Raw genomic sequence first — 55,455 nt, 5'->3', positions numbered from 1 at the left:
GCAAGGCAGTCTTCAAAAGCAAGCTTGAGCGGAGCCAGATCGTCATGATCTCTCACTCCGCCAGCACCATCAGGCAGTATTGCGACTGCGGACTGCTGCTTGAAGGCCACCGGATCCGGTTCTTTGATGACATCGACGATCTGCTTGCCGCCTACAAGGAGATCAATACCGCCGGAACAGACTGATCTTCCGGTTCGGGATCGGGTCGACGCAAGTTCCCGACAGGTGGACTGGTCGGGTAGATGCCGTCGGATCCAGGCCTTGTCACAGGCTGCCAGACTTGGTGGCAGCCACATTCAGGGCGGGCTTCTTGCCCGTCATCCCCTTCATGATAAGCCCCATCACCCGCACCCGCCCCCAACGCGGCAACATCGCCAATGACCAGCCCAGGAACTTGGCCTGAAACCCAGGACGAACGGTTCCGCGCCTGCCAAGCGCGGCCAACGCGCCTTGCGCCACGGTATCGGGGGTTGCGGCCTGCCCCATCCGCATGCCCGCGCGGGCAGCAAATCCGGTGTGGACAGGGCCGGGGGCCACCGAAAGCACACTTACCCCAAGGGGGTGCAGCTCTGCTGCGATCCCTTCGGCAAAACTCTGCATGAAACCCTTGGTCGCGGCATAGGTCGCCGACAGGGGTGCGCCGTTGAAACCGACCAGTGAGCTGAACAGGACAATCCCGCCGCGCCGCCTGCTTGCCAGCCGCTGGGCAAACCCGTGCGACAATTCGACAACGGACCTGCAATTGAGATCGATCATGCCAAGTTCGCTGCCCGGGTCTTGCTCCAGAAACGGCCCGATCGACCCGAAGCCAGCCGCCGCAACCACCATCCCGACCGGTGCATCCTCGGTCCGGGAAAGCAAGGTTGAGACTGCCCCAGTTTCGGTCAGGTCGATTGCCAGAACCCTCACCTCGACGCCAAACCTCGCGCCAAGGTCCAGCGCAATTTCCTGCAAAGCCGCCTCGCGCCGTGCGACAAGGATAAGGTCGAACCCTTGCTCTGCCAGACGTGCGGCGAAGGCGCGGCCAATGCCATCACTTGCGCCGGTCACAAGGGCCGTCGGGCCAAAGCGATCCTTTAGGCCGTGTTCGGGAGTGGCGGTCTTTCCAGCCATGTGAGGCCCTTTGCCATGGTGTTCAGTTGATCGCCCGCAAGGTGGAGCGACGTCTTGCCGGGTGCTGTCTGACCGGAAACCCGGAAAGCTGCGTCGGGTTTGCGCCGCGACAGGGTCAGCGCAAACAGTTGCGGCGTGAAGGCGAAGGCCAGCGTCACCGACAAGGCAACACCCCCGGCGACCGACATCGCGAAGGGGGGCCAGAACCCGCCGCCGCCAAGGATCAGCGGCAGGAAGCCGCCAAAGGTGGTGACAGTGGTCGAAATGATGTGGCGGGCTGATCCTGCCACCACATCGACCATCGCGGCGCGGTCACCTGCTGCCGCCCGCACATCGCCTTGCAGTCCAGAAAGCACGATCAGGGCTGCGTTTATGGATACACCGATGGATCCGATCACCCCGATGATGGCGTTGATCCCGAACGGGTAGCCGAATACGGCCAGCGACAGCATGGACAGGCCCGCAGACAGGCCCGCAACCAGGAAGGCAATCAGGGTCAGCCGAAAGGAGTTGAAGGTCATCACCACGACGGCGATCGAAAGCGTGACGATCAGGCCCAGCGGGGCAACCAATGCCTGCACCGTACTGTCGCGCGCGTCACTGTCGCCTCCGGTTTCCAGCCGGATACCGTCGGGTGGGCTATAGTTGGCAGCCTCAAGGACCGCCATCGCCTCGGCCAGCGCCGCGGCGGGCAGGATGCCGGGCATCAGGAATGCCTGCACGCTATTCACCCGTTCCCCGTTGCGTCGCGTTATCGTGCTTTCCGACGGCTCCAGTCGCAGAGAGCCAAGCGCGGACAGTGGCACTGCCGGATACTGGCCGGTCGCCGCCATGCCTGCCGCACCCGGTGGCAGAAGGGGCAGATCGCCTATGGCGACCTGATCACCCCGCAAACCTGCCCCCAGTCTGACCCGGACCGGCAGTTCCTCGGTCCCTTCCAGCAATGACCCCCCGGTCACCCCCTCGAGGCCAGCCTCCAACTGCCGCGCGATCTGGCCAAGGTCGAGCCCCAGAAGCCGGGCGCGCGCTTCATCCACATCCAGCGTCAGCCTGGGCGATCCGCCGGCAATCCCGGTGCGCACCATCGCTACAGAGCGGGCTTCGGCCAGAAGCCTGCGCAGATCATCACCCGCCAATCGCAATGCGTCGATATTCTGGCCCACCAGCCGCAGTTCGACCGGCGCGTTGACTGGCGGCCCCTGGGTCAACCCGCGGATCACAAAGCGTACCTGGGGAAAGGCGGGCGGCAGATCGCCCTGCAATCGGGCGAGCATGCGTTCGGTGGCGGTTGCCGATCCGGTCCGGATCAGGGCCTGCGCGAAAGCCGGTGCCTGATCCCGGTCGCCTACCATGTTGTAGTAGAACGCGGGCGCGGACCGGCCGACCACCCAGGCCACCTCAACCAGATCCGCCTCAGCGGCAAGGCGGGCGTCAATTTCGCGCACGATGCGCAATGTCTCGATGATGCCGGTTCCGGGTGGCAGATCCACCTCGATATGGAACTGGTCGCGGTCCACGCCGGGGAAGAACTGTGGGGTAAGACCCGGCAACGAAAGGAACCCCAGAACCGGCAACACCAGCGCCAGTGCCACGGTCCGCAAGGGGTTGGCCATCGACAGTGTCAGAAGCGCACGAAAACCGCGCATCAGGATCCCGTCGCGCACTTGCCCATCGGCATCCTGACGCAGCCAGCGCCCGGCAATGGCGGGGGTGATGGTGATCGCCACAACGAAAGACCACGCCAGCATGACGATCACGGAAATCGCTATCGAGCCCACGAAATCGCCCGCCGGACCAGGCAGGAGCAACAGCGGCAGAAAGGAAAGAATCGTCGTCACAGTGGAGGCCGCCAGCGGCATGGCCAGTCGCCGGACGGACCCCGCCACCGCATCGATCCGTGTCAGCCCCGCACCAAGCCGCTTGCCTATCTCGTCAGTCATGACGATTGCGGCGTCCACCAAAAGACCCAACGCCACGATCAGACCCGTCACACTCATTTGGTGGATCGGGACCGCAAGCGCGTTGAGCGTCGCGACCGAGGCCAGCGAAACCACCGGAAGGACCATTGCCACGATCAGCGCCGACCGCGCACCAAGGGTGACGAACAACACAACCACCACCAGCGCCACGCCGATGGCCATGTTCAGCCCGACCTCAGCCAGACGTTCGGTCGTATAGCGACTTTGGTCAAATACCGTCTCGATCGACAGGCCCCATGGCAACGCCCTGGCCTGCGCCTGCACGGCCTCTCGGATACCGGCCATCCAGCGGTCAACCTGCAAGCCTGCGCTCAACTTGGCCGAAACCAGAATTGCAGGCTTGCCCTGAAACAGAGCCGCCTCGGCCAGCGGCAGGCGTGGGCCGCGCGAGATTTCTGCCACATCGCCAAGCAGGGTCACCCGTCCCGAAGCGTCTTCGCGCAACACTACGGCACGCAGTCGGTCAAGCGAGGTGATCTCGCCTGTGATCCCAAGCACAAGGTCGGTTGCTTCGCCGCGAAGCCGACCGGCCTGCACCTTGGCATCGGCGGCGCGGATTGCGGCTGAAACGGCATCAGCCGTCAACCCAAGGGCGGCGATACGGCCCGGGTTCAATGTGACCAGCACCTCTTCCTCGGGCAGCCCGTGCAGGTCCACAAGGCTGGTCCCCGACACCCGGCGCAGCCTGTCGGCCAGCGCTTCGGCCTCGCGGGCGGCGCGCGTCAGGCTGAAACCTTCCGGCAAGGTCAAGGCAAGGATCGCGGCATAGCCCCCTGCCCCGTCACTGTCGAAGTCGGGTTCCAGCACGCCAGCCGGAAACTCCCGCTGCGCATCGGCGACGGCGTCGCGGACCTGCGCCCAGATCTGCTCGATGGTTTCCGGCGAAACCGTTTCGATCAGTTCGACCGAGATCACCGAAATACCGGTGGCCGAGGTCGACGATACTTCTGCGATCTCGGGAATCGCCCGCAGTTCGGTCTCGATCTTGGCGGTGACCAGCGCCTCGATGCGCGCAGGATCTGCCCCCGGAAAGACCGTGGTGATCGTGGCGAAGATGTTGGTGATGGTCGGGTCTTCCTGACGCCCGATGGACACCAGCGACGACAGCCCCGCCGAAAGGATGACCAGAAGCGCAAGGATCACAAGGCGCGGTTGGCGAAAGAACAGCGTGTCCATCCCGATCATTCCCGCCCGGCGGTGGCAAGCTGGGCAAGCACCAGTTGCCCGGGGGTCACCCGGTCGGGGGCTATTGCAATGATGCGGGCGCCGGGCGGCAGTACGCCTTGCACGAACACACGGGCGCCGTCGCTGTGGATCACTTCAACCGCCGCTGGCAGGGTTCGATCACCCTCGGGCGTTGTTTCCACGGCCATGACAGCCCAACTGCCGCGCACGCCTTCGCGCAGCGAAGACAGCGGCACCCAGAAACCAAAGGCCTCGATCCTCTGGTTCAAAACCAATGCAACGGTGTCACCCAACACCTCGCCCGACCCTGCCGGCAGGGTCAGGATGACGGACCGGCTTCGGGTGCTGGCATCAAGGTCAGGCCGGATATGGCGGACTTTGGCGGCTTGACGCGTTGTTCCAACTTCGATCATCACGCTGTCGCCTGGTTGCAAAGGTGCGGCCAGATCAGGCGGCAACCCTACCCGTGCGCGGGCGGGGGACGCGTCAAACAGCACCAGGACGGTCTGCCCGGATGCCACGGTCTGCCCGGGATCTGCCAGCCGCGCGCCGATGCGGGCCGCGAATGGAGCCCGCAGAACCGATTTTTCCAGTTGCACATCGACACCTGCGATCCGGGCGCGGACTGCGGCCATCCCTGCTTCCGACCGGGCCAAGGCCAGCCGGGCATCGTCCTGCGAGGCGGCCGGCCGAAAACCCTTGTCGGCAAGCGTGTCATTGCGCTGCAATGTCAGCCGGGCAAGTTCGGCATCAGCGGCAAGAGCGGCAAGCTCTGCCTCAAGTGCCGCTCGTTCGGGGATCAGTGCGCTGGTATCAAGCCGGGCAAGTACCGTCCCCGCCGCGACAAGATCGCCTTCTTCCGCAATCAGTTGCGTGATCCGCCCGCCCGGTTCGAAGCCCAGATCGGCACGCGCCGCCGCCTCGATCTGGCCGATGAACCGGCGAGTGACCGTGTAGCCTTGGGCGAATTCGACCACCGTCACCCCGACAGGCACCAGAGGCGCAACGGTTCCGGTCGCAGCATCGGTCTGCGCGGGGATGACCGAAAGGCCCCCGACCACCGCGGACCCGGCAGCGCCGAAGAAAGCCAGCGTGATGCCAACCGTGCCGATCCGGCGGAGCGCCTGTCGAAAGCCGAAGATTGCCGGGTCGGTCATCGGGTCGATCCTTCAGTGAAGTTAGTTACACTTACATAAGTTAGAATCGCTCACTTTGGCAAGCGGATAGATCGACCATTGCGGAAATGCTCTTTTCAAGACGCTCACGCGCGAGCCGATCAGACTTTGCGCATGCCCTTGGTTCGGCAAAATCGGTCTGGCCGCGAAATGGCGTCGGAACGCGGTGAAGGGCGTTGGGCTGATCGGCAATGTCACCGGTCTTGAATGGCACCATCTGATCGGTGAAGATGGCGTGTGTCTGCTTGCCAATGAATGTAAGAATTGCTAACTTTAGCTGGACCAAACGTCAGCAGCGCCCTGCTCGAAGGAAAGACCTGACGAAATGGCCGACAAGACCACAGTCGCTCCCGCCGAACCGAGGGTGACCCCGAAGTCGGCGTATCATCACGGCGACCTTCGCGCGCAGTTGATCGCGGCGGTGCGCGACCTTGTGGAAACCCACGGACCGGACGGGTTTTCCGTTGCCGAAGCGGCGAGGCGCGCGGGCGTCAGCTCTGCCGCGCCCTACAAGCATTTCAAGGACCGTCACGAGATTCTGCGCGGCGTGGTGAGCGAAGCGATGGACCGGCTTCACGCAGCCATGCGGTCAGGTGCCGCGGCACATGCAACCGGGTCGCTCGAAGCTGTCGCCGCCGTTGGTCAGGCCTATGTCAATTTTGCACGGGCAGAGCCGGGGGTCTTCCGGCTGGTCTTCGGACTGACCGAAGGTCACGAGAATGCGCCTGACCTTCTTAAAAAGGGCGAAAACTGCTTTGGCGTTGTCGTCGAAGCCGCCGCTGCCTGTCTTGAGCTGGCACCTCAGCATCCCGACGTTCAGCGTCGCGCCTATATTCTTTGGTCATTCGTTCACGGACACTCCTTCCTGACCATCGACATGAAACACAAGGTCGCAAGCGCCGAGGTTGACGACTGGCAATACCTGATGGAGGTCGCCCGCGCGATCCTTGGACCCGTCGAACGGACCGGCTGATCCACGACAGTCGGAACATCCCGACAATCCAGCGCAAGTCTGCCGCCCCCGGACCGCCACAAGGTGCCGATTTCTGGCCCTGGCGCTTTCTATTCCGGGTCCAGGTGCTTTCACCCCGTGCCTGAAGGGAAAGGGGCAAAGCCTGCGAGCCGACATTTGTTGACAACGATCAATGCGCCGCCCCCGACAGCTGCGCGATCCTTTCACAGGGTTTACAATACGGGGCGCGGCTGGATCATGAAAAGAGGAACATCCGTAACTTGGGCGCTGGTCTTGAACGCTGCACGCTGTCGGATCCTGCGCGGGCTTTCCGCGCGCGGCGACGATGTGCCTTCCGAACTGGTGCTGCGCGCGGAATCGCGAAATCTGCGTGACATAATGTCGGACAAACCCGGGCGCTCGTTCGCCTCCAAGGGCGCCGGTCGACGGTCGGCCATGGCCTATTCAAGTGACCCGGTTGCCGAAGACCGGCGCGAGTTCATCCATGAGGTCATCGCCCTGCTTGAGAGCCACCGTCGCGCCGGCGACTTCGACAAGCTCGCGGTCTTTGCCGAACATGAGATGCTGGGCTATCTGCGCCAGATCATGCCACCAAGCCTGGCCGACCTGGTTGTCCGCGAAGTGCCAAAGAACCTCTTGCACCTCTCGACGCAAGAGCTTGCACAGGTGGTCTCGCAAGAGATGAGGGATGGAACCGGCCTGCCTTGACCGATCAAAGCCCTGATCAATGCGACTCAGGGACGACGGTCTGCGGGCAATCTGTCCGGTTCCAGATCATAACTCGCGCAGACGGGAACTGATCCGTGACAGCCGCATGGCCTCGGTCAGGTAAAGCCGGGCGCGTGCCGGCCATTTTCCAGGCGTGCGCGGGTCGGGATCGCGCAAGTGATCCAGTGCCAGCCGCGCCCGGGTGACCAGCCGGAACATGGCATATGTCGATTGAAGGGCTGGCGGCGGGGGCGCAAAGCCTGCGTCCTTGATACCTTTCATCAGGCATTTCCCGAGATCAGCACGGCCCATAAGGGTGCATTCGGCTGCAAGATAGCCCAGTTCGTCAAAGATATCCGTCACCCGCAATTCAAGTGCGGTTTCCACCCGGTCGAAGATCACTGGCGGGTCGATCAGGCAGACATGCTCTGGCCGCAGATCGCCATGCCCCTCCACCACCAACCCCGCCGCCTCACGCGCGGAAATCTGGGGCAAAAGCCGTGCCAGGCGTTGATCAAGATCGTCAGTGACCAGTCCCGGTGGAATATCTGGCAGGAACTTTGACATCTGACGGAGGTTGGCCGAATTGACCGCCTGCTCACGTTGCAGATGCACGGCGTAAAGTCCCGCTGGTGGCGGCGTTTCCTGCTGTTGGCGGTAGAACCGTGCCAGGCCTTCCACCACGGTGGCCATTTCGGCTTTCGTCGGCGATGGCTGATCCGTCGCCATGATCAAGGTATCGAGCATCCGCCCGGCTGGCAGCCGACGCATGTGAACCAGCCAGTCCACCACCGCTCCCACACCGCCAAGCGCAAGGCCCCCTCCCACCCGCACAAGCGGCACGGTCCCGATATAGACATCCCCCGCAAGCGCCCGGTTCAAGCGCACCTCTTCGGCGCAGGCCTTGGCTCGGGCGGAAAGGGTTCGATGGTCAAAGTAGCCAAAGCTGACCGGCTTCTTCAGCTTGAACGCAAGATCATGGGTCAGGAACACAAAGGCCATATGTGTCTCGATGACCTGAACAACGCCGGGCAAGGCCGAAAGAAAGGCGACCTTGTCGGCAATCGGGATCGGTTCTTCACGGGCAGGCGCTAAAGTCATTGCATCCACGAACCGCATGAAAGGCCGGGCAAGAAAAGGCAGACCCTGCGGCGGCCTGGCCTGTGCGAAAAGCATGGCCAGCCTGGCTCGGCATGCCGAAGGCGCTTCGGCTGGTTGGACGCTGCCAGCTTCATCCTGCATTCCTTTCTGACGGCCTGCTTGCCCGTCTTGCAGATTGCCGCAACCCCGGCTGGGCTGGCACCCAATGCGACCGCCACTGTCTGCCCTGGCCATCCAGCCCACATTGACGACGATCAATGTGGCGCCGTGCAGAGCATGTCACACTGTCCTGCATGCAGATATTTGACCTGACCCCCTTCCATTCGCTTGGCCGCGACATCGCTCATGTTGCAGGCTATCCTCTGGCTGCGCTTGAAGCGCGCGCCTTTGCGGGCGGGCAACACAAGATGCGGCCTCTCGTCAGCGTCCGGGGTGAGGATGTCTTCGTCGTCTCGTCCCTGCATGCGACGGACGGGATGTCGGTGAACGATCATCTTGTAAGGATGCTGTTCTTCATTGCGGCCTGCCGCGATCACGGCGCGGAACGGGTGACGGCCGTCACGCCGTGGCTGCCCTATGCGCGAAAGGATCGGGTTACCAAGGCGCGTGATCCGGTGAGTTCGCGCTATGTCGCGCAATTGTTCGAAGCGATCGGCGCCGATGCCCTGGTGACTGTCGACGTCCATAATCTTGCGGCCTTTCAGAACGGATTTCGCTGCCGGACAATCAATCTGGACACGTTGCGGCTATTCTCGGCCGAAGTGGTTGACCGCGCCGGAGACGCCCCCGTTACCGTCATGTCGCCCGATCTCGGCGGCGCCAAGCGGGCCGAATTGCTGCGGCAAGCGGTTGAAATGGTCCGCAGCAAGCCCGCCGGCTTTGCATTGGTGGAGAAGCATCGCTCTGGCGGCGTGACAAGCGGCAACCTCTTTGCCGGCGATGTCGCCGGTAACGATGTCTGGATCGTCGATGACATGATCGAAAGCGGCGAAACGATGCTGCGCGCGGCGGAAGCCTGCCGCTTGCGTGGTGCGCGCTCGGTTCACCTTCTGGCGACGCATGCCTTTTGTGACGCGGCGGTGCTGGAGCGGCTCGTTGGCCCGGCAATCGCGTCGCTGACCGTCACGGATACGGCATGGCCGGTCACGCCCCCCGCCCCAGACCCGCGCGTTCGCCTGCTGAGCGTGGCACCGATGGTCGGGCAATGTCTTGTCCGAATGCACGGCGGGCGTGCGATCAGCCCGATCCTTGATCCAACCGGGCTGAGCCGCTGACCTGACTGGCCGCTAGCAGGCTGCTACCGTGGATTCTGGCTGCGCCATCGTGCAATATCAAAGATCGGACACTTGCCCGATCGAAACACCGCTCACAACACCAAAGAAAGGGAACCGCAATGCCCGCGAAAAAGCCCAAGACCGAAGCACAGCCGTCAGGATTGGCCGGAAGCGGCTTTCCGATGATGGCTGGCAGTGCTGCCGCTCAGGTCTGGATGGACATGGGAACCGAAGCGGTCCGCTTCGTCTGGGATCGGCTGCAACAGGATATCAAGACCCAGCAAGCGCTGCTGGCCTGCACCTCTCTGGAAGAGATGCAGAAGGTTCAGGCCGCATTCTTTACCGCCGCGCAGGAACAATACGCCGCAGAGGCGGCCAAGATGCTGGACCTGATGGGCAAGGCGGCGGCTTCCGGGATGGCCGGATCGCCAACGGCTCGGCGCTACGATGATGTGCCACTGTAACGCCAGCAGTCAGGCAGCTATTCCGCAGCTTGTGCCAGCCTTTGATCCCGGGACGGGTAAAGATAGTCCCGGGTGATGGGCACAGCATCCGGCCTGCGGCAAAGCTGGAACTGGAACACATCCTGCGGGCCGTGCCGGAATGTCTGTTCCGATGCCGCCAGATAATAGCGCCACATCCGCACGAACCGTTCGTCCTTCAGCGCCGCAGCCACGTCGGTCTTGGCGCTGAAACGGTCAAACCAGCGGCGCAGGGTCATCGCGTAATGCAGGCGCAGGCATTCGATATCCCCGATCCGCAGGCCGCTACCTTCAATCGCTTCGGCGACTTCGGAAAGCGACGGCACATAGCCACCGGGGAAAATGTATCTTGCAATCCAGGGGTTTGTTGCGCTTGGCGGGGCGGTACGCCCGATTGTATGGATCAGAGCCACGCCATCTTTGGCAAGCAGGTCGCGCACCGCGTTGAAGTAGGTGGCATAGTTCGGCGCACCAACATGCTCGAACATCCCCACTGACACGATCCGGTCGAACTGCCCAGGCACCGCCCGGTAGTCCATCAGTTCGAATGACACACGGTCAGCCAGTCCGGCCGCCTTCGCGCGGTCGCGGGCGATGGCCAGTTGCTCTTGCGACAGGGTGATGCCGGTCACCCGCGTCCCGTGATCGCCGGCCAGCGTCAGGGCCATTCCGCCCCACCCACAACCGATATCAAGCACTCGCATGCCCGGCGAAATCAGCAGTTTACGGGCGATATGGGCCTTCTTGGCAGCCTGTGCCACGTCAAGCGGGATATCATTCTCGGTAAAATAGGCGCAGGAATACTGCCTGTCTGCATCCAGAAAAAGATCATAGATCGCCGGCGTCAGATCATAGTGATGCGCTACATTGCGTCGGGCGAGGGCTTCAGGGTTGGCTTGATCCAGCCGCCGACGGATGTGGCGCAAGGCGGAAAACATCCGGGCCGGAAGGCTTAGCGCATCCGCCTGCGCACTGTTGCGCACCACGACCGCCAGCAGGCTTTGCACATCATCGCCGTCAATCGAAAGCGACCCTTCCATGTAGCATTCACCCAAGGCCAGCTCTGGATCGACTGTCAGGCGCCGCAGGGTGGACCTGTTCTTGATCCGCACAACGACCTTTGGCCCGCTGCCATCACCAAACACCCGTTCCGGGCCATCACCCACAAACACCACAAGATGCCCCACCCGGATCATCCGGGCCAAGAAGCGAATGAACAGTGCGGCCCACATAGCCCCCTCCGTTGAAGCCTGAAGCAATCAGCATGAGGCGGTGTGCATCCTTTGGCATTGACCGCCGTCAACCCGCTTCAAAAGCGGCCCAGGCAGGATCGGTATTGGGGAACGGTCGGCTCCGCTTCAACGCTGCGTGCCGGCCTTGTCGTCGCTCTCGATCGTCAGATCATCGCCGGAAGCCTCGATCAATGCTTCCTCATCCAGGATTTCAAAGTGGTAGGGGTCGACGATCCGGAGGATCCCCTTGCGTTCAAGCACACGGAAAGCCCGGCTGAGCGTCTCTGGCCTTGCGCCCAGATAAAGTGCCATGTCCTTGCGCGTCAAGGGAACCTGCACCGGCGCTGGCCTGCCGGTCCGTTTGTATTTTGACCGCCGTGCCAGAATGGTCAGAAAGGACGCAAGACGATTTACCGCCTTGCGGCCACTGATCAGCATGAGCCATTCCCGCGCCGCATCGACTTCGTCCAGCAGATGAACCAGAAACAGCCGTTCAGCATCCGGGTTGTCCAGAAGAACCTGTTCGAAGACTCTGCGCGGGAAGGACAGGATGCGCGCGGCGGACAATGCCTCGATCCGGTAGTTCGACGGCCCATCGAACAAGCGGCCATAGATATCGGTCGGGACCAGAAGCCCGACGATATGCTTCTTGTCGTCATCCAGCGTCTGGACCATTGCCAGCATGCCATCCAGCACATAGCCCACATCCTCGGACCGCACGCCACGCTCAATGATTGTTTCGCCCACCTCAACAGAACGCAGCACAGCCTGAGACAGAAGCTGTGCCGCCACTTCTGGCGGCAAGGCCTCCAGAAGCCTTGTCAACAGACCATTGCCGTGGCCGACGGCAGCCTTCAGCGCAAGCGCTGTCGTCATTTGCTCCGGCATAGGTGAAACTCCGCTTTTCGGACGTGCCCTGAATGCCTGCAATGGCGGCCGCCCAATAAAATCCGCAAGAAAAAACTACAGCATCCTTTCGCCCTGTCGTTGACGCTGATCAATGCACATCGCGCTTCAGTGGTGACATCTTGATTTTGGATCATATCTGATTCGCTGTCTTTATTGGTGCATATTTGTAGACAATCGTGATGACGGCGCGGGCTGCGCTCGGCCCCAAATGTTTTGAAGGAACCCCGGGGGGGAATATGGAACGGCAAGTCGTCGAAGCGGACGGATTGGCCGAGTACGATTGGACTTCGGTCAGTGACGCGCCACAAAGCAGGACATCCGGCATTCGGTGCAGTCTTCCGTTTGCCAAGGGCCTGATGTGCGGCAACCCAAGGCATCGCGAGGAACGCTCGCCTGACAGCGAAGTGATCGCGGGCGGCGGCGGCAGCCACGATGTCTGGTTCGTCAGATCGGGCATCCTGCGGCTGCAACGCTTTTCCTACGATGGTCGCCGCCAGATCCTGTCGCTTTTCCTGCCCGGTGAATTCGTCGGGATCGAAAGCGAGTTCCGCGAGGGATTGAGCGTCGAGACCGTTTCGCAAAGCAGCCTGTGCCGGATTGACCGGCGCAAGTTTGACAAGATGCTGGCTGAAAATGACCTGCTGCGGGCCGAACTCTTTCGTCAGAAACAAAGTCAGCTTGATCGCCTGCACTGGCTGACGTGGTCGCTTGGCGCGCTTGGTCCAGAGGAAAGGCTCTGTGCCTTTCTGGCGTTGTCCAGCACCTTCATGCCCTATCAGCCGCTGCCAGACGGGTCGGCAGTCCTGTCGGTGCTGCTGCCAAGGAAGGATATCGCCGATCTGTTGGCAACCACCGTGGAATCGATCTGCCGAATTGTCCACAGACTTTCCGAGGCAGGGATCATCGAGATCAGGGATCCGGCGCATTTCAGGATTGTTGATCTTGAGAAGCTGATCGCACACGGCCAGATCGGGGGTCACTTTGACAGAATGCGCTGCGGGATTGCCGGGCAGTCCAGGCGAGCCGCCGAAATCACCGTGCCGGACACGAAAGCCCGTGTCTGTTATTGCGGCCGGTGATGCTGCTGTTGACGACGGTCAATGATCTGTCGGCACGACTGTGGTGTTCATGATCCATCTGGAACCTGCCAAGAGAAGGAGCTGAGAGATGGCCGAAAAACAGACCGAAGTTGAAGTGAAGCGCGAACCCGCACGAGCCATCGGCACGGCGGCGGCAGAGTGGGAACCGATCCGGTCCTTGCGTCACCAGATTGACCGCCTGATGGCGGATTTCGACTGGCCGGACCTCCGGCGCGCCTGGCCGCGCAAAACCGCCATCACTCCACAGTCCTGGCCCGAGTTCGGGCTTACGATTCCGCCTGTGGATCTGGTGGAGCGTAATGGCGGATATGAACTGCAAGCCGAACTGCCCGGGCTGACCAGCGATCAGATCGAGGTCAGGCTGTCGAACGGCATGGTCACGATCAAAGGTGAGAAATCTTCCGAGCGGGTGGAAGACGATGAGGACTATCACCTGAGCGAGCGCAGCTTCGGCACATTCCAGCGGTCATTCCGGGTGCCGGTCAACGTCGACGCAGACAAGATCGAGGCGAAGTTCGACAAAGGAGTGCTGAAGGTCAGCTTGCCCAAGTCAGCCACCGCTATCCGGAACGAACGCAAGATCGACGTCAAAGCGGCCTAGGCACTCGCTGGGCCAGAGCTTTGCGACACTTGCGTCGCGGCCGGTTGCGCCGGCAATCCGTTCTGGATCAAATCAGTGATCAGGCTGCTTTTGAGGCTCAAGACCCTGCGTGACCCGACCTTTCGCCTCCTCTTGGGCGCAGAGGTGGTGGCGCTGCTTGGCAGTGGTCTTGCTACCGTGGCGCCTGGGCTTCTTGCCTGGCAATTGGCGGGCGACAGTGCGGGCGCGGCTTGGGCTTGGCGAAAGATCTGTTCCGCTGGCATTCGCCGGCTTCGGCGCGGGGTCGATGCTGGCAGCGTTCCTGTTGCCACAACTCCTCGTGAGGCAGGAGGACCGCGCGGTGATGATCGGCGGCGCGGCCCTGATGTTTGCTGGTGTGGCACTGGTGCCTTTGGTTGGTGGGCTTTCCACTCTGATCGCGCTTTGGGCCGTGATCGGCTTCGGCTTTTCAATGACGCAGACTCCGATCGGGCGGATCATCAACCGTTCGGCGCGCGAAGCAGACCGAGGCGCCGTCTTCGCCCCGCAATTCGCATTGTCGCATCCCTGCCGGCTGGTGACCTATCCGCTGGCCGGCTGGACCGGAGCAGAAACGGGGCTGGGCATCGCGGCACTGACACTTGCTGATACAGGGGCTCTTGGAGTGATCGCCGTCCTGCGTATCTGGCCGGCAACGGACATTGTGGAACTGACCCATGGCCACCCTGACCTGCCCAACGATCACCCTCATCTGACCGCGCACGGCCCCGAGACACCCGTGCCAACATAATCGACGACCTGCACCGTCGCTGGCCCCGTGCTGCCTGAAGGTGGCGAGTGGTGTGCCACAAGTCTGGCAGTCCGCGCGGTTAGCGTGCTGGCAAAGGCTGGTCGGGCGAAGGCTGGTGGGGCCAAGGCTGGCCGTTGTCGGCTTTTGCGTCTCGGGCCTGTCCGGCCTCTGACCTGACAAAGCCGTTGGACGCCTGTTCAGGGGTCACAATACTGGCCATCGCCAATCTGGTGGCGCGCAGGTGCCTCCCCGATGTCTGTCACCTCGGCTGACCGCAGATCAAACCGGATCGCCAGCATTCTGCGTCCCCCGGGCTCCAGCGCGATGATCTGCGGACCATCCTTGCAGATTTCGATCCTGCTCTGGACGTCTTCCTGCCCGATGGCGTGGTTGGTGACCCCATTCACCTTTGCGACCTGCCGCAAGCGGCTTCCATCGCGGCGGACAAGCCGCAGGATCCGGTCAAGATGCGGTTTCTCGACATAGGCGAATTCGATCGCGCCATCCCCATCGAAATCTGCGGCACCAATGGGCGCAAGCCAACGAAATCTCGTTCCGATGAACTCCGTGGCCGCGCCGCGGACCAGCTTGGCTTTTCCCTGATCCATGATGACCTCCCAAAGCGCAAGACGCGCGCCCTTTTGCTGGTCGCTTTCCACGACCACAATCTCGTTGCGGCCGTCGTTGTCCATATCCACCAGTCGTGGCGCAAAATCTTCGAACACGAGGTTGTCTGGAAGCCTGATGGCCAAGCGATCAGGCAGCGCATCGCACCCCAGGCAGGCCTGAAGGTCGACGATCAGGTCCGTATGTGCGTGCAAACCTCCCATGATGTTGTGCGGATAGCGGTCTGTGATGTTGGCAAATTCGGCCCCTGTCGGCTGAGGCAACGAAGCCTCTTGCCCGGACACGTTGACTGTCATCGCAAACGTGGTCAGCACCGCAATGCCTGCGCCTTTCATGGCAATCTTTACCATACCTGCACTCTCCTGCCATCGAATGCGCGAACCGGGCCAGCATCGGGCCCGATCGAAACAGCACTTGCCGCGATTTCACGATCCATGCCTGACCTGTCCCGCGCGACAGGGCAATCGGGAAGGGGCGGAATGACTGGAATTCGGTCGTCAAATATCCGTGCGCCAGCGCTGTACACGGCCGGACAAGTGTTCGTGACAAATGCAACAGATGCCACATTTCGTCACACGGGTGGTTATCATCCAATCCGCTGGGCCGTCCTGCATGACACGGAGAATGACATGCCCCACACGAAAGCTGCATCTGGACGCGCGCCATCCGGGCGGCCACCTCCGCGCGTAGGCTCTGCCTTGAAAAGAGCGCTGGCCCCGGTTCGATCGAACCTGAACGCCGCGTTCAGGAATGACCTGCCGGTTCTCATGCTCGTTGCCTTTGTGACGCTGATGTTGGCGTCAGGACTTTCCGGTCTGACTGCAACAGTCCCGGTTTTCGTCGATCCCTGGGCCTGGAACATCCATGTCCTCTGCAGTGCCGTCATTCTGGCTGCCGTGGCCATGGTGCCAGGGGGTCTCAGGCTTGACGGCAGGGGCAAGCCCGGCATCGCCACACTGGCACTGGCGAAATGATGCGGCGGCGCGCCTTTCTTTCGTCTGTGGCACTGCTTTGGCCGTTGGCTGTCGCGGCACAAGCGCGCAATCCCTTTGCCGCCGACTGGCCCGATACGGATTTCGACCGGGCAGAGATCGATCTTGACGAGATCATCTCGGGCGGACCGCCGAAAGACGGCATCCCCGCGATCAGCGACCCAAGGTTCATTGACGCAGCAAGGGAAACCCGGCTGGAGGACCGCGAACCGGTTATGTCGGTTGATCTGCCCGGCCAGCCTGCGCGCGCCTATCCGATCCGGTATCTGATGTGGCATGAGATCGTGAACGACAGCATCGGCGGCGTTCCAGTGCTGGTGACCTTCTGCCCGCTGTGCAACACCGGCATGGTGTTCGACCCCCGGGTCAATGGGCGAACGCTGAGCTTCGGCGTCTCGGGTCTTCTGCGCCATTCCGACATGATCATGTATGACCGCGAAACCGAAAGCTGGTGGCAGCAGGCGCTTGGCCAGGGGGTCGTCGGCACCCATGCCGGGCGCGAGCTGACGCAGCTTCCCGCCCTGATGGAAAGCTGGGCGGCCTTTCGCGCGACCCACCCCGATGGGCTTGTCATGGATGAGCCGGACTGGTCCCGAGACTACGGCAGCAACCCCTATGTCGGATACGACACCTCGCGCCCCTTCCTTTACGACGGGGAGAACCCACCGCATGGCATAGACCCGCTGGAACGGGTGGTCCGCGTCGGCAATCGCGCATGGCCCTTGTCGCGCCTGTCCAAGGCGCGCGAAATCCGCGAGACCGGTCTTGTCCTGCGCTGGTCGGAAGGTCAGGCCTCGGCACTGGACAGCAGGTCCATCGGCGGGGGGCGCGAGGTCGGGAACATTCGCGTGACCGACGCGGCGGGGCGCGATGTCGTGCATGACATCCCCTTCGCTTTCGCCTTTCATGCCTTTCACCCTGACGGCCTCTGGATGCTGGGCAACTGAATGGACCTGATCTTTGCCTATCTCGCGGGGCTTCTGACGCTGATCAACCCCTGCGTCCTACCGGTGCTGCCGATCGTCCTGGCCTCCAGCCTGCAAGCCGACCGCCGCGCGCCCATGGCCCTTGCCGCCGGGATGAGCCTAAGCTTCGTCGTCCTGGGCCTCGGCGTCGCGGCACTTGGCCCGGCGCTTGGGCTGCGCGAGGAAACGGTCGGCCGGGTGGCGGCGGTCTTGATGATCGGCTTTGGCGCGGTCATGCTGGTCCCGGCCCTTGGCGGTCGTTTCGCGCTGGTCACCGCCGGGTTTGCGGCGCGCGCCGATGCGGGGATGACCACCACTGCCACGGGGGGGCTGGGCGGGCAGGTGCTGGGCGGCATGCTTCTGGGCGGGGTTTGGAGCCCCTGCATCGGCCCCACCCTCGGCGCTGCCATCGCGATGGCCAGCCAAGGCGAGAACCTGCTGCGCGCCGGGGCCATCATGGTGGCCTTCGCGCTTGGGGTATCGACCCTGATCGTGGTCCTTGCCTATGGCGCACGCGCATGGTTGCGACGCAACATGGCCCGGATGCGGGCCTTTTCCGAACGTTCCAAACCCATCCTGGGGGCCACCTTCGTCCTGATCGGCCTTGGCCTTTGGTTCCGGGTGAACCACGTCATCGACGCCTGGATGATCGAAAACCTGCCCACCTGGCTGGTCGACCTGTCCGTTTCAATCTGAGGAGATTTTTCCCATGAACCGCCGCGCCTTCCTTGGCACCTCCTGTGCCGCCCTGATCCTGCCCTTGCCGGCCCTTGCCGCCGACCGCGTGTTCTACACCCCGGGCCTTGCCGAAAAGGCACTTGACGCCGGAAAGGTGGTCTTTCTCGATTTCTGGACCAACTGGTGTTCGACCTGTGCCGCACAGGACCGGGTGATCACCGATCTGCGCCGCGCCAATCCCGGCTATGACAAGATGATCACCTTCATCACCGTAGACTGGGATCAGCACGCCGACAGTGATCTGGCCCGAAATCTTGGCATCCCGCGGCGGTCGACGCTTGTAGTCCTGAAAGGCGATCAGGAAATCGGTCGGATCGTTGCCGGCACCTCGAAGGCAGACATCAAGGCCTTGATGGATGCAGCCCTGGCCGCCGCGCAAGCCTGATCCAGGTGCGCAACCCGGTGCAGCTGGCCTGATGGCTCTGGCAATCCATCATGAACCTTGCCCTTCCGCACCAAGGTTCACCTCGGCTTCGGCCTCCGCGATCAATACCTGCAAGAGGCGTCGTTGCGCGCCTGTTGCCTCTGGCAATCGTGCTGAACTGGCACGCTACCCGGACTGGCGAATTTAGCCTTTGGGCCTACCTGCCTTTGCAGGCTACACTGGCCCGCTGGCGCAAGAGATCGATCCCGCAGCACAGGTCAAACGCAGATGCAGACAGCCCCCCTTGGCCCCAGTGGGCATGTGGACAGCTTTACCCGGGACAACCTGCCCCCGGACGGCAACTGGCCAGACCTGCGACTTGACGGCTTTGCCTACCCCGAGTGGCTGAACGCCGCGGTTGAACTGACCGACCGGATGGTCGAACGCGGCTTTGGCGATCATGTCGCGCTGATCGGCAATGGCCGCAGCCGGACCTACAAGGAGTTGACCGACTGGTCCAACCGCATCGCGCATGCACTGGTCGATGACTATGGCGTAAGGCCGGGTAACCGGGTGCTGATCCGGTCAGCCAACAACCCGGCGATGGTGGCGTGCTGGCTTGCCGCAACCAAGGCCGGGGCTGTGGTGGTCAACACAATGCCCATGCTGCGGGCCGGGGAACTGGCGAAGATTGTCGACAAGGCCAAAATCACCCATGCGCTTTGCGATACGCGGCTGCTGGAGGAATTGGTCACCTGCCAGAAAGGCAGCAGCTTTCTTCAGACCGTGGTCGGCTTTGATGGCACCGCGAACCATGACGCCGAACTTGACCGGATCGCCCTGCGCAAGCCCGTGCGTTTTGTTCCACCGCCGACGGGACGCGATGATGTGGCGCTTTTGGGCTTTACCTCGGGAACCACGGGCGACCCGAAAGCCACCATGCATTTCCACCGGGATCTCCTGATCATCGCAGATGGCTATGCGCGCGAAGTGCTGGGCGTGACGCCCGACGATATCTTTGTCGGCTCTCCGCCGCTTGCCTTCACTTTCGGACTTGGCGGGCTTGCGGTCTTTCCCCTGCGCTTCGGGGCTGCGGCGGCACTTTTGGAACAGGCGAGCCCGGCGAACATGATCGAGATCATTCAGGACCATAGGGCCACGGTCTGCTTCACCGCGCCCACTGCCTATCGGGTGATGCTGAAGGCGATGGAGGAAGGGGCCGATCTGTCCAGCCTGCGCGCCGCCGTCAGCGCAGGCGAAACCCTGCCCGCCCCGGTCTATGACGAATGGATCACCCGCACCGGCAAGCCGATGCTGGACGGGATCGGCGCGACCGAGATGCTGCACATCTTCCTGACCAACCGCTTTGACGACCACCGCCCCGGCTGCACCGGCAGGCCCGTCACAGGATACGAGGCGCGGATCGTCGGCCCTGACATGGCCGAATTGCCGCGTGGCGAGGTTGGCCGCCTTGCCGTCCGAGGCCCGACCGGGTGCCGCTATATGGCCGATGACCGGCAGGGCCAGTATGTGCGGGACGGCTGGAACCTGACCGGCGACAGTTTCTGGCAGGATGAAGAGGGCCGCTTCCATTTTGCCGCGCGGTCCGATGACATGATCATCAGCGCTGGGTACAACATCGCCGGACCAGAAGTGGAGGCGGCGCTCTTGTCCCATCCTGCCGTTCTGGAATGCGCCGTGGTGGGCGCCCCGGATATGGATCGTGGGCAGATCGTGGAAGCCCATGTCGTGCTGGCCCCGGGGCATGCGGGCGATGCGCTGATGGTCAAGCTGCTTCAGGATCACGTCAAGAAGGTGATCGCGCCCTACAAGTATCCGCGCCGGGTGGTGTTTGCCGAAAACCTGCCCAAGACCCAGACCGGCAAGATCCAGCGGTTTCGCCTTCGGAAAGTCTAGGCGGGGATCACCGCCGTCGCCTCGATCTCGACCTTGGCGCGGTCTTCGACCAGCGCGACAACCTGCACCAGCGCCATCGCCGGATAATGCCGCCCGATCACCGCCTTGTAAACGCGGCCAAGCTCTTTCAGGCTGGCGAGGTATTCCCGCTTGTCGGTGACATACCAGGTCAGCCGGACCAGATGTTCCGGCCCCGCCCCGGCACAGGCCAGCACCTCGACGATGGACCGCAGCGCCTGTTCGACCTGTCCCGTGAAATCATCCGTTTCGAATTCCTGCTGGGCATTCCAGCCAATGATCCCGCCGGTAAAGACCATCCGCCCGGTCGCGGCGACGCCATTGGAATAGCCGATCGCGGGCTTCCAGTGGGAAGGGTGCAGGAATTGCAGGGTTGTGTCGGTCATGCGTCCTCCAGATGCGCGGCCAGTGCTGCGCGGATTGGGTCGGGCCAGCGGGCTGTCCGGCTTTCCGCCGACAGCCAGACAAGCGTCAGCCTTGCGGTCAGCCGATGCTGACCATCACAGCGCGCTTCAAGCCGGAAAGTGGCGGACTTGCCGCCAAGCCGCTCGATCACCAGTTCCCAGTCCAGAAGGTCGCCCAGCCGGGACGGCGCACGGAAATCCGTCTCTATCCTGGCGGTCGGCACGCCGATGCCGTCAGCCATCATGGCATGATAGGAATAGCCCACAATCTCGCGGAAGAAATTCTCGCAAACCGAATTCGTCATCTCGAAGTAGCGAGGATAAAAGACGATCCCTGCCGGGTCGCAGTGGTTGAACTCCACCCGGATCTGGCGGGAATAGCTCATCCGAGCAAGCTCCGCGCGATGACGACACGCTGTACGTCACTGGCCCCCTCATAGATGCGCAAGGCACGGATTTCACGGTAAAGGCTTTCCACCACGGACCCATGCCGCACCCCTTCACCGCCATGCAGTTGCACGGCAATGTCGATCACCTCTTGCGCGGCCTCGGTGGCATAAAGCTTGGCCATCGCCGCTTCACGGGTGACACGGGCGGCACCACTGTCCTTGGTCCATGCCGCACGGTAGACCAGCAACGCCGCCGCGTCGATCTTCAGCGCCATGTCGGCCAGATGCCCCTGCACCATTTGAAGTTCCGACAGCGCCTGCCCCTGAATCCGCCGTGATGTGACCCGGGCCACAGCTTCGTCCAACGCACGGCGAGCAAAGCCCAGCGCCGCCGCGCCTACGGTGGACCGAAACACGTCAAGCACCGACATCGCCAGCTTGAACCCCTCCCCCGGCTTGCCGATCAGCGCCGCCTCGGGCAACACCACCCCCGACAGCCGCAGCCGGGCAAGCGGGTGCGGTGCGATCACTTCCAGCCGCTCGGCAATCTCCAGTCCGGGGGAATCGGCGGGCATCAGAAAAGCCGACAGCCCCTTGGCGCCCGGCGCCTCTCCGGTTCGGGCAAAGACGATGTAGACATCGGCAATCCCGCCGTTCGAAATCCAGGTCTTTTCGCCCTCGATCAGCCAGCCGCCCTGCACCCGTGTCGCGGTGGTTGCCGTTGCAGCCACGTCGGACCCCGACAAGGGTTCGGTCAACGCAAAGGCAGGGATCGCCGTCCCGGTCCGGGTCCGGTCCAGCCACGCGCGCTGTGCAGGCGTGCCAAACAGGCTGACCGGCCCCATGCCAAGGCCCTGCATTGCAAAGGCAAAATCTGCCAGCCCATCATGCCGGGCAAGAGTTTCGCGGATCAGGCAGAGGGTGCGCACATCCAGACGCTCGCCCTCGCCCGCGCCGGAATGGCGCAGCCAGCCCCCCTGCCCCAGCATCGCCACCAGCTTGCGGCAGGCGGCATCCACATCGCCATGGTCCACCGGCAGGTTCACTGCACACCATGCATCCAGAGCCGCCGCAAGGTCGCGGTGGCGTGGTTCGAAGAAGGGCCAGTCAAGGAAACTCTTGTCGCTCATTTCATCTGTCCACAAATATCCTGCGGGTAGCACATTGGTTTCTCCATCGGTTCGAGAAACCAATGTACTGGGGGGTGTGAAACCCCCGCTTCGCCATCAGTCCCCCTGAAACGCCGGCTGTTCCTTGGCCACAAAGGCCCGATAGGCGCGTTCGAAATCACGGGTCTGCATGCAGATGGCCTGCGCCTGCGCCTCGGCCTCGATCGCCTGCTCCAGCCCCATGTTCCATTCCTGGTTGATCTGGGTCTTGGTGATCCCATGCGCGAAGGTCGGCCCGGAGGCCAGTTGCCGGGCCAGCCCCATCGCCGCTTCGTCCAGCGCCTCGGGCGCGTGCAGCGTGTTCCAGAAACCCCAGCGTTCGCCTTCCTCGGCCCGCATCACCCGGCCGGTATAAAGCAGTTCCGCCGCCCGACCCTGCCCGATGATCCGGGGCAGCATGGCACAGGCCCCCATGTCGCAGCCGGCAAGGCCGACGCGGGTGAACAGGAACGCGCATTTGGCCCCGGGGCTGGCCAGCCGCAGGTCTGACGCCATTGCCATGATCGCGCCTGCTCCGACGCAGACGCCATCTACCGCCGCGATGATCGGCTTGCCGCAGCCGATCATCGCCTTGACCAGATCGCCGGTCATCCGGGTGAAGGCGAGAAGCTCCTTCATCTCCATCCCGACCAATGGGCCGATGATGTCATGCACATCGCCGCCAGAGCAGAAGTTGCCGCCGTTGGAACCAAGGATCACCACATCCACATCCGACGCATAGACCAGCGCGCGAAAGGTGTCGCGCAGTTCTGCATAGCTTTCAAAGGTCAGCGGGTTCTTCCGGTCGGGCCGGTTCAGCCGGATCGTGGCGACACGGTCGGTCACGTCCCAAAGGAAATGCGCGGGCCTCAGCCCTTCAAGCTTGGTCATCATGCGGCTCCCATGCGCTTGAGGATATCGGTCAGGGCTTCCAGATCCGTCTCGGAGAGATTGGCAAACAGCTTCGACACTTCTGCCTCATGCCCGGCGGCAAGACCTTCGAACTGGGACAGCCCGGCGGGGGTAAGCGCGACAAATACCGTACGCCTGTCCGTCTCGGACGGGGTGCGGCGGACCAGCCCGTCCTTTTCCAGCCGATCAACGACCGTCGTCGCATTGCCGTTGGAGACCAGCAGCATGCGCGACAGCTCACTCATCGTCACGCCATCGCGGCGACGATAGAGGGCAGCCATCACGTCAAAACGTGGCAGGGTCGTCTCATGCTGGACGCGCAGGACTTCGCGCAGGTGGCTCTCGGCCTGCCGGGTCACACCCAGAAGGCGGATCCACATCTTGAGCCGGCGCTTGGAAGGAGGGGCGGGGTCCGTCATGTCTCCCCCCCCGAAATGGATATGCCCTGACCGTTCACCCCTTCCGCCCCGGGCGAACACAGCCACAGGGCCGCCGAGGTCACCTCATCGGGGCGGTAAAGCCGGTTTTGCGGGCTGATCGCTTCCAGCGCTGCTCGGGCCTCGGCCAGCGTGCGGCCAGTCTTTTCCGCGATGACCTTGACGGAATGGTCGGTCATTTCAGTGTCCAGAAACCCCGGGCATATCGCGTTCACGGTGACTGGCCCGCGGGCCACTTCCAGCGCAAGGGACCGCACTATCCCCATCACGCCATGCTTGGCTGCGGCATAGGGGGCAACCTTTGCATAGCCCTTCAGCCCGGCGGTGGAGGCAACGGCCAGAAGCCGCCCCCAGCCGTCAAACTGCCGCAAGCCTTCGCGGAAGGTCAGAAAGACCCCGGTCAGGTTCACCGCGAGCATCGCGTTCCACTGGTCCAGCGTGGTCTTGGCGAAAGGCGCTGAATCGGCCTGCCCGGCATTGGCAATGACGATGTCCACCCGGCCGGCCTGCGCGAAAAGCCTCTGAACCGAGGCTTCGTCGGTTACGTCGCAGGGCAGCGCGCAGATGGCCGGGTGCTGTGCGGCGGTCGCCTCCAGTGCCGCCACCCGGCGACCACAGATCACCACCTCGGCGGCACCGGCACGCGCAAAACCCAGCGCAAGGTCCGCGCCCGCGCCCGACCCGCCGCCTGTCACCAACACCCGCCGCCCCACGATGGTCATGCCCGGATCACCTCTGCCGTCTTCTCTGCCAGTCGCCGCATCTGGTCCCGCCCGGCCAGATAGGGCAACGGCCATTCGGTCGCAGCATCGCCCATCGCCACGGCGGCGTGAAGGGTCCAGTAAGGATTGGCCAGATGCGGGCGTGCAAGGCAAACCAGATCGGCGCGGCCTGCAAGGATGATCGAGTTTACATGGTCCGGCTCGGTGATATTGCCGACAGCCATGGTGGCGATGCCGGCCTCGTTGCGGATCCGGTCGCTGAACGGGGTCTGGAACATCCGGCCATAAACCGGGCGCGCATCGGTCGATGTCTGCCCGGCAGAGACGTCGATGATATCGGCGCCATTGGCGGCAAACATCCGGGCGATCTGCACCGCTTCATCCGGGGTTACCCCTTCGTCACCAACCCAGTCGGTCGCGCTGATCCGGACCGAGATCGGCTTGTCCTCGCCCCATTCGGCACGCATCGCCTGCAACACCTCAAGCGGCCAGCGCATGCGGTTTTCCAGGCTGCCGCCGAAGTCATCGGTCCGAATGTTCGATTTTGGGCTGATAAAGGACGAGATCAGGTAACCATGCGCCGCATGAAGTTCGATCATGTCAAATCCGGCATGCCGGGCCATTCGGGTCGCGGTCACAAATTCCTCGGTCACCGCCTCCATGTTTGCCCGTGTCATCTCAAGCGGAGTGGCGTTGCGGGGCGACCATGGCAGCGGCGACGGGGCGATGATGTCCCAGTTGCCATCAGGCAATGGGGCGTCGCCTTCTTCCCAGCCAAGCTGAGTGCTGGCCTTGCGCCCGGCATGGCCGATCTGGCAGCAGATCTTTGCATCCGTCTCAGTATGGACGAAATCAACGATCCGCCTCCATGCGGCCTCATGCTCCGGCGCGTAAAGCCCCGGACAACCGGGGGTGATGCGGCCCTGCGCGGATGTGCAGGTCATTTCCGTGTAGACCAGCCCCGCGCCCCCCTTGGCGCGTTCGCCGTAATGGACCAGATGCCAGTCTGTCGGGCAGCCGTCCGCGGCCTTGTATTGCGCCATGGGCGACACCACGACCCGGTTCTTCAGCGTCATGTCGCGCAAGCGAAACGGCGCGAACATCGGCTTGCGGCCCGGCTGCCCGCCCGCTTGCCGCTGGAACCAGTCTTCGGTCCGGCCCAGCCAGTCCGGGTCGCGCAGGCGCAGGTTTTCGTGGCTGATCCTCTGGCTGCGGGTCAGAAGGGAATAGGCAAATTGCTCGGGCGGCAGGTCAAGGTAGCGTTCCACCTGCTCGAACCATTCAAGGCTGTTGCGTGCCGCCGATTGCAGGCGCAGCACCTCGACCCGGCGTTCATCCTGATAACGGGCAAAGGCGGCCTCCAGCGTGGGTTCGCTGTGCAGGTATTCCGCCAGCGCGATGGCGCTGTCAAAAGCCAGCCGTGTGCCAGAGCCGATCGAGAAGTGCCCCGTCGCCGCCGCATCGCCCATCAGCACCACGTTTTCATGATACCACTTGCCGCAGACCACGCGGGGGAAGTTCATCCAGACCGCAGACCCGCGCAGGTGGGCGGCGTTCGAGATCAGCTCATGCCCGCCCAGATGACGTTCGAATATCTTGCGGCAGGTTTCAACCGTGTCTTCTTTAGACATGCCGGCAAAGCCGATATTGTCCCAGGTCTGTTGCGTGCATTCGACGATGAAGGTCGCGGTGTTGTCGTCGAACTGGTAGGCATGCGCCCAAAGCCAGCCGTGGTCTGTCTTTTCGAAAATGAAGGTGAAGGCGTCGTCAAATTTCTGCTGCGTGCCAAGCCAGACGAACTTGCACAGGCGCATGTCGATGTCGGGCTGAAAGAAGGTCTCATACTCGCGGCGCACGGCCGAATTGATGCCATCCGAGGCTACGACGACATCGTAGTCACGGCGGTAGTCTTCGGCCAATCCGAACTCGGTCTCGAATTGCAGGTCAACGCCCAACGCGCGGGCGCGGGCCTGAAGCAGGATCAGCATCTGCTTGCGGCCGATCCCGGCAAAGCCATGCCCGCCCGAAACCGTGCGCACCCCGTCATGCACGACAGCGATATCGTCCCAGTAGGCGAAATGGTCCTTTATCGATTGCGTCGAGACCGGATCGTTCCGCCCCATCCGCTGAAGCGCGTCATCCGACAGCACCACCCCCCAGCCGAAGGTGTCATTGGCACGGTTGCGTTCCAGCACGGTGATCTGATGCGACGGATCACGCAGCTTCATCGATATGGCGAAGTAAAGGCCGGCGGGGCCGCCGCCCAGACACAGAATTTTCATGGCCCAGATCCCGGATGGCGCGGAATGCGCCCTTGTGGAAGGCTATACCGGTTGAAAACAATTTCAAGCTTGAAATTTTCTGGCTTGAAATTCTTCCGCCGCGCGTAAAGATCACAAGCATGGAACTTGTCATCGACCACATGCCGGGCTGGGTACGCCTGACCCTCAACCGCCCCGCGCAGAAGAACGCGCTGAACACCGCGCTGCTGGCGGCGCTGGTTGATGCGCTGGCCGCCTGCGCGGCAGACCCGGCCTTGCGCGTCGTGGTGCTGACCGGGGCTGATGGCAACTTTGCCGCCGGCGCCGACATCACCGAGATCGAGACGAAGACGGCCGCCGAAGGGGCCATTGACCCGCGCAAGGCATATTGGGCGGCGATCCGCGCTTTCCCGAAACCGATGATAGCGGCTGTGGATGGCTTTGCTTTGGGCGGCGGGTTTGAACTGGCTTTGATGGCCGATCTGATGGTGCTTGGGCCGACAGCGCGGGTGGGCTTGCCAGAGACCAGCCTTGGGCTGATCCCCGGCGCGGGGGGCGGGCAACGGCTGATGGCACTTGCCGGGCGCGCGCGGGCGATGCGGATGGTTCTGAGCGGCGAGGTGATCGACGCGGCCACGGCCTTTGACTGGGGTATCGCCTCGTATCTGGCCGATGGCCCCGCGCTGGAGATGGCCGACGTGCTTGCCGGACGACTGGCCGGGCGGGCGCCCTTGGCCTTGATGGCGGCCAAGGCGACTCTCTTGGCGGGTGAGGAAAAGTCGCTGGCTCTGGACGTGGAGCGCAAGGCGTTTGAGCGTCTTCTTGACACCGACGACAAGGCCGAAGGTATCAACGCCTTCCGTGACCGTCGCAAACCGGAGTTTCGGGGTAAATGACCATCGGGATCATCGGCCTTGGGGCGATGGGCCTTGGTATCGCGCAGGTTTATGCGCAGGCGGGGCATGAAGTCCTTGCCACTGATGCAAATGCTGAAGCCCGCGGCAGTGCCGCCGCGCGCCTTGCCCGGTCGCTTGACGCCCGCGTGGCCAAGGGCGCGATGACGGCAGAGACGCGCGATGCGGTCCTTGGCCATCTGCGGGTGGCGGACCGGATCGAAGACCTTGCCCCCGCTGATCTGGTGATCGAGGCGGTGGTCGAGCGGCTGGATGTGAAGCAGGCGGTCTTCGCAGCGTTGGAAGGGCTTTTGTCCCCCGATGCCGTCCTTGCCACCAACACTTCATCCCTGTCGGTCGGGGCCATCGCAGCCGGGCTTTCGCGGCCTGACAGGCTGTTGGGTCTGCACTTCTTCAACCCGGCCCCGGCGATGCGGCTGGTCGAACTGATCCCCCACCCCACCACCGCGCCCGATGCGTTGGCAAAGGCGCGCAGCCTGACCGAAGCTGCGGGCAAGACGGTGATCCAATGCGCCGACCGTCCCGGCTTCATCGTCAACCGCTGCGCGCGGCCCTACTATGGCGAGGCGCTGGCCCTGCTGAGCGAGGGCCGTTCGGCGGCAGAGATTGACGCGGCGATGGTGGCGGCAGGCTTTCCGGTCGGCCCCTTTGGACTGATCGACCTGATCGGCGCTGACATCAACCTTGCCGCCACCGAAAGCCTTGCCGCCGCGATGGGCGACCATCCGCGCTATCATGTGTTCCCGGCGCTGAAGGCGCAGGTCGCAAGTGGCAATCTGGGGCGCAAGACGGGGCGCGGCTTTGTCTTTCCCGATCCCCTGCCCCCCGCGCCAAGTGATGCAGCGGCCATCACCCTGCGGATCGAGGCGGTGCTGGTGAACGAGGCTGCGTGGCTCTTGGCTGAAGGCGGCACGACGGCCGAGGCCATCGATACCGCGTTGCGACTGGGCCTGAACTTTCCGCGCGGGCCGTTTGCGATGCTGGCCCAGCATGGCCGGGACGCCGTGCAGACCACGCTTGCCGCTCTTGAAACCGCAGCACCGCCCGGCCTGAAAGGACGCTACCTGCCCGCACCGGACCTGCGCCCATGACCGGTGTCTTTCTTTGCGCCCACCGCCGTACGCCAATCAGGCGCCCGAAAGCGTGCCGAAGCTGACAGTCAACCGCCCATGTGCAACTGGGCCTGATCTGGTGATCGACGAGGCGCTGGCGGCGCCGGCCAGGGCGTTGCCTTGGAGCTGTTTGCCATCTGGCGTTGCGTCATTTGGCTGAACCACGGCCGGGGTCAGCCCAAGTCCAGCAAAAGGGCTGCTCAGGGCCGCCGATGGGTGGCGGCCACGCGTGAGATTTCCTCATAGATTCCGGACAACAAGTTCAATGTCCGCGTCGCCTCGGCCAATCGGTCGGAAAAACCCGGCACGCCCGCGACCGCCTGCAACAAAAGACGCCGCCGCAGCGCGCTATAGTCATCGGTCACCCGGCGGCCTTCCTCGGTCACCTCATATGTCACACCAGACCGCCCCGCCCCTTGGCGCAGCACCAGCCCCGCGCCGATCAGCTTGCGCAGCGAATACTGGATGTTCGGCACGTCATCGCGGTTGGTCAACCGCGCCAGATCCTTGATCGTCTTGGGCCGTTCATTCATCCGGATGATGTGCAAAAGCGCATTCTCCGGCCCCGTCGCCGCCAGATCACAGACCGAGGCAAGGCACTCCGACTGCCAGCGACCGAATCCCTCGAACGTGCGCATCAGGGCGAATTCGAGTTCCGTCGTATCCACCTCGACCGCGCTTTCAGCCAGATGCCAGTGCCAGTCCAGCCCGCGCGTCCGGTCCACGGACCCTGCAACATTTTGAGATTGATTGTCTTTTTTCGCCATTCGCTTCGCCCCTTGCTGTGCTGACCTTGGCCCTACAGAACCGTTGACGCAAATGGATTTTACGATAGACTTTCAAGCATAAAATACTTTTAAAAATCCAACAGGGATCAACCAACATGACACAACACCCGATGCTCTCGGGCGATCGCTTTCGCTTGGGCACTTTCTCGACCAACTGCTCTTCGGGCATGACACCCACCAAGGTGCCTGAGCGCTGGGTGAACAGTTGGGACAACAACCTGAAACTGGCGCAGATGCTGGATGAGGCCGGGATCGACTTCATGCTGCCGATTGCGCGCTGGATCGGCTATGGCGGCGAGACGGATTTCCATGGCGGCGTGCTGGAGACGATGACCTGGGCGGCAGGCCTCCTGGCGGCAACAAAGAACATCGCGGTGTTCGCCACCATCCACACGGCGGCAAATCACCCAGTCGTGGTGGCCAAGCAGATCGCCACGATCGACCAGATCGGCCACGGCCGCGCGGGGCTGAACATCGTCGCGGGCTGGAACAAGCCGGAGTATGAGGCGCTTGGCCTCACCCTGCCTGACGACCACGAAACCCGCTATGGCTATGCTCAGGAATGGTTTGATCTGGTCTGCAAGCTTTGGACATCGGACGAGCATTTCGACTGGAACGGCAAGTATTTCAAGGCCGCCAAGGTGAAGGGTGACCCCAAGCCGATGCGCGGGACGGTGCCGATCATCAACGCCGCCGGCAGCCCCCAAGGGCGCGAATTCGCCACCGACAACGCCAACTTCCTCTTTACCCCAGCCATCGACCTTGAAAGATCGAAAACCGAAATCGCCGATCTGAAGGCGCAAGCAAAAGCCAAGGGGCGGGACGTCAACGTGCTGACCTTCAGCCATGTGATCTGCCGCCCGACAGAGGCCGAAGCCAAGGCCTATGCCGATCATACCGCTGTCCAGAACGCCGATACTGATGCGGTGGACAATCTGGTGCGCCTGCAATTCGCCCATGCCCACAGCTTTCCCCATGATCTTCTGGCGCAGATCAAGCACCTCTTTGCGCTGGGCCACGGAGGATTTCCCCTGATCGGCACGCCGGATCAGGTGGCAGATGGTATCTTGAAGCTGCATGCCACTGGCTTTGCCGGGACCACGCTTTCCTTCGTCGATTATGTCGAGGAGTTCCCCTATTTCCGCGATACGGTGCTGCCAAAGCTGGCAGCCGCCGGGATCAGGTGAAGGGAAAAGGAATGGCCGAAGAACCGACAGGCAAGGATTTCCGCGATGCGATGCGCGCCTTTGTGGGCAATTGCAGTGTGATCACCGTGGGTGACGGCGAGGAAGCCTCGGGCCTTGTCGTGACTTCGGCCATCTCGCTTTCCGCCGAGCCGCCGCTTTTGTTGGCTTGCGTGAACCGGACGGCATCAAGCTATCCGCTGCTGGAAACGTATGGGCGGTTCGGCTGGTCTTCGCTGGGCGCAAGCCATCAGGCGGTGGCCGAGCGGTTTTCCGGCTTTGGCGGGGTCAAGGGGCCGGACCGCTATGAGGGTGCAGAATGGGAAACGGCGGTTACCGGGGCGCGGCTCCTGCAAGGCGCACCTACTGCTTTTGACTGCACGGTCGAAGAGATGATCGACCGTGCCACCCACTCCATCGTGATCGGCAGGGTGCGGGCGATCCGCACCACCCCCGGCGCGGGGGCGCTGATCTACTGGAACGGCGGCTTTCGCGCCTTGGAAGGCTGAACAACAAGAAAGGGGGCAGCGATGCCCCCTTTTGCCGATTGAAACGTCAGGCCGTCCCGTCAGGCAAAACTGCGGATTGTCTGGATTGCCCCCTCCAGCGCCTTGCCGTCCTCATCCTTCAGCGCGGCTTCGCGCAGGCGGCGGCACCAATCCGCAGCATCTTCGCGCGCGGTAATGGCGGCAGTGGCCTCCAGCACGCGGTCGAACTTCGAATGGCCGCGGGCATGAGTATCGGAATAACCCTTGATCAGGCGGCGGCAGCGGATCAGTTCGACCGCCAGATCGTAATTCGTGGCGACATGGCTCAGGGCATGGTCCAGCCAACGCGCCAGATGCCCCTGTTCCTGCGCATGACGCAGGCTGCGCAAGCGCCAGCCGCGCAAGCCGCCGATCACATGCAGCGTCAGGAAGGCCCACAGGCTATCGGTCCGCAACCGGCGACCCTTGTTGAACCAGCGGTCCAGCCGGGCCATCCATTTCGGATCAGCCTCCAGCCGCGCGCCCAGTCTTGCGGGAAAAAGGCCCACGATTTCCTCGGCCCTTGGGTGGAAGAACTCGGTCAATTGCATGACATTCGCATCCTTCACCCGCATTTCCTTGCGGATGCGGTCAAACCGGCGGCCCCGGGTTTTCAGGTCGGCAACGCGGATGATGTCGTCATAAGCCATGGCGTTGGCGATATACTTCGCCGCCTCACGCGACAGCACCCAGCCATGGGCGGCATCATCCCGCGCCATCACCTGCGCCAGCCGGTCCAGATAGGCAGCGCCATAGCGCAGGTCTTGAAAGTCCACGACCTTGCGCAACCCCGGCAAGGCAAGCTCGGCCACCGGGGCGGGCAGGGCCGCGACCCGTGCGGCCAACCTGTCCCATTCGGCCATCAGCCGGGCCGGGCCTGACACACCGGGCGCGGGCCGGGGCGCATCCTTTGGAGCTGACGCCTGATCCGGCGGGTTCGCCGCCGTCTCGAACGCCGCGCCAAAGGCCCGGAGCGAGCCCTCAATCCCCTTGCCCCCGGCCCGAATGGCGGCCTCGAATGCCGCACGCGGAAAGGGCAGCGCGCCCGACCCGGCCAAGGCACCGAAGAGCGAGGCCGAAATCACCGACCCATTCGCAAGCGCCAGCGCGTCAAAATCCGCCGCAATGAAGCGTCGCGCGGCAATCTCGGCCGCCGCCATGACCTCAGCGCTTGAGGCAATGCCATCCCCCGGCACCATCTTTTCCGACACCGCCAAGGCCCGGTGGGTAGAGGCGATCAGCGTGGTCCGATCCGGCGTGACAAAGCCCCGGATGATCGACCGCCCGGCTTCCATCATCTCGGCGGCGATCATGATGTCCACGTCACCCGGCGCGGGCATCAGTGAGAAGACCGGCACCGGGTCTCCTGCGCGGTGCGGGGCCATTTCGACATAGTAGACCGTGGCCCCGGTGCGCTGAGAGACGCCCGCTACGGATGTCGCCTGCGCGGCAAAGCCCTGCGACCGGGCCAGATCCTCGATCCAGCCGGTCAGCACGCCGCCGCCCTGCCCGCCCACAGCAAGGATCGCCAGCTTGATGATCCCTGACAGGCGCGGGTCGGCGGTGCCGTGGCCAAGCTGGTCGGAAAGCGTTTCGTGCAGCGTCATGCCTGCCCCTCAAAGCTCAGCCGGCGCGCGGCGCGGCGGGATTGCAGCCAGCCGATCACCCGGGCGCGGAAGCGGGCCATCCACGCCTCCCAGGCCGAGGGGTTATGCACCACATCGGCCCGGTAGAAGGACGGGCAAAGGACGGCGGCATCCGCCACCTCGCCACAGTTGCCGCAGCCGACGCAAGACTGGTCGATGCTGGCCACGGGGTCGTCGCGCAAGGGATCGTCAAGCTTCTTCAGTGACAGCGACGGGCAACCTGACAGCCGGATACAGGCGTGATCGCCGGTGCAGACGTCTTCATCGACGCCGAAACGGGGGGCCTCGACCCGGCGGCCCTCCCTGATCGCCTTCTGTGCCAAGGGTTTTTCCCGGCGCTGCTTGTTCAGCATGCATTCCGAGGAGGCGACGATGACCTTCGGCCCCGGAGTGTCGGTGGTCAGTGCCTCACGCAACACATCGCGCATCCGGCCCACGTCATAGGTGTTGTCCACCTGACGCACCCAGTCGATCCCGATGCCGCGCAAAGCCTTGGTGATCGGATGCTTCGTCGCCTTGGTCGGATTGTCGGCACGGCTGGACATGATGTCCTGCCCCCCCGTCGCGGCGGAATAGTAGTTGTCCACGATCACCGCCACGCCATCGGACTTGTTGAAGGCCATGTTGGTAAAGCTGGACGACAGCCCGTTATGCCAGAAGCCGCCATCCCCGATGATTGACACCGGGCGGCGTTCCCCACCGCCATCAAAAGCCGCATTGGCGGCGGGACCAAGGCCATAGCCCATCGTCGCGCCGCCGATTTCAAACGGCGGAAGTGCTGCGAAGAGGTGGCAGCCGATATCGGCACTGATCTGCAACTTGCCGGTTTCCTTCTGCACCAGCTTCATCGCGGCGAAGATCGGCCGTTCCGGGCAACCGGTGCAGAACCCCGGCGGGCGGATCGGCACGGTCTTGGTCAGGTCGGGGATCTGCGGGCAGTCCTCATTCGGGGCGCGGACCGTGGCGGGCAAGAGGTCCGGCGCGGCCGCCTTCAGGAAAGCGCCGATCGCGTCCAGCATCACCTGCCCGGTATATTCCCCGGCCATCGGGAAGATATCCTTGCCCCGCAGCCTGACCGACGAGTCGGCGCGGTAAAGGAAGGTTGTCAGCTGCTGTTCGATGAATTCCGGTTGGCCTTCCTCGATCACCAGGATCTGGTCCTTGCCCTCGCAGAACTCCAGAAACTCCGATGCCAGAAGGGGATAGGTCACGTTCAGCACATAGAGCGGAACGTCGGTACTGCCGTGCAGATCGGCCAGCCCCAGCCGTTGCAGCGCCCGGATGACGCCGTTGTACATGCCGCCCTGCACCACCAGCCCGACCGGGGCCGTCTTCGGACCAAAGACCTCGTTCAACCCACGCTCGCGGATGAAAGTTTCGGCGGCGGGCCAGCGGTTCCGGATCTTGTCCTGTTCGTGCATGTAGGACATCGGCGGCAACACGACCCGGGCGAAATCGGACTGCGGGTTTGACAGGGCTTCCCTTACCGAAAGCTTCGGGCGCCGGTTGTCGCGGGTCTGAAAGCTGCCGGTCACATGGCAAGACCGGATGCGCACCATCAACATGACTGGCGTATTCGAGGCTTCGGACAGTTCAAACCCGTCCTTCACCGCCTTGGTGATGGAAGGAAGGTTCGGGCGAGGGTCCAGAAGCCAGAACTGCGATTTCATCGCGAATGCGTGGCTGCGTTCCTGCATGATGCTGGAACCCTCGCCATAATCTTCGCCCACGATGATCAGCGCGCCACCGTTGACACCAGAGGAGGCAAGGTTGGCCAGCGCATCAGAGGCCACGTTGACCCCGACTGACCCCTTGAACGTGACCGCGCCCCGGATCGGGTAATGCACGGATGCCGCAAGCATCGCCGCCGCCGCCGCCTCGTTCGCGTTGGCCTCGAACCGGATGCCAAGTTCGGTCAGCAATTCCTCGGCATCTGCCAGCACGTCCATCAGATGGCTGATCGGCGCGCCCTGATAGCCGCCGACATAGCCGACGCCGTTTTCCAGAAGCGCCTTGGTGATCGCCAGAATCCCCTCGCCGGTGAAGGTCTGGCCGTCCCCCAGCCGCAGGTGTTCCACTTCCGCCTTGAAGGACCGTTCAGCCATGATCAGATCTCGTGCTTGCGGATGTTGGTCAGCATTTTCTGAAGCGTTGCCACGAAGGCGCGGCGTTCGTCGTCGGGGATGCCACGGAACATGCGCGACTGCGCCTCGGCCATGCGGGGCCAGAGGGTTTCGAAAGCGACCCGCCCAGCCTCGGTGATGAAGATCCGGGTCGCACGACTGTCGGCGCTGTCGGCTTCACGCCGGATCAGCCCTTCGGTCGCCAACTGATCCAGCGCGCGCGACAGGGTGGATTGTTCAACCACCGAAAAGACCGCGAGTTCGCGGATCAGCGGGCCTTCGATCACCGAAAGCACCGCCAGCGCGCGCATCTTGGGGGTTGTCAGGCCAAGCCCGGCCATTTCATCTCGCAGACTGGCGTTGTAGCGGCCCATGATGCGGTTCATCAGATAGGGCGCGAAATTGGTCAGCCCGATTTCTCCCAGACGCGGCGGGCTGGCAGGCGGGCGTTCAGGGGGCGATTGATCGGTCATGCGCCCAGCCTTTTTGCCGCAAGGAAGCCCGATCCGCCGCCCAGCCCCGGCCCGGGGTGGGTCGAGGCGCCGATGTGGATCAGCCCGCGCACCAGCCCGACGCCATTGGTCGAATGGGCATAGGGGCGGAAGATGAAGAACTGGTCGATGCTGCAAAGCCCGCCATAAGGGTCACCGCCGACAAGGTTGATATTCATCGACTCAAGATCGGCCGGGGAATAGGCGCGGCGGGCCAGCTTGATGCTGTCGAAATCCTTGATGTGCTGGCGCAGGATGGCTTCGATCCGGTCGGCAAAGGCTTCGCGGCTGACCTCGGACCATGTGCCATCGGTGGCAATCTCTCCCGCCGCATCGCCCTTGACCACGCGCGGCGCGTCGGGGATTTGCAGCCAGAGGATCGCCTTCCCGTCAGGGCAGCGTGAGGGGTCAAGCCGGTGCGGCTGGCCCACGCAGATCGTGGGGGTGGCGGGCAGCATCCCCCGCTCTGCCTCGTTCGCGGATTTCGAGACGGAATCGATCCCATCCGCCAGATGGATCAGCGCCACATCCTCCAGCCCCGGCGACAGCCATTCCGGCTGGCGGTCCAGCGCGTAATGCAGTTGGAAATTCCCCCGTCCGTGGCGGAAGGACTTCGCCGCCGCCTGATCTTCCGGCAGGTTCACCTCGCGCAGAAGCCGGCCCTGCAACTGCCCCGGTGCGACCGAGGCGAGGACGGAGGGCGCAAGGATTTCCTCGCCCGAGGTCAACGCCACGCCCCGCACCCGGCCCTTGGTCACCAAAATCCGGTCCACATCCGCGCCACAGCGGATTTCGCCGCCCTTTCCCTCGATCAGCGTGCGGAACGCCGCAACTGCCCGGCCCGAGCCGCCCTTGACGATCGGCGCCCCCGCCGCTTCCAGCGCGAAGGCGATGACCTTGCCCATCTGGCCGGAATAGGTGCTTTCCGGGGTCAGCCCGGTGTGCAACACCCACGGCGCGTAAAGCGCCTGCACGAGGGGGCTTTGATAGCCCGTCTCAAGCCAGCCCCGCGCCGGGGTCAGCGCGGTGCCGAACCATGCGGCAAGCCCACGCAAGCCGCGCTTCCGCACCTGCCCCCACAGCAGCTTTGCCGTAGGCCATGACCAGAGCGAGCCGCCCAGAAGCGAGAAAAGAAAGGGTGCATCGGCCTCGATACTGCCGACATCCGCCGCATGCCGGTCCCCATCGCCGGGTGCCAGCGCGTTGAAGGCGGCGATGTTCTTCGCCCGGTCGGTGGTCAGCACCAGCGCCTCGCCGTTCGGGCGGATCACCGCCGTCGGGTGGGGCGTGTGGCAATAGTCGAACCCGTGCCGGGCAAGGTGGGGGCCAAGCGCGGCCCCCGCCGGTGAGGTCATGAACAAGACCCATGTCGCGGCCATCACGTCATGATGAAACCCCGGCAGCGTGATCTCCTCGGTGCGCAGGCACCCACCGGGGGTGGCCTCACGCTCCAGCAGCAGCACGCGGTCGCCCTTCAGCGCCAGAAGCGCCCCGGCGACCAGCGCGTTGATCCCGCTGCCGATGATGACGTGATCAGGCCGCACCGCCTAGCCCTTCGGCACCAGCGCCAGCGCCCGGATTGGCGAGCCCGTACCCTGCTTGATCTTCAAGGGGGCGGCAATCAGGATCGCCCCCTTGGCCGGCAGCTTCGACAGGTTGGCAAGGCTGGCAAGGCCGAAACAGTTGTTCTTGTGCAAAAGGTTATGCGCCGGGAAGGGTGGCGTCATGCCGCCCGCCTGCCCCGCATCGGTGCCGATGCACTGGCTGCCCCAGCCGACAATGCCCTTGCCGATCAGGTATTCGATGACCTCGGCCGTCGGTCCCGGCGTATGCGGGCCGGTCTCGTTCGCGTTCAGGAACAACCCTTCGTCATGCGCGCGGCTGTCCCAGTCGGACCGCAGCACGACCCATTCGCCCGCGTTGATCGCGCCGTGCTTGGCCTCCCACGCTTTGACATGGTCGATGGTCAGAAGAAAGTCCGGGTCCGCCGCACATTCGGCGCTGAAGTCCAGCACGTTGACCGGGGCGACCAACCGCTGCACGTCCAGCGTATCGGTATAGCCGTCGGCATAATCCTTGCCGGTGATCCAGTGGTGCGGCGCGTCGAAATGGGTGCCGGAGTGTTCGCCAAGCTCCAGCCAGTTCCAGGCCCAGAACGGCCCGTCCTTGTCATATTCGCTGATCCGGTGGATCTTGATCGGCGGGGTGTCCTTGGCGAAATCTGGCGGCAGCTTCAAGAGCGGCGTTTCCGGGCCAAGCACGCCCGAGCAATCCACCACTTCGATCCCGCCCGAGGCGAGCATGCCCGCCAATGAACTCAAGACGCTTGCAGAGGTCATCTTATTCTCCCTGTTGGCCAGACCATCCCGGCACTGATCCGCGCGCCGGTTGATCCGGCACCTCTGGAATCAAGCTAGACAGATTTAAATGCATTTGCAAATATCACTGCGACACTCTGTCAGGAAACGGGTCTGGGGACACATGGCCGAAGGTTTCGATGCAGTCCTGATCGGGGCGGGCCACAACACGCTGGCCGCGGCGCTGCACCTTGCGGCGAAAGGCTGGCGCGTGGGCGTGTTTGAACAGTCCACAGTCGCGGGCGGTGCGGTCAAGACCGGGGACTACACCCTGCCCGGCTTTCGCCATGACTGGGCGGCGATGAACCTTTCCCTCTTCGCCGGAAGCCCGTTTTTCAAGGCCTATGGCGAAGAACTGGCCCGCCACGGCTGCGCCTTCGTGCCGGTCAACCGCCCGTTTGCCTCGTCTTTCGCGGACAGCACTTGGGCGGGGGTGTCCACCGACAAGGTAGAAACCCTGGCCTCGATCCGCGCACATTCGGCCAAGGATGCGGCGGCCTGGGAAACCCTTTGCGCGGGCTTCGGGGCCGAGGCGCCGCATCTTTTCGGGCTTCTGGGCGCCCCGATGCGGTTTCGTGCGCTTGCATATTTCATGTTCAAAACACTTCGTGCCAAGGGGGTGGGCGGCACGCTGGACATGGGGCGGTTCCTTTTGTCCTCGCCCCGCGCATGGCTGGAGGAGACGTTTGAGCATCCCCATGTCCGGGCCATGCTGGGCGCCTGGGGCATGCATCTGGACTTTGCCCCCGATGTCGCGGGCGGCGCGATGTTTCCCTATCTGGAAGGTATGGCAGGCCAGGCCTTCGGCATGTTGATCGGCCAAGGCGGGGCCGATACGGTGACGCGGTCGCTGATCGCGGCCATCGAGGCGCGCGGTGGCGTGGTGGAAACCAGGGCCAAGGTCGCGCGGATCCTGCATCAGGGCGGCAAGGCTTCGGGCATCGAGCTTCTGGATGGTCGCCAGATTGCTGCCCGCCGCGCGGTCATTGCCGGGGTTGCCCCACGCGCTTTGCCCCGGCTGACCGGCGGCACGACACCCGCGTTTGACCGAAGCATGGAAGACTTTCGCCATGCCCCCGGCACGATGATGATCCACCTTGCGATGGACGCCCTTCCCGACTGGCGCGCGGGGGCGGACCTGCAACGTTTCGCTTATGTCCACATCGCGCCCAGCCTTGACCAGATGGCCCGCACCTACCAACAGGCAGCGGCCGGGATGTTGCCCGACGAGCCGATCCTTGTAATCGGCCAGCCCACCGTCTATGACCAAAGCCGCGCGCCTGATGGCAAACATGTCCTCTGGGTGCAGGTCCGCATGGCCCCCGGCACCGTCAAGGGCGACTCGAAAGGCGAGATCACCGCGACCGACTGGGCCGAGGCCGCCGCCCCCTTCGCCGACCGCGCGCTGGCGATCCTTGAGACCCATGCCCCTGGCACAAAGGCGAAAATCCTTGGCCGCCGTATCGTGACCCCGCTGGAACTGGAGGCTGACAACCCGAACCTTGTCGGCGGTGATCAGGTCTGCGGCAGCCACCACCTGTCACAGCACTTCCTGTTCCGCCCCGCCCGCGGCCATGCCGATGGGTCGACCCCGATCACCAACCTGCACCTGACCGGTGCCGCCGTGTGGCCCGGTGCGGGGACAGGGGCGGGGCCGGGCTTCCTGCTTGCCCGTCACCTTGCCGGAAGCTGATCCAAGACGACCACAAACCAACAAGAAACCAACAGGGAAAATGACCATGAACCTCAACCGCCGCAGTCTTCTCAAGCTGTCCGCTGCCACCATGGCGGCGGGCACCATCAGTCTGCCATCCTTTGCCCAGGCCATCGACGAGCTGGTGATCGCCTATAACGTCAACTTGCCATCATGGGATCCGACCGTCGGCCCAAGTGCTGTGAACCCGACGATCCAGGGGCTTTATCAGTCGGTCTTCGACCAATACATCCTGCAACAGCCAGATCTGTCGCCCGCGCCCGGACTTCTGACCGAATGGGGCTGGAACGACGACAAGACCCAGGTCTGGATGACCGTGCGTGAAGGCGTGACCTGGCATGACGGATCGCCCTTCACCGCCGAGGATGTGGCCTGGAACCTTGCCCGTGTGGCGAACCCCGAAACCGGCAGCCCGATCCAGTTCGTCTGGGGAACGCTGGCCAACCACCGCGTTGAAGGCAACCGCGTCATCGCCGATGTGGCGCAGTTCGACCCGACGATCTTCAAGTGGATGTATTTCCTGACCGGCTATGTCTTGCCCAAGGCTTACTATGAAAAGGTCGGGGCCGAAGGCTTCGAGGCCGCGCCCGTCGGCACCGGCCCCTACATGGTCGAGAAGTTCGAGCGCAACGCATTTGTCCGACTGAAGGCGAACGCGAACTACTGGGGCGGCAAGCCCGATTTTGATACCGTGACCATCAAGTTCGTCCCCGACGCCGCCGCCCGGGTGGCCGAAGTGGAGAGCGGCAACAGCCATGTCACGCTGGAAATGCCCTATGAGGAATATGACCGTCTGAAAGGTGGCCCCCTTGCCGGCGTGGCCGCGCCGATTTCCGACATCGGGATGATTTTCCTGAACGATATCGAGGTGATGACCGACCCCAACGTCCGGATGGCCGCCGCCCATGCCATCGACAAGCAGGCGATCATCGACCGCTTGCTGTCGGGCTATGGCGTCAAGATCGACTCGCTCCAGACCCCGGAATACGATGCCTTTGATGCCTCGATCACCGTGGCCTATGACGAGGCAAAGGCCATCGAGCTTCTGGCGGCCTCGGGCTATGGTCCCGACAATCCGGTGAAGTTCAAGATCCAGACCACCCGCGGGTTCAAGCCCAAGGATTACGAGATGGTGCAGGCCATCGTTGGCCTGTGGCGCCGGGTCGGGATCGAGGCGGAAATCGAGGTCTACGAGATCGCCAAGCATTACGAACTGCGCGCCGCCGACCAGCTTGCCCCGGCCGCCTTCTACAACTGGGGCAATTCGGTCGGTGATCCGACGACCTCGACCGGGTTCGCGATGTTCGGCCCAAGCCCGCACAGCGTGTGGGATGGCGAGGATCTGATCGGCATGATCGGTCCCTTGTGGGGCGAGGCGGATGAAGCCAAGCGGATCGAGGGCTGGAAGGCGGTGGACAAGTATATCGCCGATAACGCGCTGGTTATTCCGCTGCTGCAATATGTCCAGCCAATCCTGCACGCGCCGGGCGTGGTGGTGACCCCGCATGCCTCGGGCTCGCTCTTGCCGCATCTGATGAAGCGGGCCTGACGCGTCGCGCTTGCGGAAAGGCCGGGGGGTTTTGCACCCCCCGGACCCCCCGCAGGATATTTCTGGACAGATGAAAACAGGGCGATCCGCCCGACCTGGGGCCAATGCCGTTTTTGCGCATTCTTCTTTTGCGGTTGCTGACCACCCTTGTCACGCTGGCGGGGGTGGCGGTGATCGTGTTCTTCGTGATCCGGGTTGTGCCGGGCAACCCCATTGCGATGATGCTGCCCCCGGGCGCGACTGACGAGGACATCGCCCGGCTTTCCGCGCTTTACGGGTTGGATAAACCCCTGATCACCCAGTTCGGCATCTGGCTTTCTGGGGTGATGCAGGGGGATTTCGGCACCTCGATCACCACGCGCCAGCCAGTGCTGGGGCTGGTGCTGGGGCGGCTGCCGGCGACGCTGGAGCTGGCGATCATGGCCCTGGTGATGGCCGTTCTGATCGGTGGGGCTGCGGCATTGATCGGCACCCGTGGGCGCGGCACACGAACGGAAGGAGCGATCGACGTGGTCAATGGCATGGCCCTGTCGGTGCCGGATTTCCTTTGGGGGCTGGTCCTGATGCTGGTCTTTGGGGTGCTGTTCCCGGTCTTCCACATCTCGGGGCGGGTGACGCCATCACTGGACTTGCCCTTCACGACGAATTTCTACCTGTTCGAAAGCCTGATCCGGCTGCGCTTTGATCTTTGGGCCGATCTTGTCGCGCATATGTTCATGCCTGCGCTGGCACTGGCGATCCCGCTGGCGGCGATCATTGGCCAGCTTCTCAAGCAAAGCCTGAAGGAAACCATGAACCTTGACTACGTCACCCTGGCCCGCACCAAGGGCTACGGCGAGACGCATGTGATCATGCATGAGGCGTTACGCAATGCCGTTCTGCCGACGCTGACGCTGGTTGGCGTACAGTTTACCTTCCTGATTGGTGGGACGGTGATCATCGAGCGGCTCTTCTCCTATGAAGGCCTTGGCAACATGGCGATTGACGCGGTGATCAACCGTGACCTTCCGCTGATCCAGGGCATCGTGATCCTGTTTGCGGTGATCTTCACCGCCGTGAATCTGATTGTTGACCTGCTTTACACCGTGTTGAACCCAAGGTTGCGCCATGCTTGACGCCAGAGTGTTGGATGGGCGCTCCATGGTCCGACGCCGCGTGGGCGTGCGGCTGTGGTTGTCCGCGCTCTGGCTTGGCGTGCTGTGTCTCGGGGCGCTTCTGGCGCCGTGGATCGCGCCGCATGATCCTTTGGCGCAGGATCTGTTTCTGGGCCGGATGCCGCCCATCTGGGTGGCGGGGGCTGAGCCGGGCTACTGGCTTGGCACCGACAGTCTTGGCCGTGATGTCCTGTCGCGCCTTCTGCATGGCGCGCGGGTGGCGCTTCTGGTGGCGCTGGCAGCAGGCAGCATAACCTGCCTGATCGGGGCAACGCTGGGCCTGTTGGCCGGGTTCCTGCGCGGCTGGGTCGATCTGGTGATCTCGCGCCTGATCGACATCTGGATGGCCTTTCCGCCCATCCTTTTCTCCATCCTCCTCATCGCCGTCCTTGGCCCCAGCCTGACCTCGATCATCATCGCCATTGTGGTCATAGACTGGACCCGCTTTGCCCGCGTGGTCCGGGCCGAAGCGATGGCGCAGGGCGCGATGGACTATGTCGCCTCGGCACGCGTGGCCGGGCGCGGGCGGGTTGGCACCATGCTGAGGGAAATCCTGCCGAATGTGCTGCCCACAATCGTCGTCCTTCTGACGCTGGAGATGGGCATCGCCGTGATAGTCGAGGCGATCCTCAGTTTCGTGAACCTGTCGATCTCCACCGACGATCCCACCTGGGGCGGGATGATATCGGAAGGCCGCACCTCCATTCATCAGGCATGGTGGGTGCTGGTCTTCCCGCTGATCGCCCTGTTCCTGACCGTCCTTGCCTTCAGCCAGCTTGGCGAAGGGTTGAAGGACCGCTTCGATCCGGTGCTGAGATGAGCTTTCTGTCGATCCGCAACCTGTCGGTCCGGCTGAAGAACGGCCCGCCCCTTCTGCGCCGGGTGTCGCTTGATGTCGCGGCAGGCGAGGTGCGCGGCCTTGTCGGCGAAAGTGGCGCCGGCAAGTCGATGATCGGCAAGGCGGTGCTGGGTATCCTGCCGCCCTCTGTCCAGATCACCGAAGGCGAGATTTTCCTCGACGGCACCGACTTGCTGCGCCTGCCGCCAAAGGAAAGCCGTCGCCGCATCGGCGCCAGTTGCGCGCTGATCCCGCAAGATCCTCTGACGGCGTTGAACCCCAGCCACCGGATCGGCCCGCAGATCACCGACCGGCTTGTCGATATCCTTGGCTGGACCCGCGCCAATGCCGACGCACGCGCCCGCGACCTGCTGGCCGAGGTGCAGATTGCCGATCCCGACCGGGTGCTGCGTTCCTACCCGCACGAACTTTCGGGTGGCATGCGTCAGCGCATCCTCATCGCCTCGGCCTTCGCCGCCGAGCCAAAGCTGATCGTGGCAGATGAACCGACCACCGCGCTGGATGTGACGGTGCAAAAGCAGATCCTGCGACTGATTGCCGGGATGCAGGCCCGCCACGGCACGGCGTTGCTCTTTGTCACGCATGACCTTGGCGTTGTGTCCAAGGTTTGCCAGCGTCTTTCGGTGCTTTACTCAGGGTTGGTGGTCGAAGACAGCACGGTCCCCGAGTTCTTCGCCAGCCCGAGCCATGCTTATTCCGCCGCGCTTCTGGCTGCGACGCCGAAGTACACCGATCCTGACGCCGGTCTGCACCCGGTGCCTGAGGCGGTGGTCAACGCTGTCCGCGCCGAAGTCGCCGCCTTTGACCGGGGGCCGGCACATGGCTGACCTTTACACGATTGAAGACCTGCGCCTGTCGCTGGCCGACATGACGGCAAAGCCGCTCTTTGGCCACGCCCCCAGGATCGAGATTCTCAAGGGCCTGTCCTTCACGATCCCCAAGGGCGCCGTGGTCGGCATCGTCGGCGGCTCGGGTTCCGGCAAGTCAACGCTGGGTCGCGCGCTGGTGCGGCTGCTGGAGCCCTCGGGCGGGTCGGTTCGCTTTGACGGGCATGACATCACCCACCTGTCAGAACCGGCTCTGCGCCCGCTGAGGCGGCGGTTCCAGATGATCTTTCAAGACCCGATGTCCTCGCTGAACCCGCGCCAACGAGTTGGCACCATCATCGCCGAACCCCTTCGCCTGCACCGGATGGACGCCATCCCTGACCGCGTCGCCCGGACGCTGGGTCACGTCGGTCTGCCGCAAGCCTTTGCCAGCCGTTACCCGCATGAGTTGTCGGGCGGCCAGCGCCAGCGCGTCGGCATCGCCCGCGCCATTGCGCTGGAGCCGGATTTCATTCTGGCCGATGAAATCGTGTCGGGGCTGGATGTGTCGTCACAGGCGCAGGTGCTGAACCTGCTGGAGCGGCTGGTGGCCGACCTGGGTCTGACGCTGGCCTTCATCAGTCACGACCTTTCCGTTATCCGCCGCCTTTGCCAGCGGACCATCGTGCTGCATCAGGGACAGATTGTCGAAGACCGACCAACCGCCGATCTGTTCGCCGATCCCAAGGCCCCCTATACCCGTGAACTGCTGGAGGCGATCCCGCTGCCAGACCCCGCTCAGGTCTGGGTCTGAGGCCCGCCGACCGGCCGTCGTTCCGGCGCGTCCGACGCCATCAGGCTTTCCAGCTTGGCCTTCACCTCATCCGGCCATGGCATCGAAGTGTGCTTGTCCAGCCAGCTTGCGGCCAGCACCTGCGTGACCGACCAGCGGTGTTCATCCCCGCAATGGATCGTGTGCTGCAACCCGACCGAGGATTTGCCGACCTTGGTCACCGTCAGCCGGAAGGTCAGCTTGTCGCCAAAGAACGACGGTTTGGAAAAATCGCAGGACAGATGCACGGTGGGTGTCCCCCAGCGTTCCTTCCAGATGATCTCGTGCCATGGCCAGCCGATATGCGCCCAGAATTCCTCGACCACCCCGTTCAGGATGTTCAGGTAGGCCGGGTAGTAGGCCGTGCCGGAAATGTCGCAATCGCCGAAATGCAGCATCCTGTCGGTCGTGAAGCAAACGGTCATCCTGTTCTCCCCCTTGGCTTGTCCAAGCCTTGCCGGATTTGGCGCAAGGTCAAGGGTCCGCGCAGCCGATTTCTGCATGCCCGCAGCAACGGAACTTTGGCAAAGGCCAAAAGTCTGCAAACGGACCCTTCCAGTCCACCACATGATGAGGGTGACCGTCCGGCGCCACCTCGGGTTCCCATGGCTGCGCTTTCAGGTCGTCTGCCACTTATCCCAAAGCCGCGGAGATGAATGCGCTGAACACCTTTGCAGGGCCGGACAGCGGGCGGGCGTTCGACCATGTAAGCCCGACATCCATCGACGGGATCGGCTCAATCGTCTGGCGCTGCTCGATCCTTTGTCCTTCAAGTGACCATGGCCGGTAGACCATGTCACTCAGGATTGTCACCCCCAAACCCGCCGCCACCATCGATCGCACCGCCTCTACCGACGACGTCGAGAAGACGATCTTCGGCACAAGTCCGTAAGTGTCCCAATACCTGCCGGCTGTCCGGCTGGCTTCGTCCACGGTCAGCATCACATAGGGTTCCTGTGCAAGATCGCGCAGGCTGATCTGGGGTTCGGACAGCAATCGGTGATCCGATGGCAGCCATACCCGCCGACGTGACCGGAACAACGTCTCGGAGGCAAGATCGCCGGTGTTTGCAAGGTTTGACGTCAACATGACCGAAAGGTCCAGACCGCCGGACACCAGCGCGTTTTCGATCGCGGGGCGAGGCTGTTCGGACAACTCCAGAGCAATGCCGGGATAGAGGCGCCGGAAGGCGGCATAGTGCCGCGCCATGAAATACCCGGCCACGGTATAGGTCATTCCCAGACGCAATCGGCCAATCACCCGGCTTTCTTCACCCAGGGGGCTGCGCGTGGCTTCTTCCACCGCCGCGATGATGGCCTTGGCCCGTGACAGGAACCGCGCGCCTTCTGGCGTGACCGAAACACCCTGCGCCGTTCGCGACAAAAGACGCGCGCCAAGATTTGCCTCAAGCCCCTGAATACCCGCCGTCACGGCGGACTGCGAAATGTTGAGCTCCATCGCAGCGTGGCTGACCTGCCCGGTCTCGGCTGCCGCAATGAAATAGCGAAGTTGGCGGATGGTCAGGGACATTGTGCGGCTATCTGTTTTTTCGATATCGTAACTCAATAATTCGAATTTGCAATGACGGCGTCCGGGGGCGAACCTGAGTCTGGATCGATTAGCTGCTGGGGGTGCGATGCCGGTCACAATCAATTGCGACATGGGTGAAAGCTTCGGGCTTTGGCGGATGGGTGATGACGCGGGGATGATGCCGATGATCCACATCGCCAACGTCGCCTGCGGATTTCATGCCAGCGATTTCGACCACATGCGCGCCACGGTGCGGCTGGCGAAGCAGCATGGGGTCAAGGTTGGTGCTCATCCCGGTCTGCCCGACCTGCAAGGCTTTGGTCGGCGCGAGATGAAGGTAGGCCGCGAAGAACTGGCCAACTGCATCATCTATCAGATCGGCGCGCTTTGCGGTTTCCTGAAGGCCGAGGGGATGGAGTTGAACCATATCAAGCCGCACGGCAGCCTTTACGGCATGGCCGCGCGGCAAGAAGAGATTGCGCAAGCGGTCTGCGATGCGGCGGATGTGTTCAAGGTGCCGCTTCTGGGCATGACCGGCACCTTGCACGAAAAGATCTACCCGTCGCGCGGTCACGGGTTCGTTGCCGAATTCTACGCCGATCTGGAATACCGCCCCGACGGCAGCCTGATCGTCACGCGTGAGCATGACGCCAAGGATCCCGCCCTGATGGCCGCGCGCTGCCTTCGCGCGATCACCGAAGGCAAGGGAACGGCGACGGATGGCTCGGACATCCCCGTGCGCTGCGATTCCATTTGCATCCACTCTGACACACCGAACGCCATCGACATCGCCCGCGCTGTGCAGGCCGCTGTCCAGCCATACACCTGAGAGGATTTCCCATGGCCCAGATCCAGTCTCCGCTGCCCGGCACCTTCTACCGGTCCTCTGCCCCCGACAAGCCGCCCTTCAAGGCTGATGGCGATCCCGTTGCCATGGGTGACGTGATCGGGCTGATCGAGGTGATGAAGTCCTTTCACGAGGTGCGCTCGGAAGTGGCCGGAACCAACATCCGCTTTGTCACCGACAACGAAGACCCCGTGATGGCGGGCGCCGTTCTGGCCGAGGTGGATTGATGCTGAAAAAGCTTCTGGTTGCCAACCGGGGTGAAATTGCCGTGCGGGTGATCCGCGCGGCGCAAGACCTTGGGATCGCAACCGTTGCCGTCTTTTCCGACGCCGACCGCGAGTCGCTGCATGTCCAGATCGCGGATGAGGCGGTGAACATTGGCCCACCGGCGGCAAAGAAAAGCTACCTCAATCAGGCGAATATCCTGAAAGCCGCCGCCGATACCGGGGCCGACAGCATCCACCCCGGCTATGGCTTTCTGGCCGAGAACGCCGATTTCGCCGATGCCTGCAAGACGGTGGGGCTGGTCTTTGTCGGGCCGTCGGGCGACGCGATCCGCACGATGGGCGACAAGGTCGCGGCGCGGTCGGCGGCCCATGCGGCGGGGGTGCCGGTGGTGCCGGGCAGCATGGGGCGCGTGGCCGATATCGAGGAAGCGCGGCACATCCTGATGGACACCGGCTTTCCGGTGATGATCAAGGCGGCAGCCGGGGGCGGCGGGCGGGGCATCCGTATCGCGGGTGATCTGGCCGAATTCGAGGCCGCCTTCCCGCAGGCGGCTGCCGAGGCGCTGGCAGCGTTTGGCGACGGTGGCCTTTACATGGAAAGGGTCGTGACCAAGGCCCGCCACATCGAGGTGCAGGTTCTGGGCGACGGCACCGATGCCGTGCATTGCTGGGAACGCGAATGTTCCTTGCAGCGTCGCCGCCAGAAGGTCTGGGAAGAAGCGCCGTCCAGTGCCTTGTCCGACCGGGTGCGCGATGAATTGTGCCAAAGCGCCGTGCGACTGACCCGGGCGGTCGGCTATTCCGGCGCGGGAACCATCGAATACCTCTACGACGACGAAGCCGACCACTTCTACTTCATCGAGATGAACACCCGCATTCAGGTGGAACATCCGGTGACAGAGATGATCACCGGCATCGACCTTGTGGCCGAGGGCCTGCGGATTGCGGGCGGCGAACCCCTGCGCCTGAAACAGCGCGACATCGTGGCGCGCGGCCATGCCATCGAGGTCCGCCTGAACGCCGAGGATCCGTCGCGCGATTTCGCGCCGTTCCCCGGCACGGTTTCAGCCCTGCGGGTGCCGGGCGGGCCGGGGGTGCGGTTTGAATCGATGCTTTACGCGGGCTACACCGTGCCACCGTTCTATGACTCGCTTCTGGCCAAACTGGTGGTCCACGCCGAGACCCGCGACGCGGCGATTACCCGTCTGGTGCGCGCGCTGAAAGAGACCCGGATCGACGGCCTTCGCACCACAAGGCCGCTGTTCCTTGCGCTGGCCGATGACGCAAGCGTTCAAGCCAATGCCGTTCACACTCGCTGGCTGGAAGGCTGGCTGGACACCCATTCCGCCCGGCTGGTGCCGGAACTCGAACCATAGGAGGGACCATGTCGATCCGTTTCAGCTTCGGGGGCGACGAGCACATCTTCGGGGAAGTCTCCGAATCCATGTCGCTTGAGGCCTTTTTCACCTCGCTGTCCATGACCAATGCGGTAAAGGCCGCAGGCATCAAGGGCGTGACCGAGATCTGCCCGGCAAACGCGAGCTTTCAGGTCAAGTTCGACCCGGACGCGATCAAGCCCTCGGACCTTCTGAAGGAATTGCAGGGAATGGAGGCAGCGGCTTCACAGTCCGATGCCAGCCTGCAAACCCGGATCATCGAGATCCCGGTCTACTATCAGGATCCCTGGACGCACGAGACGCTGATGCGCTTTCGTGAAAGGCATCAGGATCCGACCAAGACCGACCTTGAATATGCCGCCGAGGTGAACGGGCTGGGGACGGTCGAGAAGTTCATCGAGGCCCATTCCAGCCAGCCCTGGTTCGTGTCGATGGTTGGCTTCGTGGCCGGGCTGCCCTTCCTTTACCAGATGGTTGAACGCAAGCGGCAATTGCAGGTGCCAAAATACCTGCGACCGCGCACCGACACGCCCAAACTGACCGTCGGCTATGGCGGCTGCTTTTCCTGCATCTACTCGGTCCGGGGGGCGGGGGGATATCAGATGTTCGGGATCACGCCGATGCCGATCTATGACCCGAACCAGCAGGTTTCCTACCTGCAAGACGAGATGTGCCTGTTCCGGCCCGGCGACATCGTGAAGTGGAAGCCGATCAACCGCGACGAATACGACGCAGCGCTGGAGGCGGTGGAGCAAAACCGCTTCGAGCCGGTGATCCGCCCCGCGACCTTTTCCCTGTCCGAGTTCAACAAGGACATGGCCGGAACCAATGCCAAGCTGATGGAGGCTCTCAATGGCCGTTAAGGTGATCTCTCCGGGCCTGTCGGCGACCGTGCAGGACCTTGGCCGTCCGGGCTATTACCATCTGGGCATCCCGCTGTCGGGCGGCATGGACCGTTTCGCCCTGCGCGTGGCGAACATGCTGGTTGGCAATGACGAAGGTGCTGCGGTGCTTGAGGCCGTGTTCATGGGGCCGGAACTGGAGTTCACCACCCCGGCGACTGTTGCGGTAACGGGCGGCGACCTGCCGCCGAAGCTGAACGGCGAGGACTGCGCGGGATGGGAAGCGTTTCCGGTCAAGGCGGGGGATCGTCTGTCCTTCGGCTTCCTGAAATCCGGCGCGCGGGCCTATATCGCGGTTTCGGGCGGGATCGACGTTCCGGTCAAGCTGGGCTCACGTTCGACCTATACGCTTGGCGCGCTGGGCGGGCATGAAGGGCGTGCGCTGAAGGCGGGCGACGAACTGGCGGTCGGCGCGGGCGGCGCGGGCAAGGGCAGCGTGCCGGAAAACCTTCGGCGGTTGCCGGGCAACCCGGCGGAACTGCGGATGCTGCCGGGGCTTTACTGGCACCGGATAACGGCCGAGGCGGGCAAGCGCTTCTTTGCCGACACCTGGAAGGTCGCGCCCGAGGCGGACCGGATCGGCTATCGCTTCAAGGGCGGCACGGCGCTGGATTTTGTACCTCGCGAACAGCCCTTTGGCGCCGGAAGCAATCCGTCGAACATCGTGGACGCTTGCTATCCCTATGGATCAATTCAGGTGCCGGGCGGCACCGAACCCATCGTGCTGCATCGCGACGCCGTGTCGGGCGGCGGCTACATGATGGTGGGCTGCGTGATCAGCGCCGACATGGACCTGATCGGACAATTGCAGCCGCATTCCCCGGCGCGCTTCGTCGAAGTGACAATGGATCAGGCGCTCGCGGCACGGCACGACCGGCAGGCGGCACTGGCCCGCGTGCGCGCGCATCTGGGACTGTAAGGCAAGGGCGCGGGGGAGATGACCGTCAACCTCTCAGCCCCGACCGCGCGCCTCTTTAGGGTCAGGACCCATTGAACTTGCGCTTGCGGCATGATTCAGGCTCCGCAAGGAGACCGATCAATGAGCAACCTTTTCTGGCTGACGGACGCACAGATGGCGCGTCTGGAACCCTTCTTTCCCAAGAGCCATGGCAAGCCACGCGTCGATGACCGTCGCGTGCTGAGTGGCATTATCTTTATCAATCGCAATGGCTTGCGCTGGTGCGATGCACCCCGGGAGTATGGCCCGCCGAAGACCCTCTACAACCGTTGGAAGCGATGGGGCGACAAGGGCGTCTTCGCCCGGATGATGGAAGGTCTGGCGGCAGAGGCGGCCGTTCCGAAGACAGTGATGATCGATGCCACCTATCTGAAGGCACACCGCACGGCGACCAGCCTGCGGTCGAAAAAGGGGGTGCTGACGATCAAAAGGGCCGCCTGATCGGCCGGACCAAGGGCGGCATGAACACAAAGCTGCATGCCGTCACCGATGCCGAGGGTCGCCCGATCCGCTTCTTCATGACGGCAGGCCAGATCAGCGACTACACGGGTGCGGCGGCCCTTCTGGACAGTCTGCCAAAGGCGGATTGGCTGCTGGCCGACCGCGGCTATGACGCCGACTGGTTCAGAGAAGCGTTGAAAGACAAGGGGATAAAGCCCTGCATCCCTGGCCGGAAGTCACGCGGCAAGCCCATCAAGCACGACAAGCGCCGCTACAAACGCCGCAACCGGATCGAGATCATGTTCGGGCGGCTCAAGGATTGGCGGCGGGTTGCCACCCGCTACGACCGGTGCCCGAAGGTCTTCCTCTCCGCCGTCGCGCTCGCCGCAACCGTCATGTTCTGGCTATGAAACAAGAACGAGTCCTGACCCTAGGGTCATCCGCGAAGCCACCCGCCCGCGACGGGGCAGATGGCCTCTGCTCAGCGCCGTCAGGGCGCGGGCTACCGCGCCCCTTAGCAGGCCGCGATGTAGCGCTGGCCGTACTGGTCGCGGTAGTAGCACTGGCCCGGTGTGGGGGCAGGGCCGATCAGGGTGACGGCTGCGGCGCCGACTGCGGCCCCGATCAAGGCGCCCTTCTTGCGGTCACTGTCAGACGAGAGCGCGGCCCCGACAGCCGCACCGCCTAGTGCGCCAACAGAGGCCCGCTGCTCGGTCGGAGTGCAGGCGGCCACCGTCAGGGGCAGCAGGGAAAGAATCAGAAAGACTCGGGTCATGATCAGGCTCCTTGCGTCAATTGCGCAGCTTCAGATTACCTGATCTCCGGGCGGAAGAACCTGCCTGCCGCCATAACTTTTCGCGACCGGCAGGAAGCTGCCGTCAGGGCAAATTGCCGGCGAGTTTCCGCGCAGCCGAATTGTTCAGGCCCGGGATGATGCAGGAACCGCAGGCGCGGCGCACCCGGAGCTCCTGCACGGACCGTGATCGTCCAATCCCGAATTACCCTGCCTCAGCCAGGAGTTGGCCCGGCTTCAACCCTGTCGGGCAGCGGCAACAGAGGCTTCGAGGATGTCCATCGCCTCGGCGAAATGGGCGTCGGGGATGGTGATCGGGGCCAGGAAGCGGACCACGTTGCCATAGACCCCGCAGGTCAGCAGGATCAACCCTCGCTTCTGCGCTTCCATCCGGACGCGCCCGGTGAAGCCGGCATCGGGCTCCTTGCTGGAAGGATCGGCGAATTCCACGGCGACCATGAAGCCCGGGCCACGGATGTCGATGATTTCCGGCGTGGTCGAGCGGATGGCCTCAAGCCGTTGCTTCAGGCGTGAGCCGAGTTCATTGGCGCGGGCGCAAAGATCTTCTTCCTCGATCACGTCAAGGACGGCATTGGCGGCGGCGATGCCAAGCGGGTTGCCGGCATAGGTGCCGCCCAAGCCCCCGGGATTGGCAGCGTCCATCAGATCGGCCCGTCCGGTGACGGCGGCCAGCGGCAGACCGCCCGCAAGACCCTTGGCCATGGTCGTCAGGTCAGCCGCAACGCCATGCGCTTCCATTGCGAAAAGGGCGCCGGTGCGGGCAAAGCCGGTCTGCACCTCATCGGCGATCATCACGATGCCATGCTTGTCGCAAAGCGCGCGGATGGCGCGGACCAGATCGGTCGGCGCGGGGTAGAAACCACCTTCGCCCTGCACCGGTTCAAAGATGATGGCGGCGACGCGGGCTGGGTCGAGATCGGCCTTGAACAGCTTTTCGATCCCCTTCATCGCGTCAGCGGTCGAGATCCCGTGCGGGTCCATTGGGAAGGGGACGTGGAAGACATCCGGCATCATGCTGCCGAAGCCCTTCTTGTATGGCTCGACCTTGCCGGTCAGCGCCATGCCCATGAAGGTCCGGCCATGGAAGCCGCCACCAAAGGCGATGACGGCGTTGCGGCCCGTGGCGATGCGGGCGATCTTGACCGCGTTCTCGCAGGCCTCGGCACCGGTGGTAACAAAGATCGTCTTCTTCTTGAAATCGCCCGGCACCTTGTCGTTCAGACGTTCCGCCAGCCGGATGTAGTTTTCATAGGGCATCACCTGATGGCAGGTGTGGGTGAATTTCGTCATCTGGTTCGCCACGGCCGCCATGACCTTCGGGTGGCAATGACCGGTGTTCACCACCGCGATTCCGGCGGCAAAGTCGATGTAGCGGTTGCCCTCGATATCCCAGACCTCGGCGTTAAGCGCCCGGTCGGCGTAGATCTGGGTCATCATCCCCACCCCGCGCGAGATGGCATCGTCACGGCGCTTGGCAACTTCGGCATTCAGCATGGTCTTGCTCCCTTGGCGACTCCGGGGCCTCGGAGTCTTTGGGGCCATTTGATCAAAAAATCCGAACGGGTTCAATCCTTCTTGCGATGATCCTGATGCCGCGTCTTGGCGACAGGTTCGGAAGCCTCCGGCGGGAGTATTTTGGAAAAGAGCAAAGCGCGTTCAGCTTTCGTTAACCCTGAGCGGTGCAGGCTTGAAGCCGGATATGAGGCGAGGTGGCAGATGGCGGATGGTCAGCTTTCGAACCCGGATCTTTCGCGGTTGGCCGATGACAGGCTTGATGCCTTGCGCCTTGTCCGGTCGCGCCGGGTTGGGCCGGTGACGTGGCATCGGCTGATGGCCGAACACGGTTCGGCCCGGGCGGCGCTGGCGGCGTTGCCGGGCATTGCGCGGGCAGCCGGGGTGGACCGCTATGAGGTTTGCCCGACTGGCGTCGCGGAGGCCGAGATGCGCCAAGGTGCCAAGGCGGAAGCGCGGCTTTTGGTGTATGGCGAGCCGGACTATCCCCGCGCCCTGATGGATTTGCCTGATGCGCCACCGGTGCTTTGGGCGCTGGGCGATGTCAGCCTGTTGAACCGCCCAGCGGTAGCGATGGTGGGCGCGCGCAACGCCTCATCGCTTGGGATGCGCACGGCGCGGCGGCTGGGGCAGGGGTTGGCGGCGGCCGGATTTACCGTGGTTTCGGGACTTGCGCGCGGGATCGACACCGAAGCGCATGCGGCGGCCCTGGCAGAAGGTGGTCCGGCCCGGACTGTCGCTGTGATGGCGGGCGGGGTTGATGTGATCTACCCGCCTGAAAATCTTGCGCTGGCGCAAGAGATTGCCACCAAAGGCTGCCGGATCAGCGAACAGCCCCCCGGTCTGGAACCGCAGGCACGGCATTTCCCTTTGCGCAACAGGCTGGTTTCCGGGCTTGCCCGCGCGGTGATCGTGGTGGAGGCGGCGGCGAAATCCGGCAGCCTGATCACCGCACGCGCAGCACTTGATCAGGGGCGCGACGTGATGGCCGTGCCGGGGCATCCGTTTGACCCGCGGGCCGGTGGCTGCAACATGCTGATCCGCGACGGTGCAATACTGATCCGCGGCACCGCCGATGTAATGGAGGCGCTGGGCGCACCCGCTGCCGCCATGCCGGAGCCCGCGCCGCGAATGTCCCCCCTGCCGGGGCCAGAGGCGGCGCAACGGCCCCTGAAGGACACGGCGCTTTTGCACAGCATGATCCTTGACCGGCTTGGACCAAGCCCCCTGGCAGAGGATCAGCTTTTGCGTGATCTTGCCGTGACCCCGGCCCAATTGGCCCCCGAACTGCTGACGCTTGAACTTGACGGTAGGATCAACCGCCAGGCCGGGGGCCTTTTGTCGCGGGTGGATTGACGCCAAGGCTTTCGTCCGGGGCCGCAAACGCGCCGGGCTTCAATGGGGGGCTGAACCGGCAAACCCCGTCGCCAGCGCGATCAGCCCGGCGCATTGACCTGACCGCGTCAAGCACCCGGATGAGGTGGGCCTTCCACGAATGGCTTTCCCTGCGGTCTGTCCGCCCGGTTGACAAGCCCTGCGCTTGTCCCACATGGTGCCTCGCCATTCGCAGGGCCTCGGGAGTATTCGGACATCATGCCAGTCGTCGTCGTTGAATCCCCCGCCAAGGCCAAGACAATCAACAAGTATCTTGGGTCGGACTTCACCGTCCTCGCTTCTTACGGCCATGTGCGCGACCTGCCGCCCAAGGATGGCTCGGTCGCCCCGGATGACGGCTTTGCGATGACTTGGGAAGTCTCGCCCGAAAGCCGCAAGCATGTGAAGGCGATTGCCGAGGCGTTGAAATCCGACGATACGCTGATCCTTGCCACCGACCCCGACCGTGAGGGCGAGGCGATTTCCTGGCACCTGCAAGAGGCGCTGGCCTCCAGCCTCAAGAAGGGCAAGACCGTCGCGCGCGTGACCTTCAACGCGATCACCAAGGACGCGGTGACGGCGGCGATGAAGAACCCCCGGCAGGTCGACAAACCGCTGGTCGAGGCCTATCTCGCCCGCCGCGCGCTGGATTATCTGGTGGGCTTCACCCTGTCGCCGGTCCTGTGGCGCAAGCTGCCGGGGGCGAAATCGGCGGGCCGGGTGCAATCGGTCTGCCTGCGCCTGATCGTGGAGCGTGAGCTGGAAATCGAGGCGTTCCGCGCCCGCGAATTCTGGACCGTCACGGCCACCCTTCTGACCCCGCGCGGACAAGAGTTCGAGGCGCGGCTGACCGTTCTTGGCGGCAAGAAGCTGGACAAGTTCGATCTGCCGACGGCCGAGGC

General features: G+C 63.5%; 54 protein-coding genes and 1 pseudogene (2 of these 55 running past the window's edge). 31 read left to right on the top strand and 24 right to left on the bottom strand.

Annotation, left to right across the window (positions count from 1 at the left end; all coding sequences use genetic code 11):
- Nucleotides 1-185, top strand: the 3' portion of a protein-coding gene (locus QUV21_RS09930) for an ABC transporter ATP-binding protein (RefSeq protein WP_300854635.1). It extends 481 nt beyond the left edge of the window; only the last 185 of its 666 coding nucleotides appear in the window; the start codon falls outside the window, past its left edge; it ends in the stop codon at nt 183-185.
- A gap of 79 nt (nt 186-264) precedes the next feature.
- Here the strand turns inward: QUV21_RS09930 and QUV21_RS09925 are convergent, their stop codons facing one another.
- Genes QUV21_RS09925 through QUV21_RS09915 form a run of 3 tightly spaced genes read right to left on the bottom strand, consistent with a single transcriptional unit; the run spans nt 265 to nt 5,434 of the window.
- Nucleotides 265-1,113 carry an SDR family oxidoreductase gene (locus tag QUV21_RS09925; RefSeq protein WP_300854633.1) on the bottom strand — a complete coding sequence of 283 codons (849 nt, stop codon included), beginning with the start codon at nt 1,111-1,113 and terminating at the stop codon, nt 265-267.
- Nucleotides 1,077-4,268: an efflux RND transporter permease subunit gene (locus tag QUV21_RS09920; RefSeq protein ID WP_300854631.1), complete on the bottom strand. Its 3,192-nt coding sequence runs from the start codon at nt 4,266-4,268 to the stop codon at nt 1,077-1,079. The genes QUV21_RS09925 and QUV21_RS09920 overlap by 37 nt, the downstream gene beginning before the upstream one ends.
- Nucleotides 4,269-4,273: 5 nt before the next feature.
- Nucleotides 4,274-5,434 carry an efflux RND transporter periplasmic adaptor subunit gene (locus QUV21_RS09915; RefSeq protein ID WP_300854629.1) on the bottom strand — a complete coding sequence of 387 codons (1,161 nt, stop codon included), beginning with the start codon at nt 5,432-5,434 and terminating at the stop codon, nt 4,274-4,276.
- A gap of 343 nt (nt 5,435-5,777) precedes the next feature.
- Between QUV21_RS09915 and QUV21_RS09910 the strand changes: the two genes are divergently transcribed.
- Entirely contained in the window at nt 5,778-6,425 is a 648-nt protein-coding gene (locus tag QUV21_RS09910; protein ID WP_300854627.1) for a TetR/AcrR family transcriptional regulator, read from the top strand.
- 237 nt (nt 6,426-6,662) lie between these two features.
- Nucleotides 6,663-7,133, top strand: a complete 471-nt coding sequence (locus QUV21_RS09905; RefSeq protein ID WP_300854625.1) for a host attachment protein — start codon at nt 6,663-6,665, stop codon at nt 7,131-7,133.
- A gap of 66 nt (nt 7,134-7,199) precedes the next feature.
- On the opposite strand, the gene QUV21_RS09900 is transcribed toward QUV21_RS09905, so the two are convergent.
- The gene (locus tag QUV21_RS09900) at nt 7,200-8,234 is read right to left on the bottom strand and encodes a hypothetical protein (RefSeq protein ID WP_300854623.1); all 1,035 of its coding nucleotides are present in this window, start codon (nt 8,232-8,234) and stop codon (nt 7,200-7,202) included.
- Nucleotides 8,235-8,491: 257 nt separating this feature from the next.
- Between QUV21_RS09900 and prs the strand changes: the two genes are divergently transcribed.
- Nucleotides 8,492-9,508 (top strand): ribose-phosphate diphosphokinase, encoded by a 1,017-nt coding sequence (gene prs / locus QUV21_RS09895; RefSeq protein ID WP_300854621.1) that lies wholly within the window; start codon nt 8,492-8,494, stop codon nt 9,506-9,508.
- A gap of 119 nt (nt 9,509-9,627) precedes the next feature.
- Complete coding sequence (locus tag QUV21_RS09890) at nt 9,628-9,972, top strand: phasin family protein (protein ID WP_300854619.1); 345 nt, start codon at nt 9,628-9,630, stop codon at nt 9,970-9,972.
- Between the two features lie 17 nt (nt 9,973-9,989).
- Here QUV21_RS09890 and QUV21_RS09885 read toward each other — a convergent pair whose 3' ends face one another.
- The gene (locus QUV21_RS09885; protein ID WP_300854617.1) at nt 9,990-11,222 is read right to left on the bottom strand and encodes a cyclopropane-fatty-acyl-phospholipid synthase family protein; all 1,233 of its coding nucleotides are present in this window, start codon (nt 11,220-11,222) and stop codon (nt 9,990-9,992) included.
- Nucleotides 11,223-11,348: 126 nt separating this feature from the next.
- The gene (locus QUV21_RS09880; protein ID WP_300854615.1) at nt 11,349-12,098 is read right to left on the bottom strand and encodes a Crp/Fnr family transcriptional regulator; all 750 of its coding nucleotides are present in this window, start codon (nt 12,096-12,098) and stop codon (nt 11,349-11,351) included.
- 269 nt (nt 12,099-12,367) lie between these two features.
- Here QUV21_RS09880 and QUV21_RS09875 point away from each other — a divergent pair, with 269 nt between their 5' ends.
- The 3 genes from QUV21_RS09875 (at nt 12,368) to QUV21_RS09865 (ending at nt 14,601) form a co-directional block, all read left to right on the top strand.
- Nucleotides 12,368-13,210: a Crp/Fnr family transcriptional regulator gene (locus QUV21_RS09875; protein WP_300854613.1), complete on the top strand. Its 843-nt coding sequence runs from the start codon at nt 12,368-12,370 to the stop codon at nt 13,208-13,210.
- 88 nt (nt 13,211-13,298) lie between these two features.
- Entirely contained in the window at nt 13,299-13,832 is a 534-nt protein-coding gene (locus QUV21_RS09870) for an Hsp20/alpha crystallin family protein (RefSeq protein WP_300854611.1), read from the top strand.
- Between the two features lie 217 nt (nt 13,833-14,049).
- Entirely contained in the window at nt 14,050-14,601 is a 552-nt protein-coding gene (locus tag QUV21_RS09865) for a hypothetical protein (protein WP_300854610.1), read from the top strand.
- Nucleotides 14,602-14,798: 197 nt separating this feature from the next.
- On the opposite strand, the gene QUV21_RS09860 is transcribed toward QUV21_RS09865, so the two are convergent.
- Entirely contained in the window at nt 14,799-15,578 is a 780-nt protein-coding gene (locus QUV21_RS09860; RefSeq protein WP_300854609.1) for a VCBS repeat-containing protein, read from the bottom strand.
- Nucleotides 15,579-15,857: 279 nt separating this feature from the next.
- Between QUV21_RS09860 and QUV21_RS09855 the strand changes: the two genes are divergently transcribed.
- From QUV21_RS09855 to QUV21_RS09835, 5 genes are all read left to right on the top strand, one after another.
- Nucleotides 15,858-16,202 (top strand): hypothetical protein, encoded by a 345-nt coding sequence (locus QUV21_RS09855; RefSeq protein ID WP_300854608.1) that lies wholly within the window; start codon nt 15,858-15,860, stop codon nt 16,200-16,202.
- Nucleotides 16,202-17,167, top strand: coding sequence for a DUF3179 domain-containing protein (locus tag QUV21_RS09850; RefSeq protein ID WP_300854903.1), 966 nt, complete (start codon nt 16,202-16,204; stop codon nt 17,165-17,167). Before QUV21_RS09855 ends, QUV21_RS09850 begins: the two co-directional genes overlap by 1 nt.
- Entirely contained in the window at nt 17,168-17,881 is a 714-nt protein-coding gene (locus tag QUV21_RS09845) for a cytochrome c biogenesis CcdA family protein (RefSeq protein ID WP_300854606.1), read from the top strand.
- Nucleotides 17,882-17,894: 13 nt separating this feature from the next.
- On the top strand, nt 17,895-18,308 hold the full coding sequence (locus QUV21_RS09840; protein ID WP_300854605.1) for a thioredoxin family protein: 414 nt from the start codon (nt 17,895-17,897) through the stop codon (nt 18,306-18,308).
- Nucleotides 18,309-18,575: 267 nt separating this feature from the next.
- On the top strand, nt 18,576-20,204 hold the full coding sequence (locus QUV21_RS09835) for an AMP-binding protein (protein WP_300854604.1): 1,629 nt from the start codon (nt 18,576-18,578) through the stop codon (nt 20,202-20,204).
- Here QUV21_RS09835 and QUV21_RS09830 read toward each other — a convergent pair.
- The 7 genes from QUV21_RS09830 to QUV21_RS09800 form a co-directional block, all read right to left on the bottom strand.
- The gene (locus QUV21_RS09830; RefSeq protein ID WP_300854603.1) at nt 20,201-20,608 is read right to left on the bottom strand and encodes a RidA family protein; all 408 of its coding nucleotides are present in this window, start codon (nt 20,606-20,608) and stop codon (nt 20,201-20,203) included. The genes QUV21_RS09835 and QUV21_RS09830 overlap by 4 nt on opposite strands.
- Nucleotides 20,605-21,012, bottom strand: coding sequence for a thioesterase family protein (locus QUV21_RS09825; RefSeq protein WP_300854602.1), 408 nt, complete (start codon nt 21,010-21,012; stop codon nt 20,605-20,607). The genes QUV21_RS09830 and QUV21_RS09825 overlap by 4 nt, the downstream gene beginning before the upstream one ends.
- Nucleotides 21,009-22,145 carry an acyl-CoA dehydrogenase family protein gene (locus tag QUV21_RS09820; RefSeq protein WP_300854601.1) on the bottom strand — a complete coding sequence of 379 codons (1,137 nt, stop codon included), beginning with the start codon at nt 22,143-22,145 and terminating at the stop codon, nt 21,009-21,011. The genes QUV21_RS09825 and QUV21_RS09820 overlap by 4 nt, the downstream gene beginning before the upstream one ends.
- A 96-nt stretch (nt 22,146-22,241) precedes the next feature.
- Nucleotides 22,242-23,054: an enoyl-CoA hydratase family protein gene (locus QUV21_RS09815; protein ID WP_300854600.1), complete on the bottom strand. Its 813-nt coding sequence runs from the start codon at nt 23,052-23,054 to the stop codon at nt 22,242-22,244.
- Nucleotides 23,054-23,494 (bottom strand): MarR family transcriptional regulator, encoded by a 441-nt coding sequence (locus tag QUV21_RS09810; protein ID WP_300854599.1) that lies wholly within the window; start codon nt 23,492-23,494, stop codon nt 23,054-23,056. The genes QUV21_RS09815 and QUV21_RS09810 overlap by 1 nt, the downstream gene beginning before the upstream one ends.
- On the bottom strand, nt 23,491-24,234 hold the full coding sequence (locus QUV21_RS09805) for an SDR family NAD(P)-dependent oxidoreductase (protein WP_300854598.1): 744 nt from the start codon (nt 24,232-24,234) through the stop codon (nt 23,491-23,493). The genes QUV21_RS09810 and QUV21_RS09805 overlap by 4 nt, the downstream gene beginning before the upstream one ends.
- Nucleotides 24,231-26,516, bottom strand: a complete 2,286-nt coding sequence (locus QUV21_RS09800) for a bifunctional salicylyl-CoA 5-hydroxylase/oxidoreductase (RefSeq protein ID WP_300854597.1) — start codon at nt 26,514-26,516, stop codon at nt 24,231-24,233. The genes QUV21_RS09805 and QUV21_RS09800 overlap by 4 nt, the downstream gene beginning before the upstream one ends.
- A gap of 119 nt (nt 26,517-26,635) precedes the next feature.
- Here QUV21_RS09800 and QUV21_RS09795 point away from each other — a divergent pair, with 119 nt between their 5' ends.
- Nucleotides 26,636-27,391, top strand: coding sequence for an enoyl-CoA hydratase-related protein (locus QUV21_RS09795; protein ID WP_300854596.1), 756 nt, complete (start codon nt 26,636-26,638; stop codon nt 27,389-27,391).
- Nucleotides 27,388-28,500 carry a 3-hydroxyacyl-CoA dehydrogenase NAD-binding domain-containing protein gene (locus tag QUV21_RS09790; protein WP_300854595.1) on the top strand — a complete coding sequence of 371 codons (1,113 nt, stop codon included), beginning with the start codon at nt 27,388-27,390 and terminating at the stop codon, nt 28,498-28,500. The genes QUV21_RS09795 and QUV21_RS09790 overlap by 4 nt, the downstream gene beginning before the upstream one ends.
- Before the next feature lie 221 nt (nt 28,501-28,721).
- Here QUV21_RS09790 and QUV21_RS09785 read toward each other — a convergent pair whose 3' ends face one another.
- Nucleotides 28,722-29,246: a winged helix DNA-binding protein gene (locus tag QUV21_RS09785; RefSeq protein ID WP_300854594.1), complete on the bottom strand. Its 525-nt coding sequence runs from the start codon at nt 29,244-29,246 to the stop codon at nt 28,722-28,724.
- A gap of 158 nt (nt 29,247-29,404) precedes the next feature.
- On the opposite strand from QUV21_RS09785, the gene QUV21_RS09780 reads away from it, so the two are divergent.
- Both QUV21_RS09780 and QUV21_RS09775 read left to right on the top strand, forming a co-directional pair.
- Entirely contained in the window at nt 29,405-30,496 is a 1,092-nt protein-coding gene (locus QUV21_RS09780; RefSeq protein ID WP_300854593.1) for an LLM class flavin-dependent oxidoreductase, read from the top strand.
- An 11-nt stretch (nt 30,497-30,507) separates the two neighbouring features.
- The gene (locus QUV21_RS09775) at nt 30,508-31,002 is read left to right on the top strand and encodes a flavin reductase family protein (RefSeq protein ID WP_300854592.1); all 495 of its coding nucleotides are present in this window, start codon (nt 30,508-30,510) and stop codon (nt 31,000-31,002) included.
- A gap of 59 nt (nt 31,003-31,061) precedes the next feature.
- Here the strand turns inward: QUV21_RS09775 and QUV21_RS09770 are convergent, their stop codons facing one another.
- The 5 genes from QUV21_RS09770 to QUV21_RS09750 are packed head-to-tail and all read right to left on the bottom strand — an operon-like array spanning nt 31,062 to nt 37,619.
- Nucleotides 31,062-32,627: an indolepyruvate oxidoreductase subunit beta family protein gene (locus tag QUV21_RS09770; RefSeq protein WP_300854591.1), complete on the bottom strand. Its 1,566-nt coding sequence runs from the start codon at nt 32,625-32,627 to the stop codon at nt 31,062-31,064.
- Nucleotides 32,624-34,771: an indolepyruvate ferredoxin oxidoreductase subunit alpha gene (locus QUV21_RS09765; RefSeq protein WP_300854590.1), complete on the bottom strand. Its 2,148-nt coding sequence runs from the start codon at nt 34,769-34,771 to the stop codon at nt 32,624-32,626. The genes QUV21_RS09770 and QUV21_RS09765 overlap by 4 nt, the downstream gene beginning before the upstream one ends.
- Nucleotides 34,772-34,773: 2 nt before the next feature.
- Nucleotides 34,774-35,262: a MarR family transcriptional regulator gene (locus QUV21_RS09760; RefSeq protein ID WP_300854588.1), complete on the bottom strand. Its 489-nt coding sequence runs from the start codon at nt 35,260-35,262 to the stop codon at nt 34,774-34,776.
- Nucleotides 35,259-36,824, bottom strand: coding sequence for an NAD(P)/FAD-dependent oxidoreductase (locus QUV21_RS09755; protein WP_300854585.1), 1,566 nt, complete (start codon nt 36,822-36,824; stop codon nt 35,259-35,261). Before QUV21_RS09755 ends, QUV21_RS09760 begins: the two co-directional genes overlap by 4 nt.
- 3 nt (nt 36,825-36,827) lie before the next feature.
- Entirely contained in the window at nt 36,828-37,619 is a 792-nt protein-coding gene (locus QUV21_RS09750; protein WP_300854583.1) for a cyclase family protein, read from the bottom strand.
- A gap of 142 nt (nt 37,620-37,761) precedes the next feature.
- On the opposite strand from QUV21_RS09750, the gene QUV21_RS09745 reads away from it, so the two are divergent.
- The 6 genes from QUV21_RS09745 (at nt 37,762) to QUV21_RS09720 (ending at nt 44,533) form a co-directional block, all read left to right on the top strand.
- Nucleotides 37,762-39,330 (top strand): NAD(P)/FAD-dependent oxidoreductase, encoded by a 1,569-nt coding sequence (locus tag QUV21_RS09745; RefSeq protein ID WP_300854582.1) that lies wholly within the window; start codon nt 37,762-37,764, stop codon nt 39,328-39,330.
- Between the two features lie 46 nt (nt 39,331-39,376).
- The gene (locus QUV21_RS09740; RefSeq protein WP_300854581.1) at nt 39,377-40,900 is read left to right on the top strand and encodes an ABC transporter substrate-binding protein; all 1,524 of its coding nucleotides are present in this window, start codon (nt 39,377-39,379) and stop codon (nt 40,898-40,900) included.
- Nucleotides 40,901-41,004: 104 nt separating this feature from the next.
- Nucleotides 41,005-42,015: an ABC transporter permease gene (locus QUV21_RS09735; RefSeq protein ID WP_300854580.1), complete on the top strand. Its 1,011-nt coding sequence runs from the start codon at nt 41,005-41,007 to the stop codon at nt 42,013-42,015.
- A gap of 25 nt (nt 42,016-42,040) precedes the next feature.
- Entirely contained in the window at nt 42,041-42,874 is an 834-nt protein-coding gene (locus QUV21_RS09730) for an ABC transporter permease (RefSeq protein ID WP_300854579.1), read from the top strand.
- Nucleotides 42,871-43,740, top strand: a complete 870-nt coding sequence (locus QUV21_RS09725) for an ABC transporter ATP-binding protein (RefSeq protein WP_300854578.1) — start codon at nt 42,871-42,873, stop codon at nt 43,738-43,740. The genes QUV21_RS09730 and QUV21_RS09725 overlap by 4 nt, the downstream gene beginning before the upstream one ends.
- Nucleotides 43,733-44,533, top strand: a complete 801-nt coding sequence (locus tag QUV21_RS09720) for an ATP-binding cassette domain-containing protein (protein ID WP_300854577.1) — start codon at nt 43,733-43,735, stop codon at nt 44,531-44,533. The genes QUV21_RS09725 and QUV21_RS09720 overlap by 8 nt, the downstream gene beginning before the upstream one ends.
- On the opposite strand, the gene QUV21_RS09715 is transcribed toward QUV21_RS09720, so the two are convergent.
- Together QUV21_RS09715 and QUV21_RS09710 are read right to left on the bottom strand one after the other, a co-directional pair.
- Nucleotides 44,518-44,976: a thioesterase family protein gene (locus QUV21_RS09715; protein WP_300854575.1), complete on the bottom strand. Its 459-nt coding sequence runs from the start codon at nt 44,974-44,976 to the stop codon at nt 44,518-44,520. The two genes, QUV21_RS09720 and QUV21_RS09715, sit on opposite strands and share 16 nt — an antisense overlap.
- Nucleotides 44,977-45,184: 208 nt before the next feature.
- Nucleotides 45,185-46,081, bottom strand: a complete 897-nt coding sequence (locus QUV21_RS09710; RefSeq protein WP_300854574.1) for a LysR family transcriptional regulator — start codon at nt 46,079-46,081, stop codon at nt 45,185-45,187.
- 106 nt (nt 46,082-46,187) lie between these two features.
- On the opposite strand from QUV21_RS09710, the gene QUV21_RS09705 reads away from it, so the two are divergent.
- The 6 genes and pseudogenes from QUV21_RS09705 to QUV21_RS09680 all read left to right on the top strand — a co-directional run bounded on the left by QUV21_RS09705 (nt 46,188) and on the right by QUV21_RS09680 (nt 51,263).
- Nucleotides 46,188-46,910 carry a LamB/YcsF family protein gene (locus tag QUV21_RS09705; protein ID WP_300854571.1) on the top strand — a complete coding sequence of 241 codons (723 nt, stop codon included), beginning with the start codon at nt 46,188-46,190 and terminating at the stop codon, nt 46,908-46,910.
- An 11-nt stretch (nt 46,911-46,921) separates the two neighbouring features.
- Nucleotides 46,922-47,155 (top strand): acetyl-CoA carboxylase, encoded by a 234-nt coding sequence (locus tag QUV21_RS09700; protein WP_300854568.1) that lies wholly within the window; start codon nt 46,922-46,924, stop codon nt 47,153-47,155.
- Entirely contained in the window at nt 47,155-48,531 is a 1,377-nt protein-coding gene (locus QUV21_RS09695) for an acetyl-CoA carboxylase biotin carboxylase subunit (RefSeq protein WP_366907814.1), read from the top strand. The genes QUV21_RS09700 and QUV21_RS09695 overlap by 1 nt, the downstream gene beginning before the upstream one ends.
- A gap of 8 nt (nt 48,532-48,539) precedes the next feature.
- Nucleotides 48,540-49,415 (top strand): allophanate hydrolase subunit 1, encoded by an 876-nt coding sequence (locus QUV21_RS09690; protein WP_300854564.1) that lies wholly within the window; start codon nt 48,540-48,542, stop codon nt 49,413-49,415.
- Complete coding sequence (locus tag QUV21_RS09685) at nt 49,405-50,373, top strand: biotin-dependent carboxyltransferase family protein (RefSeq protein ID WP_300854562.1); 969 nt, start codon at nt 49,405-49,407, stop codon at nt 50,371-50,373. Before QUV21_RS09690 ends, QUV21_RS09685 begins: the two co-directional genes overlap by 11 nt.
- Before the next feature lie 120 nt (nt 50,374-50,493).
- Nucleotides 50,494-51,263: pseudogene (locus QUV21_RS09680) on the top strand (IS5 family transposase).
- Between the two features lie 104 nt (nt 51,264-51,367).
- On the opposite strand, the gene QUV21_RS09675 reads toward QUV21_RS09680, so the two are convergent.
- Nucleotides 51,368-51,628: a YMGG-like glycine zipper-containing protein gene (locus tag QUV21_RS09675; RefSeq protein ID WP_300854559.1), complete on the bottom strand. Its 261-nt coding sequence runs from the start codon at nt 51,626-51,628 to the stop codon at nt 51,368-51,370.
- Nucleotides 51,629-51,883: 255 nt separating this feature from the next.
- Nucleotides 51,884-53,161: a 4-aminobutyrate--2-oxoglutarate transaminase gene (locus tag QUV21_RS09670; protein WP_300854556.1), complete on the bottom strand. Its 1,278-nt coding sequence runs from the start codon at nt 53,159-53,161 to the stop codon at nt 51,884-51,886.
- Nucleotides 53,162-53,383: 222 nt separating this feature from the next.
- Here QUV21_RS09670 and dprA point away from each other — a divergent pair, with 222 nt between their 5' ends.
- Both dprA and topA read left to right on the top strand, forming a co-directional pair.
- Entirely contained in the window at nt 53,384-54,535 is a 1,152-nt protein-coding gene (dprA, locus tag QUV21_RS09665) for a DNA-processing protein DprA (RefSeq protein WP_300854554.1), read from the top strand.
- Between the two features lie 237 nt (nt 54,536-54,772).
- Nucleotides 54,773-55,455 carry the 5' end (the start) of a type I DNA topoisomerase gene (gene topA / locus QUV21_RS09660; protein WP_300854552.1) on the top strand. 1,903 nt of this gene lie beyond the right edge of the window, so only the first 683 of its 2,586 coding nucleotides appear in the window; it begins with the start codon at nt 54,773-54,775; the stop codon falls past the right edge of the window.

The organism is Tabrizicola sp., from assembly GCF_030373185.1.
In the GTDB taxonomy this organism is placed as follows: Bacteria; Pseudomonadota; Alphaproteobacteria; order Rhodobacterales; family Rhodobacteraceae; genus Tabrizicola.
Note: the sequence above shows the minus strand (reverse complement) of the source record. Positions and strands in the feature narration are given on the sequence as shown.

Bases quoted from the DNA above. Each gene is read 5' to 3' on its own strand.
- QUV21_RS09925 (WP_300854633.1), bottom strand. From the start codon at position 1,113: ATGGCTGGAAAGACCGCCACTCCCGAACACGGCCTAAAGGATCGCTTT.
- QUV21_RS09920 (WP_300854631.1), bottom strand. From the start codon at position 4,268: ATGGACACGCTGTTCTTTCGCCAACCGCGCCTTGTGATCCTTGCGCTT.
- QUV21_RS09915 (WP_300854629.1), bottom strand. From the start codon at position 5,434: ATGACCGACCCGGCAATCTTCGGCTTTCGACAGGCGCTCCGCCGGATC.
- QUV21_RS09910 (WP_300854627.1), top strand. From the start codon at position 5,778: ATGGCCGACAAGACCACAGTCGCTCCCGCCGAACCGAGGGTGACCCCG.
- QUV21_RS09905 (WP_300854625.1), top strand. From the start codon at position 6,663: ATGAAAAGAGGAACATCCGTAACTTGGGCGCTGGTCTTGAACGCTGCA.
- QUV21_RS09900 (WP_300854623.1), bottom strand. From the start codon at position 8,234: ATGACTTTAGCGCCTGCCCGTGAAGAACCGATCCCGATTGCCGACAAG.
- prs (WP_300854621.1), top strand. From the start codon at position 8,492: ATGTGGCGCCGTGCAGAGCATGTCACACTGTCCTGCATGCAGATATTT.
- QUV21_RS09890 (WP_300854619.1), top strand. From the start codon at position 9,628: ATGCCCGCGAAAAAGCCCAAGACCGAAGCACAGCCGTCAGGATTGGCC.
- QUV21_RS09885 (WP_300854617.1), bottom strand. From the start codon at position 11,222: ATGTGGGCCGCACTGTTCATTCGCTTCTTGGCCCGGATGATCCGGGTG.
- QUV21_RS09880 (WP_300854615.1), bottom strand. From the start codon at position 12,098: ATGACGACAGCGCTTGCGCTGAAGGCTGCCGTCGGCCACGGCAATGGT.
- QUV21_RS09875 (WP_300854613.1), top strand. From the start codon at position 12,368: ATGGAACGGCAAGTCGTCGAAGCGGACGGATTGGCCGAGTACGATTGG.
- QUV21_RS09870 (WP_300854611.1), top strand. From the start codon at position 13,299: ATGGCCGAAAAACAGACCGAAGTTGAAGTGAAGCGCGAACCCGCACGA.
- QUV21_RS09860 (WP_300854609.1), bottom strand. From the start codon at position 15,578: ATGGTAAAGATTGCCATGAAAGGCGCAGGCATTGCGGTGCTGACCACG.
- QUV21_RS09855 (WP_300854608.1), top strand. From the start codon at position 15,858: ATGCCCCACACGAAAGCTGCATCTGGACGCGCGCCATCCGGGCGGCCA.
- QUV21_RS09850 (WP_300854903.1), top strand. From the start codon at position 16,202: ATGCGGCGGCGCGCCTTTCTTTCGTCTGTGGCACTGCTTTGGCCGTTG.
- QUV21_RS09845 (WP_300854606.1), top strand. From the start codon at position 17,168: ATGGACCTGATCTTTGCCTATCTCGCGGGGCTTCTGACGCTGATCAAC.
- QUV21_RS09840 (WP_300854605.1), top strand. From the start codon at position 17,895: ATGAACCGCCGCGCCTTCCTTGGCACCTCCTGTGCCGCCCTGATCCTG.
- QUV21_RS09835 (WP_300854604.1), top strand. From the start codon at position 18,576: ATGCAGACAGCCCCCCTTGGCCCCAGTGGGCATGTGGACAGCTTTACC.
- QUV21_RS09830 (WP_300854603.1), bottom strand. From the start codon at position 20,608: ATGACCGACACAACCCTGCAATTCCTGCACCCTTCCCACTGGAAGCCC.
- QUV21_RS09825 (WP_300854602.1), bottom strand. From the start codon at position 21,012: ATGAGCTATTCCCGCCAGATCCGGGTGGAGTTCAACCACTGCGACCCG.
- QUV21_RS09820 (WP_300854601.1), bottom strand. From the start codon at position 22,145: ATGAGCGACAAGAGTTTCCTTGACTGGCCCTTCTTCGAACCACGCCAC.
- QUV21_RS09815 (WP_300854600.1), bottom strand. From the start codon at position 23,054: ATGACCAAGCTTGAAGGGCTGAGGCCCGCGCATTTCCTTTGGGACGTG.
- QUV21_RS09810 (WP_300854599.1), bottom strand. From the start codon at position 23,494: ATGACGGACCCCGCCCCTCCTTCCAAGCGCCGGCTCAAGATGTGGATC.
- QUV21_RS09805 (WP_300854598.1), bottom strand. From the start codon at position 24,234: ATGACCATCGTGGGGCGGCGGGTGTTGGTGACAGGCGGCGGGTCGGGC.
- QUV21_RS09800 (WP_300854597.1), bottom strand. From the start codon at position 26,516: ATGAAAATTCTGTGTCTGGGCGGCGGCCCCGCCGGCCTTTACTTCGCC.
- QUV21_RS09795 (WP_300854596.1), top strand. From the start codon at position 26,636: ATGGAACTTGTCATCGACCACATGCCGGGCTGGGTACGCCTGACCCTC.
- QUV21_RS09790 (WP_300854595.1), top strand. From the start codon at position 27,388: ATGACCATCGGGATCATCGGCCTTGGGGCGATGGGCCTTGGTATCGCG.
- QUV21_RS09780 (WP_300854593.1), top strand. From the start codon at position 29,405: ATGACACAACACCCGATGCTCTCGGGCGATCGCTTTCGCTTGGGCACT.
- QUV21_RS09775 (WP_300854592.1), top strand. From the start codon at position 30,508: ATGGCCGAAGAACCGACAGGCAAGGATTTCCGCGATGCGATGCGCGCC.
- QUV21_RS09770 (WP_300854591.1), bottom strand. From the start codon at position 32,627: ATGACGCTGCACGAAACGCTTTCCGACCAGCTTGGCCACGGCACCGCC.
- QUV21_RS09765 (WP_300854590.1), bottom strand. From the start codon at position 34,771: ATGGCTGAACGGTCCTTCAAGGCGGAAGTGGAACACCTGCGGCTGGGG.
- QUV21_RS09760 (WP_300854588.1), bottom strand. From the start codon at position 35,262: ATGACCGATCAATCGCCCCCTGAACGCCCGCCTGCCAGCCCGCCGCGT.
- QUV21_RS09750 (WP_300854583.1), bottom strand. From the start codon at position 37,619: ATGACCTCTGCAAGCGTCTTGAGTTCATTGGCGGGCATGCTCGCCTCG.
- QUV21_RS09745 (WP_300854582.1), top strand. From the start codon at position 37,762: ATGGCCGAAGGTTTCGATGCAGTCCTGATCGGGGCGGGCCACAACACG.
- QUV21_RS09740 (WP_300854581.1), top strand. From the start codon at position 39,377: ATGAACCTCAACCGCCGCAGTCTTCTCAAGCTGTCCGCTGCCACCATG.
- QUV21_RS09735 (WP_300854580.1), top strand. From the start codon at position 41,005: ATGCCGTTTTTGCGCATTCTTCTTTTGCGGTTGCTGACCACCCTTGTC.
- QUV21_RS09730 (WP_300854579.1), top strand. From the start codon at position 42,041: ATGGTCCGACGCCGCGTGGGCGTGCGGCTGTGGTTGTCCGCGCTCTGG.
- QUV21_RS09725 (WP_300854578.1), top strand. From the start codon at position 42,871: ATGAGCTTTCTGTCGATCCGCAACCTGTCGGTCCGGCTGAAGAACGGC.
- QUV21_RS09720 (WP_300854577.1), top strand. From the start codon at position 43,733: ATGGCTGACCTTTACACGATTGAAGACCTGCGCCTGTCGCTGGCCGAC.
- QUV21_RS09715 (WP_300854575.1), bottom strand. From the start codon at position 44,976: ATGACCGTTTGCTTCACGACCGACAGGATGCTGCATTTCGGCGATTGC.
- QUV21_RS09710 (WP_300854574.1), bottom strand. From the start codon at position 46,081: ATGTCCCTGACCATCCGCCAACTTCGCTATTTCATTGCGGCAGCCGAG.
- QUV21_RS09705 (WP_300854571.1), top strand. From the start codon at position 46,188: ATGCCGGTCACAATCAATTGCGACATGGGTGAAAGCTTCGGGCTTTGG.
- QUV21_RS09700 (WP_300854568.1), top strand. From the start codon at position 46,922: ATGGCCCAGATCCAGTCTCCGCTGCCCGGCACCTTCTACCGGTCCTCT.
- QUV21_RS09695 (WP_366907814.1), top strand. From the start codon at position 47,155: ATGCTGAAAAAGCTTCTGGTTGCCAACCGGGGTGAAATTGCCGTGCGG.
- QUV21_RS09690 (WP_300854564.1), top strand. From the start codon at position 48,540: ATGTCGATCCGTTTCAGCTTCGGGGGCGACGAGCACATCTTCGGGGAA.
- QUV21_RS09685 (WP_300854562.1), top strand. From the start codon at position 49,405: ATGGCCGTTAAGGTGATCTCTCCGGGCCTGTCGGCGACCGTGCAGGAC.
- QUV21_RS09675 (WP_300854559.1), bottom strand. From the start codon at position 51,628: ATGACCCGAGTCTTTCTGATTCTTTCCCTGCTGCCCCTGACGGTGGCC.
- QUV21_RS09670 (WP_300854556.1), bottom strand. From the start codon at position 53,161: ATGCTGAATGCCGAAGTTGCCAAGCGCCGTGACGATGCCATCTCGCGC.
- dprA (WP_300854554.1), top strand. From the start codon at position 53,384: ATGGCGGATGGTCAGCTTTCGAACCCGGATCTTTCGCGGTTGGCCGAT.